This is a genomic window from Nocardia amamiensis (genome assembly GCF_015477605.1).
Classification (GTDB): Bacteria; Actinomycetota; Actinomycetes; order Mycobacteriales; family Mycobacteriaceae; genus Nocardia; species Nocardia amamiensis_A.
Window position 1 is genome coordinate 57672 of sequence record NZ_JADLQX010000009.1, and the last position, 56858, is coordinate 114529.

Sequence of the window (56858 nt, forward strand, 5' to 3'; positions counted from 1 at the left end):
AGTCGCATGCTCGGCTCGGCGACGCTCCACGCCCGCGGCAGCAACAGCCGGACGCCTGCGGAGTGCAGGGCGTGCGCGCCGTGCGCGACCAGATCGACCACCACCTCGGTGGGCAGCAGCAGGTCCATGCTGCGTGGATCGCTCGGCAGATCGCGCAGCCTCGGGTAGGCCCGCTGCGCCGCGCCGAGCTTGTCCACCGCGATCCGGACGAGGTTCGGGTCATCGTGCAGTGGAACGGTTTTCGGCGCCTCGCCGGTGACGGCCAGGCAGACCTCCAGCCGCCACAGCGCCACCGTCTCGTCGCCGGCGCCGAATTCGCCATCCGGCTCGAGCAGGCGAAGCACCAGATCGGGCTCGTCGCCGGTCAGGCTGGCGCGCCACCGTTCCAGCACCTCGGCCACCTGATAGCTGCCGTTGTCCAGCGGTGTATCGCCGACCAGGGCAGCCACCAGGGGATGCGGCGTGCCGGGCAGATCGACCAGCGCTCGCGCGATCGGATCGGTGAGTTCGGTGACCATGTCGTCGAGCAGCGCGGCCGGACGCCCGGCTACGCGCAGAGCCTGTGGCATGGCGACGGCCAGTTCGGCCAGCCAGGCGCGTTGCCGCTCCCCGCCGATCAGCCGCCAGCGCACCCACCACTCGCCGTCCTCCCTGCGCAGTTCCGGGACAACCCGCCCGGCGCGCACCCAGCGCTCGACCCCGCGCGCGACGTGCGCGAGAAAGCGCAGATCACCCGCGACGACCTGGTCGGGCAGGCGCTGCCGCAGCACCTGCGCTGCCGCGGCCGGCGTCAGCGCATGTGCCCGGACCTGCTCGGTCTCGCCCGACCCCGCGACCAGAACGCCGGCACGGTGCCGGAACTTCGCGGCACGCAGCACGCTGCCCAGCGGGTCGGGAAGCGCGGCGGCCAGTTCGTGGGGCGGCGCGGCGACCGGCGAGTCGTGCCAGAGCAGCAACCCGCCGCCCGGCGACCACAGACCGTGCAGCATCACCCCATCCAAGCAGGCCGGTCCGACACGTCCACGGCCGCCGCGGGCCGTGCCGGGTAACGGCCGGACCGGGTTCCGATCGGCATATCCGCTGACCGAACGGGCACTGATCAGCGTCGAATGCAGGTGTCGCAGGGTGGCCGCTACAGCGCGGGCGGCGTACACGCCCAGACCTGTTGTCTTCCAATGGAATACGCAGGGTGATCCGCGCGCCACGCTCGAGCAGGGCGCGTTGCGTGGTTCCCGGGTGGCGGCAGGTACCAAACCGCGGACACGCCGACGACCTGCCGCAGCGAGCGAACAACCCAGGTCAGGCGTAGTTTCGAAGGTGCGGCCGGTACCGGGAACGCAGGAACGAGCCGGGCGGGACCGCACGGGCCGGAGGATGCGAAGACTCCGACCCGGCGGAACACACGGGCAGTACCCAACGGACCGGAAAAGGAAGATACTGGATATCCGCTGGTCATCGCGGAGAACCGCAGCTTGGTGTCAAGGGAAGCGGAGGAAGCAGCATGACGATTCTGCTCCAGGTCCTCGAACAGAGCTTCACACCGACGACCGCGTGGGAACGACGGAAGTTCACCTTCGTGCACGCCGACAAGATCGTCGGAATGCGGTGCGACGGACAGTGCGGCGTGTGGCTGGACCTGTCGCGACCTGGTGAATCCCAGCGTCTGGCGCGGACAAGCGACCCACGTGCGGCGGTCACCTTCCTGCTCACCACCTTCGCCAAGATCGCCGAGTGCGAGGAACGCGGCGGATCGTGGGTGATCGGGCACGACGGAACGCACATCGAGTCCATCGCGGCCACCCGTTTCCCGCCTCGGGTGAGCGAGGTCGCCGACGACGATCTCCTGGCGCGCGCCTGGTTGTAGCGGCTGTCGCCGTCAGTTTCCCGTCGCCACCGGCCGTTTCGGATCGTTCGACCACTGCGACCACGACCCGGGGTACAGCGCCGCCTCGACACCCGCCACCGCGAGCGCGGCGATCTGATGCGCCGCCGTCACGCCGGACCCGCAGTACACCGCCACCGGCCCGGAGCCGAATCCGGCGAAGCGGTCGCGCAGTTCGTCCGCGGTCCGGAAGCGGCCATCGGCGTCGAGGTTCTCGGCGGTGGGAGCGCTGAGCGCGCCGGGAATGTGCCCGGCACGGGGATCGATCGGTTCCACCTCACCGCGATAGCGCTCGCCCGCGCGGGCGTCCAGCAGCACGCCCTGCCAGCGTGCCGCGGCATCCGCGTCGATCACCGGCAGCCGGCCGGGACTCAGCTCGACATCGCCCGGCTCGGGGTCCGCTTCGGCGCCGGTCGCGATCGGCCCGCCCGCGCCGGTCCACGCGGGCAGCCCGCCGTCGAGAATGCGCACGTCCGCGACGCCCGCCCAGCGCAGCAGCCACCACGCGCGCGCGGCGGCCATACCGCCGGTGGCGTCGTAGACCACCACCGGATCGCCATCGCACAGCCCCCAGCTGCGCGCGCACTTCTCCAGTTGCGCCGGGTCCGGTAGCGGGTGCCTGCCACGGGCCGGCGACGGCGGCGAGGCAAGTTCGGTTTCCAGATCGACGAACACCGCCCCGGGGATATGGCCGTCGAGATAGTGCTGCGGACCATCCGGGTCGCCAAGCGCCCATCTGACGTCCAGCAGGCGAAGCCGCTTGTCCGCCAAAACTTCCCGAAGCTCCCCTGGTGAGATCAGTACCGCGCTCAACCCAGCTCCTCGTCCTGAATCGCATCCTCGCGCACGACTCCCCCACCCTACGCATCCGGATGGGCGGATGTCGCCATACTCGCGCGTGCCCCAGCGCGTCCCGCCGAGCCAGGCGGCGCGGGTCAGGCCAGTTTCGGGGCACTGGCTGGCGACACGGCTTGGTCACCAGAGGCAATATCCCGCCAATGTCGAACGTTTCCACGGCCCAGGCCACCACCGCGCGCGAACCCGGGCGTTCGAAGACCGGTCTCGTCCAGCCGCTCGGCGCGGGCGCGGTGACGGCGCTGGTGGGTTTCACCAGCTCGTTCGCCGTTCTACTGAGCGGGCTCACCGCAGTGGGGGCCAGTGCGGCACAGGCGGCGTCGGGTCTGCTCGCGGTGTGCGTCACGCAGGCGATCGGCATGATGCTGCTGAGTTACCGGTATCGGATGCCGATCACGCTGGCCTGGTCCACGCCGGGGGCGGCGCTGCTGGCGGGCACGGGGGCCGTGGTGGGCGGGTGGCCCGCGGCGATCGGCGCGTTCGTGGTGACCGGGGTGTTGATCGTGATCACCGGACTGTGGCAGCGGCTCGGCGCACTGGTGGCCGCGATCCCGGTGGATATAGCGCAGGCCATGCTGGCCGGAGTGCTGCTGCCGCTGTGCCTGGCTCCGGTGCGGGCGGCGCAGACCAGCCCGGCGGTGGTGGTTCCGGTGATCTTGGTCTGGCTTGTGCTGCAACGGTATGCCCGGCGCTGGGCTGTGATCGCGGCCTTCGCCACCGCGGCGGCCGGCGCCGCGATCAGCATCGCCGTCCAGCACAAGCCGCTCGACCTCGCCGCTATGGTTCCGTCGTTGGAACTGACTCTGCCGCATTGGAGTTGGCAGGCGCTGATCGGCGTCGCGATCCCGCTCTACGTCGTGACCATGGCGTCGCAGAACATTCCCGGCACCGCGGTGCTGGCCTCGTTCGACTACCGGCTTCCGTGGCGCGCCGCGATGAGCGTCACCGGCCTCGGCACCGTCATCGGGGCGCCCGCCGGTGGGCACGCGATCAATCTCGCCGCGATCAGCGCCGCGCTGTCGGCGGCGCCCGCCGCGCATCCGGACCCGAAGCGACGTTGGATCGCGGCGTTCACCGCGGGCGTGACGTATTTACTGCTCGCGCTGGGCTCCGCCGCTCTGGTGACCCTGGTCGCGGCCGCTCCGGCGGGCACGCTGGAGACCGTCGCCGGCCTGGCCCTGATCGGAACACTCGCCGCGGCGCTCAGCGCCGCACTGAGCGCAGGCGAACACCGAGAAGCCGGAGTAGTCACCTTCGTGATCGCCGCGTCCGGCGTCGGCTTCGCTGGAATCGGCGCGGCGTTCTGGGCCTTGCTCGCCGGTCTGGTGGTGCGCAAAGTGCTGCGCTAGACGCCGAACGCCGCGCCCGAAGCACCGCCAGCCCGGACCTGTCGACAGCACATACCGCGCTAGGTGCGGCGTTCCGGCGAGCACCGGAAAGCCGGAGCCGTCACCGTCGTCCGTGCGGGCAATGCATTGGCTTCGCCGGGAGCGGCACTGCGTTGTGGTGCATTCCTCGCCCGGTGCTGGGCGAAGTGCGGCGTTGGATGCACATCTGATGCCGGAGAATCGAGTGCCCGGCCCTCGACGGCCCCGGTGGACCCCGCTACGGCTGGAGGGCGGCTTGGAATCGGCGCATGCCGTCGATCCAGCGGTCGTAGTCGGAGCCCTTGTGCCGGTACATCTTCAGCACCTCGGGATGCGGGAGGATCAGGAAGTGCTCGTCGGCGACGCCGGTGAGGACGATGTCGGCGACATCGTCCGGGGACAGCACCGCGCCCGAGCTGGTGACGGCTTTCATCGCGAGCTCGGCCGCGGCGGCGTGTTCCGGTGGCACGAGTCCGCCGTGCAGCAACTGGGTGTCCACGCCCATCGGGCACACGCAGCTGACCCGGACCCCTCGGTCGCCGTAGGTGACCGACAGCCACTCGGCGAAACCGACGGCCGCGTGCTTGGACACCGCGTAGGGCGCCGAACCGAGCTGGGTGAGCAGGCCCGCCGCCGACGCCGTGCTCACGAAGTAACCGCCGCCGCGCTCCAGCCAGCCGGGCACCAGCAGCCGTGCGGCACGGACATGGGCCAGCACGTTGACCTCGAGCGCGGCCGCCCACTGCTGATCGGTGCTGTCCAGACCCGCGCCGCCGCCGATCCCCGCGTTCGCGAAATAGAAATCCACCGGTCCGAACTCGGCCTCGGCACGCTCGATCAGCCTGCGGATCACCGCCTCGTCGGCCACGTCGCCACCGACCGCGACCGCGTCCGCGCCGAGCGATTCCGCGACCCCCGCCACGCTCACCCCGTCGAGGTCCGCGAGCACCACCCGCGCCCCACCCGCGACGAGCCGACTGGCCAACGCCGCCCCGATCCCAGCACCCGCCCCTGTGACGATGGCAACTTTGCCCACAATCTCCATCCCCTCACCCTAGGCGGCTGCCACACCCCTGTCCGCCCGACGCGAACTACGGACCGGCTACCTCCGACCTCACCCGATACGCGGCCACCTGATCCATCACTCCGCCCGACGCAGGGCGGCTGTAGAGCGACTGCATCCGCCGCCTGACGCTGCCGCCCAAGCGTCCCGCTAAACCCGACGCAGCACGGGGACCGGCCGAGTCCGACCACGCCCATCACGCGACCCCGGAGCCTCGACTCGCCTGGCCGCGAGCCACAGATCGACTACATCGAACGGCAGCCATACGCCGCCGGCTCAGCCGTCGCGTTCCACCGTGCGCGGCTTCCCGTCGTCGCTCATATGGCCACCTCGAACGTCGCACTCGATGTCGAGAACATTCAGCTCGAATTCGCCAGGCGATCCAACAGCGGCGCGGTACGCGGGCCGACCAGCTCGCGCATCACCAGCGCCATGTTGGTCCGCTCGACGCCGGGGATCTTGAGGATCTGCCCCGCGATGCGATACAGGTCATCGGCGTCCTGCGCGACCACCCGCACCGTGAGGTCGGTGAGCCCCGTCATGCCGCACACCTCGGTCACCTCGGGTACCTCGGCGAGTTCGTCGACCACCGAATCCAACCGGTGCTGATCCACGACGACCGCGACGAACGCCGCGAGCGGATAACCGAGCGCGCGCGGCTCCACGCGGCGCTCGAAGCTGCCGAGGACGCCACCTGCCTCCCAGCGGGACAGCCGAGCCTGCACGGTATTGCGGGACAGGCCGAGCCGGGCGGCCAGCTCGACGCCCGTCGCCCTGGGATTGGCGACCAGCTCCAGCAACAGCCTGGCGTCGGTGGCGTCCAGGGTCACGCCGACGTTTTCTCTGGTCATACAACGCAGTATGACACCAATCGAGGGGGAAGAATTGAGCATTCTGCCCATTCGTCTGTCAAGCACTTGCGCAGTTCGCGTTCTGGGGGATGCTGTGAGATAGAACACATTCCTGTGGCGCGATGGGGTGAGCACCGATGACGGGCAAGTCCGAGTTTCCGGTCCAATTGGTACAGCCGGATGGTCGCCGTGTGCTCGACCCCGAGCATGCCGCACTGGTCGCCGACGTCGGCCCCGAACAGCTGCGCGAACTGTACGAGGACATGGTCGTCACACGAAGGATCGACACCGAGGCCACCGCGCTGCAACGGCAGGGCCAACTCGGACTGTGGGCGCCACTGCTCGGGCAGGAAGCCGCCCAGGTGGGTTCGGCGCACGCCCTGCATCCCGACGACTACGTGTTCTGCAGCTATCGCGAGACCGCCGTCGCCTACTGCCGCGGTGTGCCGCCCACCGACCTCACCGGGCTGTGGCGCGGCGCCGCCCACCACTGCTGGGACCCGCATGCGGTGAACATGACCAACCCGAACATCGTCGTCGGCTCGCAGGGCCTGCACGCGACGGGCTACGCGTTCGCCGCGCACTTGGACGGCGCCGACATCGCCACGATCGCCTATTTCGGTGACGGCGCGAGCAGTCAGGGCGATATCGCCGAGGCGATGGGGTTCGCCGCGAGCTGGAGCGCGCCCGTCGTGTTCTTCTGCCAGAACAATCACTGGGCGATCAGCGAACCGGTGCGCGTGCAGAGCGCCACCCCGATCGCGCACCGCGCGTATGGATACGGCATGCCGGGCGAGCAGGTCGACGGCAACGACGTACTGGCCGTGCTCGCCGTGACCAGGCAGGCAGTGGCACGGGCGCGCTCAGGCTGCGGCCCGTCGTTCATCGAGGCGCTCACCTATCGGATGGGTCCGCACACCACCGCGGACGATCCCACCCGTTACCGCTCGACCGCCGAGACCGAGCAGTGGGCGCGGCGCGATCCGATCGACCGGATGCGCAAGCTGCTCGAACGCGAGGACCTGTGGGACGAGGCGTTCGCCCGGCGCGTCGCGGCGCGCTCCGACGAGGTCGCCCAGGCGGTGCGCAGCGCCACCATCGGCATGCCCGACCCCGCACCGACGGAGCTGTTCGACCACGTCTACGCCACCCCGCACCCGCTGATCACCGAACAACGGAGGGCGTACGCGGAGTACCTGACCGGCGATCCCGGCCTGTCCTCCGCACGAGGAGAAGGAGTCCCACAATGATCACCACCTTCGCCGCCGCGCTCAACACCGGCTTGCGGCGGGCGCTGGAGGACGACCCGAAGGTCTTGCTGATGGGCGAGGACGTCGGCCGTCTCGGCGGGGTGTTCCGGGTGACCGACACACTGCAGAAAGACTTCGGCGACAATCGCGTCATCGATACGCCGCTGGCCGAATCCGGCATCATCGGAACAGCTTTCGGCATGGCACTGCGGGGCTACCGGCCCGTGTGCGAGATCCAGTTCGACGGCTTCGTCTATCCCGCGTTCGACCAGATCGTCTCGCACGTGGCGAAGATCAACTACCGGACGCAGGGAAAGGTCAACGCGCCGCTTACGATTCGCATTCCGTTCGGCGGCGGCATCGGGTCGGTGGAGCACCACTCCGAGTCGCCCGAAGCCTATTTCGCGCATACCCCGGGCCTGCGCGTCGTGACGCCGAGCAACCCGGCGGACGCGTATTCGATGATCCGCCGAGCGATCGCGCTGAACGACCCGGTGATCTTCTTCGAACCCAAGCGCAGGTACTGGGACAGGGCGGATGTCGATTTCGCCGCGCTGGACCGTGACGGCGGGCTGCCGCTGGACCGCGCCAGGGTGTGCATGACGGGCACGGACGCGACCGTCGTCGCGTACGGCGGAACCGTCGCGACCGCGCTGGCGGCGGCGAAGATCGCCGCGGCGGAGGGCCACGCACTCGAGGTGATCGACCTGCGCAGTCTCTCGCCGATCGACTTCGACACGATCGAGGAGTCGGTCGCGAAGACCGGGCGGCTGGTCGTCACGCACGAGGCGCCGGTATTCGCCGGGCTCGGTGCGGAGATCGCCGCGCGGATCACCGAGCGCTGCTTCTACCACCTCGAAGCACCGGTCCTGCGGGTCGGCGGATTCGACATCCCCTATCCCCCGGCTAAGCTCGAAAAGCACCACCTGCCCGACCCCGACCGCATTCTCGACGCGGTCGACCGCTCCCTCGCCGCCTGACGGGGTTCGCCGTAGTGAGAGGTGCCCACGTGGAAGACCATGCCCGCCAGCCTCTTCCGGCGTCCGTGCTGGAGTTCCGGCTGCCGGATCTCGGGGAGGGGCTCACCGACGCCGAGCTGGTGTCCTGGGCGGTGGAAGTCGGCGACACAGTGCAGCTGAACCAGACCATCGCGGAGGTGGAAACAGCCAAAGCGGTGGTGTCGCTGCCGTGTCCGTTCGCGGGCCGGGTGGTCGAATTGCTGGCGCAGCCGGGCGACACGGTCGCGGTCGGCGCACCGCTCATTCGCGTGGAGCAGGAGCGGAAAACGGCACCCGAAGGCGCCACTGGGGAACCGGGCCGCTCCTCGGTTCTGGTGGGCTACGGTCCCGAGGAGGAGCCGGCATCTCGGCGGCGCAGGCCCGCGGGACAACCGGCGCAGCAGATTTCGCAGCCGGTCGCGACGGGCGGTCCGGGAGATACGGCTGAGCCGGGCACCGCCGTCGGGGACTCCGAACGATCGTCAGCATTCGCCGCGAGCGATCTCGCGGCAGACACCTCAGCCGGACTGGACACCGCCCACCAGAAACCTGAACGGCAGCACGCGGCACCCGCCACGACGAATGTCGCTGCAGACACTGCCGTCCAAGAGCCCGAACGACCGCGTACAGCGCTCGGCGCGGCGCGCGCGGCGGCGACCCCTGCCGCCCGAAAACTCGCACGCGAACTCGGAATCGATCTGTGGTTCGTCGCGGGGTCCGGCCCAGGCGGCGCGGTTACCGTCGACGACGTGCGCGGCGCGGTGCCCGTCTCCCAGCCGCGTCCGTCCGAATACGCCGGGGCGTCAGCCGGCGGCGATGCCGGTGTGGTCCGGCCGCCCGCGCGTGAGGTCCGCACCCCGATCAGCGGCATCCGCAAGCGGACCGCCGCGGCGATGCTGAACAGCGCCCGCACGATTCCGCAAGCCAGCACCTTCGTCACCGTCGACTGCACCGCCTCGATGGAGCTGCTCGACCATCTGCGCAGCACGAAATCCTTTGCCGGCCTGACCCTGACACCACTGTCCCTGGTCGCCAAGTCGGCGCTGGCCGCACTCGCCGATTTCCCCGGTGTGAACGCCTTCTGGGACGAAGCGAACCAGGAGATCGTCACCAAACACTATGTGAACCTCGGCATCGCGGTGGCCACCGACCGCGGCCTGCTCGTGCCGAACATCAAAGAGGCGCAGACGCTGAGCCTGCGCGATCTCACCCGCGAGATCGGCTGGCTGGCCGACACCGCTCGCTCCGGCGGCGCGACGCCCGCCGACCTGCGCGGCGGCACCTTCACCATCACCAACGTCGGCGTCTTCGGCGTGGACGCCGGGGTACCGCTGGTGAATCCGGGCGAGGCCGCGATCCTGTGTCTCGGCGCGATCCGCAAGCGGCCGTGGGTATTCCGCGACGAACTCGCGGTCCGGTGGGTGACCACGCTCGGCGTGAGCTTCGACCACCGGATGATCGACGGACAACTGGCCGCCCGCTTCCTCGCCACTACCGCAAGCCTGTTGGAGGACCCGCTCACGCTCCTCAGCCGTCTGTGACGCCGTAGTCCGGGGACTGTCGGTCCGTGACGAGGCCAGCGGCGGCAGTGCGGATGACCTCCGGGATCTCGACCGGCTTACGCGTCTCCGCGTCCACGTAGACGTGCACGAAAGTGCCGGTCGCGGCCAGTTCCAGGCCGCCGTCGGCCTCGCGGAAGATGGCCAGATCGTAGGTGATGCTGGACCGGCCGAGCCGCGAGACGCGCAAGCCGACTTGCAGCTGATCCGGGAAGCTGATCGACCCGAGGTATTGGCAGGAGGTCTGCGCGACCACACCGAGCGCGGGCAGCACGCGGATGTCGGTGCCGGTGGCATGCATCAACCACGCGTTCACCGCGGTGTCGAAGTACGAGTAGTACGTCACGTTGTTCACGTGCCCGTAGTGGTCGTTGTCGGCCCACCGGGTGGGGACCGGCCAGAGCACCGGATACTGCTGCGTCACCCGGCCGACGATAGCTCAGTAGGCGTGCGGGCTGTATCTACGCGCCGCGTGCGGGGCCCTCCATGGCTACGCAAGCTCCCTCCTCCGGGCCTGACCGCCCACGCCGTGGCGGTGGTCGCGCGGGGAGACGCCGAAGTGGCGCTTGAACGCGGTGCTCAGCGCGAAGGCGCTGCCGTACCCGACTTGGCGGGCGATCGCCTCGATGGTGGCGTCGGATTCCTGGAGCAGGTCCGCGGCCAGCGCCAGCCGCCATTCGGTGAGGAACGCCATCGGCGGCTCGCCGACCAGGTCGGTGAACCGGCGCGCGAGCGCGGCGCGCGACACGCCGACCGCCTGCGCCAGACTCGCGACCGTCCATCCGTGCGCCGGGTTGTGCTGGAGCAGGCGCAGGGCTTTGCCGACCAGCGGGTCACCATAGGCGTGGTACCAGGCGGGCGCGTCGTTGCGAGCGAACCACGCGCGCAGCGCGGCGATCAGCACCAGATCCAGCAGGCGATCCAGCACCGCGCTCTGCGCGGGCTCATCCTTGGTCGCCTCGTCGACCAAGATGTCGAGCACTCTGCTGTCGAAGTCGCCCCGCTGCAACACGATCACCGGCGGGAGCGCGCGCAGTAAGCGCTCGCTGGCCGCCCCCGCGGACTCGTAGGTCCCGGTGACCATCATGGTGACCCCTTCCGGGTCGGTACCCCACTGCCGAACGCCGAGACTGAGTGTCTCACAAAGGATCTCACCGTCGGGCGTCTTGGTCACCTGGCCCGGATGGATGACGATCTGCGGTTCGGTCGCCGGGTCGTCGGCCACCGTGTAGGGATCGGGCCCACGAAAGATCGCGACATCGCCCGCGCCGAGCCGCCGCGGGGCGCCCTGGTCCGTGACGATCCACGCGCCGCCGCGGATCATCGACAGCACCGTCAGCGGGGACTGGTCCTGAATCCGCAGCGACCACGGCGGGTCCAGCAGCGAACACATCACGAACGCACCGCGGGCGCGAGGACCTTCGAGCAGACTGGCTAACGCATCCACCCCGTCAACTGTAGACGATCGCGCATGACCATGAGCCGTTCAACGATGTTCCGTCTCAGCCGGGGCCGATGTACTGGAACCATGACACACACCACCGCTGACCAGCGCCTCATCCTCGTCACCGGCGGCACCGGCAAAACCGGCAGCCGCGTCGTCACCCGGCTCCAGGCGGCCGGGTATCCGGTCCGGGTCGGTTCCCGAGCCGCCGACATCCCCTTCGATTGGTCCGACCGGGACACTTGGGCCGCGGCGCTGGCCGGCGTGCACAGCGCCTACGTTGCCTACCAACCGGACCTCGCGGTCCCCGGCGCTCCCGAGGTGATCCGCGCGTTCGCAGCGGCCGCCGCGCGCGCCGGGGTGCGCAAACTGGTGCTGCTGTCCGGGCGCGGCGAGCCGGAGGGCGTGCAGTGCGAGCAGATCGTGCAGGCATCGGGCCTGAACTGGACCATCGTGCGGTGCAGTTTCTTCGCGCAGAATTTCAGCGAAGGCGCGTTTACCGACTACATCCTGGCAGGCGAAGTCGCGCTGCCCAATGGTCACGTGCCGGAGCCGTTCGTGCACGCCGACGACATCGCCGACGTCGCCGTCGCCGCGCTCACCTCGGATGGACACGACGGCGAGATCTATGAACTGACCGGCGCGCGAGCGATCACCTTTGCCGAAGCGGTCGCGGAGATCGCCGTGGCCACCGACCGGCCGATCGCCTTCGTGCCCACGTCCCGCACGGATTTCGTCGCCGGGCTGACCGAATACGGAGTGCCCGCCGACACGGTGAGCCTGCTGGACTACCTCTTCGGCACCGTGCTCGACGGCCGCAATGCCAAGCCGGCCGACGGGGTACGCCGAGCGCTCGGACGGCAACCGAAGGATTTCGCGGACTACGTCATGGAGACGGTGATCACGGGAGTCTGGAATGTCCCGCAGCGATGAGGCGTTGAACTGATCAGTAGGCCCGCCCGCGGACGTGACGCGCAACGTCGAGCGCCACGCACGGAAGCATCACCAGGTCAACGGCGCCCTGGACCGGTCCGCGGGCGTGCTGGCGAGAGCGGGTCGTTCGTCGGTACCGTCGAAGTGGTGTCGAGCCCGACGGTCGAGCGTCCGATCCGCATCGCGCGTGCCGCGGTGTTCACGGTATTCGCGTTGAACGGTTTCCTGCTCGCCATGTGGGTGGTGCACATCCCGGTCGTCACCGACCGCACGGGGGTCGCGAAGTCGACGCTGGGGATGTTCATCCTGCTGATGGCCGGTGCGGGCATCGTGGGAATGCGGCTGGCGGGTCCGCTCGCCGATCGGCTCGGCAGCAGGACGCTGGTCGGTACGGCCGCGTGCATCGCCTCGGTGGCGGTGATCGGCCCCGGCTTGGCCACCGGACCCGTCACCCTCGCCCTCGCGCTGGCCTGTTTCGGTTTCGGCAACGGCGCGCTGGACGTGTCGATGAATACCCAAGCGGTGCATGTGGAACGCGCCTATCGGCGTCCGATCATGGCCGCGTTCCACGCCTTGTTCTCCGGCGGCGGCCTGCTCGGTTCACTGGCCGGCGCCGCGACATTGCGCGCGGGCTGGGACGTACGGCTGACTCTGGCGCTGGCCGCAGCAGGCTGCGTCGCGCTGACCCTCGCTTTGGTGCCGCGGCTGCTGCGCGACACCACGCTCGACGCGGAGACGACCATCCGGGACCTCTCGGCCGTGCACACCACCGAGCGTGACGCTCCCCTGCCCGATGTGGAGTTCGGCAAGCACGACACGATCGCACTCGAGCGAGAGACGACCGTGCTCGATGTCGGCCCCGAGCACAACCCTGCACCGGTCCGGCCCGACGCCACACCGGCCGGCTCGCCGCTGAGTGAGCCCGACCGGAACACCGCTGAACACACCGTGCGTACCGAAACCCGCGATCGCGGCCGAAAAGTACTGGCCCTGGCGGCGATCGCCTTCGCGCTGCTGCTGGCCGAAGGCGTAGCCGCCGACTGGAGCACGTTGCAGATGCGCGAGCATCTCGGCGCGGACGAGGCGACCGCGGCGCTCGCGTTCGGCGCCTTCTCCACCACCATGACGGTCGGACGTTTCGGCACCGACCGGGTCAGCCACGCGTTCGGCCGGGTGGCGGTGGTTCGCTACGGTGCGCTGATCGCGGCCATCGGATTGGCCGTGATCATCGTGTCGCCGTGGGTTCCGCTGACGCTGGCGGGCTGGGCGATGGCCGGACTCGGACTCTCCGGCGGCGTCCCGCAAATCTTCACCGCGGCAGGCAATCTGGGCTCGGATACCGCCGCCACCGACATGTCCCGGGTATTCAGCGTCGGTTATCTCGGGCTGCTCGCCGGTCCCACGGTGATCGGCTGGCTCACCGCGGTGGTATCGCTGACCACGGCCATGGTGGTGCCGTTGGTGGCCATGCTGCTCTGCTGCCGATACGCGAACGTCGTGGCTACGCCGCGGAAACCTTCGCGCTGAGTAGCTTCAAGACCGTAAGGCCAGCTCGACCAGTGGCACCTTGTCGATGGCCGAGCCCGTGGCTTCCTCGATGATCCGGCCGAGGTTCCGGTACGCCTTCGGATGATCGCGCCGGTAGCCGTCGAGAACATTTGCGGCCTCGTCCGGAGGGAGTACCCGGGCTGACGCCGGAACGCGATGGCGCGCAGCGATACTCACATGACAGCGAGGGTCGGCGACGAGATTGCGGAACCATTGCGCCTGGCTGCCGAATCCGGCCGCGATCACCACGCGGTCCCGGCTCGGCCGAGCGACCGTCTCCAGCACCACATAGCGTAGGCGGCCGGACGTGCGGCCGGTGTGTTCGAGCAGTAGGAGCCGCCCCCCGAACAGGAATCCGAGCCGGGCGCGAAACGCGAGGATCGGCGCGCGCACGAACCACTTGGTCCGCAGGAGCCGCGCGCCGACGCTCGTCATGCTTCCACGTCAACAATCACCTTGGGCTTACTTGGGCGGGACCAAGCACAGCGTGATCGGTTCGGGCTTGGGGTAGACGATCGTGTCGTTCTCGGTCGCCTTCGACCCGCACGCGGATACGTCCGCGGTACCGCGGACGATCCGGCCGATCTTGAAGTCCGCCGACGCGCCACAGGCGACCTTGGTGCTGGCGCCGAGGAAGCCGCCGTCGATGCAGTCGCCCTCCTTGACATTCAGTCGCAGGCAGAGCGTGTATTCGTCGCCGCCGGTCTGGTAGTAGCTGGCGTAGTCCTTGGTCGGGCAGTCCGCGTTCGAGTCGTCGAGCCGTTGCGCCACTACGTAATTGGCTTCCGAATCGGAGCAGTCCTTGATCGCGAACTCGGCTTTGACGGTGGTGCCCGACAACTTCGCGCACTGGCCGATCTCGATCTTCTCGCCGTCGGAGCGCAGCACGGTCCGGCCGCCGACGATCAGAAGGCCGATAACCACGACTGCGCCGAGCACGGCCAGAATCTTCCCGATCCCGCCACTGCCGCCGCGATTCTGCTGCGGTGGCGGCCCTGGCGGAGGGAAACCGCCGGCGGGGTAGCCCGGCTGCTGCGGCGGCGGGAAGCCACCCTGTGGCGCATAACCCGGTTGGGGTTGATATCCCGGCTGGGGATATCCCTGCTGACCGGGGTAGCCCGGCGGCTGGCCCGGAAGGCCTTGCGGCGCCGCGGCTGGCTGCTGCTGCGGAAAGCCGGGCTGGCCGCCGGGCTGACCTGGATACGGATAGTTCGGTGGTGTGGTCATGGATCCCCTCCCCGGGTCTCGCGTGCTTCCGTCCGCACTGGGCGGCGGGCGAACCCATGGAATCTAGCCGATCAGCGCGGGCCGCGCCGCATGAGATACCGCGTGGTCCATTTCGGCCGCCGGACCCGAACGCGCGTAATACCCCGGATTCCACCCGATTACAGATAGAGCCCTGGATGCACGGCATCTCGTGCGACGGCATCGATCCGAACGTCACCGTCACGCAGCACAACCAGCTCGGCGAGCGTCGCGCCGTCCGGGGCCACGGTGGTGTCGCTTCCCTCCCGCACCAGCCAGGCCGACGCCTCCGCCGCGGACAGCCGACCGATCTCGATCCGCGCCAGGCACCGCCCCGGCCGGGTCACCGCCGGGTGCAGCCGGGACAGATCCTCGTTGGTGGTGATGGCGACCAGCACGTCACGGCCTTGGCCGAGCATGCCGTCGGTGAGGTTGAGCAGCCGGGAAAGTCCTTGGCCCGCAGCCTCTTTCGCCTCGCCGCGGATCAGCTCGTCGCAATCTTCCAAGACGAGCATGCGCCAGCGGCGCTCACCGCCGTCACCGTCGACGCCCGCCGCCACATCCATCAGATATCCGGGCTTGCCGAACATCACCTCGGGATCCAGCACGCAATCGAACTGGCACCAGGGGCCCCAGGCTCGCGCCAGTGCCCGCAGCGCGGTGGTCTTCCCGGTGCCGGGAGGTCCGTGCAGCAGCACCAGCCGGCCGCGCACGTCGTCGGCGGTGAGCGTCATGAGGTGGTCCATCGCGGCGGCGACCTCCGCCGCGTAGTTGCCGCGGATCGCGGACCACTCGGGCGCGGAGATCGAACGAGCGCGCCGTTGCGGCCCGTGGCTGTGCAGATGCCAGAACCCCATTTCGACGGTCTCCCCCACCTCGGGCGGAGCGGCCGCGTCGCGGATCGCCTCGGCGAGTAGTTCGTCCGCGAGCGCGTCGGTGACGGCGGTGACCTCGACCAGCGCCGATCCACCCGACCAGCGCACCGATCGCAACGACCACCCGGCGCCGACCACCAGGGTCGCGCCGCTGTCGTCGTCGCGCACCGTGCGAACCACACGGCCGCGCGCCGGGCGCAGCGGCGCGTCGGGACGCACTCGCTCCAGATGCGCGGTGCGCGCGCACGGCTGGTCGCCGCGCAGGAACGGACCGAGCGCGAGGGCATCGATCGCATCGCGGACCGAGTAGGTGGAATCGACCGTGATGGTCCACGGCAGCCGCTCGGCGGGATCGACCGCGGGCTGCCCGGGACCGATCAACCGAAGAGGCTCATGACGTGCGGACACTCCGAGCATGATCCGGGGTGACAGTCAGCGGTGTCCATCGAATTACGCCGGACGCCCCTCCACCGCGGTCGGTGAAGGGGCGTCCGGGGCAAAACCTCTGGCCTACAAGACCTTCAGTTCTTCGGTCACTGCGCTGACGGACTTCTTGGCGTCGCCGAACAGCATGGAGGTGTGGTCGGCGTAGAACAGCGGGTTGTCGATACCGGCGAAACCACTGTTCATGGAGCGCTTGAGCACGATCACCGACTTGGCCTGGTCGACGTTGAGCACGGGCATGCCGTAGATCGGGCTGGCGGAGTCCTCGCGGGCGGCCGGGTTGGTGACGTCGTTGGCGCCGATCACCAACGCGACGTCGGTGCGGTTGAATTCGCCGTTGATCTCGTCCATCTCCTTGAGCGCGTCATAGGAGACCTCGGCCTCGGCCAGCAGCACGTTCATGTGCCCTGGCATGCGACCGGCGACCGGGTGGATGGCGTATTTGACCTCCACACCCTTCTTCTCCAGCAGTTCCGCCATCTCCTTGACCGCGTGCTGGGCCTGCGCGACGGCCATGCCGTAGCCCGGGACGACGATCACCTGGTTGGCGTAGGCCATCTGGATCGCGGCATCCGCGGCGGAGGTGGCCTTGGCCTGCTTCTGCTCGCCACCACCGGCGCCCGGCGCGGTCCCGCCGCCACCGAATCCGCCCGCGACGATGGCCGGGATGGACCGGTTCATCGCCTTGGCCATCAGGTTGGTCAGGATGGTGCCGGACGCGCCGACGATCATGCCCGCCACGATCATCGCGGTGTTGTTCAACGCCAAACCCGCGGCCGCGGCCGACAAGCCGGTCAGCGCGTTGAGCAGCGAGATGACCACGGGCATGTCCGCGCCGCCGATCGGCAGCACGACCATCAGGCCGAGCACACCGGCGGCGAGCAGCAGCAGCACCATCCACCACCAGGCCGCGCCGCCGTCGGCGGCGCGCACGCCGATCACCACCGCGGCGGCGACGGCCACGACGAGCAGCAGCAGGTTCAGCGGCTGCTGCAGCTTGCCGACCCCGATCGGTTTGCCGGGCAGGATCTCCTGCAGCTTGCCGAACGCGATCAGCGAACCCCAGAACGACACCGAACCGATGATCGCGGCGAACAACGAACCGACGATGATGTGCACGGTCGGTTCCTCACCGTGCTTGAACGCGGAAAAGCCGGTGGTGTCCAGGAACTCCGCCCACGCGATCAACGCGACCGTGCCGCCGCCGACGCCGTTGAACGCGGCCACCAGCTGCGGCATCGCGGTCATCTTGGTGTAGCGCGCGGGCGGCACGCCCAACACGACACCCAGCACCAGCCCGGCGATGATCAGGATCCAGTTGCCGGTCTCCCGGACCGCGATCAACGTCGCGACTACGGCGATGCCCATACCGACCGCGGCGATCCAGTTGCCGCGCACCGCGGTCTTCGGCCCGGTCAGGCCCATCAGACCGTAGATGAACAGGGAGAACGCGACGATGTAAAGGATATTGACGAGATTGTCCATGGCCTACTTACCCGCCTTCTCCGACGCATCCGCCGCAACCGGCTTCTTGCCCTTGAACATGCCGAGCATGCGGTCGGTGACCACGAAACCACCGACCACGTTCAAGGTTCCGAACACCAGCGCCACGAACAGGATGAGCTGGATACCGATCGAGGGGTCTTCCATCTTGCCCAGCGTGACCAGCGCACCCAGCACGACGATGCCGTGAATGGCGTTGGTCCCCGACATCAGCGGGGTGTGCAAGGTGTTGGGCACCTTGGAGATGACAGCGAAGCCGACGAACCCGGACAGCACCAGGATCGCGATATTCGCCAACAATTCGGTGTACATCAGCTCTCCACCTTCGCCTCGGTCGCGTCCTTCGCCTCCGCCGACTCCGCCTCCGCCGACTCCGCGTCCTCCGCCTCAGCCGACTCCGCCGGCTCAGCGGACTCCGGCTCAGCGGACTCCGCCGCCGCGGTCGCAGTACGGGTGACGCAGGAATCGGCGAGCACCTGGTCGCTGAAGTCCGGCGCGAGCTTGCCGTCGACCAGCATCAGTTCCAGCAGCGCCGCGATGTTCTTGGAGTACAGCTCCGAAGCGTGTTCGGGCATGGTCGCGGGCAGGTTCAACGGCGAGGCGATGGTCACCTCGTGCTTGACCACGATTTCGCCCGGCTCGGTCAGCTCACAGTTGCCGCCGGTCTCCCCGGCCAGGTCCACGATCACGCTGCCGGGCTTCATGCCCTGCACCGCGGCGGCCGTCACCAACCGCGGCGCCGGACGTCCCGGCACCAGCGCGGTCGTGATCACCACGTCGAAGCCCTTGATCGCGTCCTCGAGCGCCTGCTGCTGGGTGGCCTTCTCCTCCTCGGTCAGTTCACGCGCGTATCCGCCCTCACCGGCGGCATCGATGCCCAGGTCCAACCACTGCGCACCGACCGAACGCACCTGATCGGCCACCTCGGGACGCACGTCGTACCCGGTGGTCCGCCCACCCAGACGCTTGGCGGTGGCCAACGCCTGCAACCCCGCCACGCCGACGCCGAGCACCAGCACCGTCGCCGGTTTCACCGTGCCCGCCGCGGTGGTGAGCATCGGGAAGAACCGGGTCGACTCCGAGGCGGCCAGCAGCACCGCCTTGTACCCGGCCACGTTCGCCTGCGACGACAACGCGTCCATCACCTGCGCACGCGAGATCCGCGGAATCGCCTCCACCGCGAACGCCTGCACACCCGCCGCTTGCAAAGCGCCGATCTGATTCTCCGCATTCCGCGGCGCCAGGAACCCGATCAACGTCTGCCCCGACGACAGCTTGCCCACTTCGTCGTCACTGGGCGGGGCCACCTTCACGACCACATCCGCCGACCACGGGTCCCCGATCGAGGCACCCGCCTCCTCATAGGCGCTATCGGGAATCAGCGCACCGAGCCCGGCACCGGGCTCGACGACAACCTCCACACCTTGCTTGATCAGGCTCGGAATGATCTTCGGCACCAATGCGACACGGCGCTCACCCGCGGCGGATTCGCGGACGACTCCGACACGCGCGCCACGTGGCGACGGATCGCCTACGCTCTGCGTTGTCTCCACTTTCAGACTTCCTTCTCGTACTGAGCTTCAGGCAACGGGTAGACGAGCGGACTTAATGACCGTTCAGTAAGTTCGTCCAAATCCTCGCCACTGTACCTGGCTCGCGGTGAGCGTAGCTGAGATGCCCGTCACACACGCCGGACGGATCGCGCCGCGCCGCCGGAATCGACCAGTTGGCGCGGAGTGGGCCGCCGGCTGCCGAACCGCGGTCTACTCGTTTTTCCCTTTCGCTGTGTGATCGTGGTCTCCGCAGGTGAACGCGGCAAGACCATACGGAAAAGTCCCTTACTTACCTCGAGGTTCGACAACTGGTCAGGGCCTCGGCGTGTCGACGGATAGTGACGTGCGTCATGCTCGATCGGCGCACGGGCTGTTCCGACCGGCCCGTACGCCGTATGGTCCAGCGTGTGAACGACTGCGTCTTCTGCCGCATCGTGGCAGGCGAGGCTCCGGCGGCCAAGGTGTACGAGAACGACACGCTCTGCGCGTTCCTCGACATCCGGCCGGTTGCCCGCGGACACACGCTGGTGATCCCCAAGCGGCACGCGGCCGAGCTGGAGGACCTCGATGCCGACCTCGGCGCGCAGATCTTCCGGGCCGGACATCGGCTGGCGCTGGCCATCCGTCGCAGCAGCCTCGCCGCGGACGGCGCGAACCTCGTCCTCAACGACGGAATCGCCGCGTTTCAGACGGTCCCGCACGTCCACCTGCACGTGATCCCCCGCCGGCACGGCGACACGCTCCGCTTCGCCAAAGGTTTTCTACTGCGGCGCCCGCACGACCCGGTCACTACCGCCGCCGCCATCCGGGATGGCATCGCGGCACTGGACAACGAGGGCGAAGGCCCGGAAAAGGAAGCCCACGGATGACCGAGACGCTGGACCGCACCGCGCAGATCAGCCTGCTGTCACAGCAGTGGGACGCGATCGAAGCGCTGGTCGCCCCGCTGGACGAGGACGGCTGGCGCACGCCGTCGGCGCTGCCCGGCTGGAGCGTTTTCGACATCGTCGCCCACGTCATCGGCACCGAATCCTGGCTGCTCGGCGACCGTCCGCCCGCGCACGACCCGACCAGGGTCAAGACCGATGTGCGGACACTTCCCTACGTGCGCAACGAGACCGCGGTGCTCAACGAGATATGGGTGGACCGGCTGCGCCCGCTGTCGGGCGCCCGGCTGCTCGAGTTCTACCGCGACGTCATCGACCGGAGGCGATCGGCACTCGCGGCGATAGGCGACGCCGAGTGGGCGAAGGAAACCGTGTCGCCGATCGGGCAGATCAGCTACGGCCGGTTCATGCGGGTGCGGTTGTTCGACTGCTGGACGCATGAACTCGACATCGCCGACGCGCTGGGCATGCCGGTCGAGGAGGGCGGTCCGCGCGGCGAGCTGGCGTTCGCCGAGTTCGTGCTCGGCATTCCGCGCGTGGTGGCCAAGAAGGGCGAGGCGCCGGACGGCGCGCGCATCGCTTTCACGCTGACCGGCCCGCTGGCCAGGACGCTGCGCATCCAGGTGGCCGGCCGGGCGAAGTATGTGGACGAGTTCGACCAACCCGCCACTGTCGAAATCCGCATGGATTCCCGGCTTTTCGTGCGGTTGGGCTGCGGACGGACGAAGGCCGAGGAACACCTCGACGAGATCACCATCGAGGGCGATGCCGAACTCGGACACCGGATCGTTCGCCACCTGGCCTTCACCCTCTGACCCCGTGCGCCTCTTCCTGTCCAGCTACCGTTTCGGGGCGCACTACGACCGGCTGGTCGCGCTCGCCGGGTCGCCGAGCCGGGTCGCGGTCATCGGAAATGCCTGCGACGCATGGCCCGTCATGCGAGCCTCCGCCGTCACCAGCGAGTTGGTGCCGTTGCGCAACCTCGGATGGGCTCCGGAGGAGATCGATCTGCGCGACTTCGTCGGCCGTGCCGCGGAACTCGAACGCCGCCTTGCCGAGTTCCCCCTCGTCTGGGTCCGCGGCGGAAACACTTTCGTGCTGCGCGCCCAGTTCGCTCGCAGTGGAGCGGATCTCGCGCTCACCCGGCTACTCGCCGACGACGCACTGGCCTACGCGGGTTACAGCGCGGGCGCCTGTGTGCTCACACCGGACCTGCACGGCATCGACTCGGTCGACGACCCCGCCGAGGTCGTGCCCGCCTGCGGTATCGAACCACAATGGGACGGACTGGGATTGGTCGATCGGCCGATTGTGCCGCACATCGACTCGGCGACCGATCCGGACGGTGCGAGCAACCGGCTCGCCGCTCGCTACCGAGCCGAAGGCGTCGACCACTGGGCGCTCACCGACGACGATGTGATCGTCATCGACGGCCCACGCACCGAAGAGCTGATCACTCCAACGGCGACATGAACGTCCACAACCGCTGCTCGAGATCGCGGACGCTGTAGTCCCGGTAACCGTAGAACTGATCGGTGGGCTCGTACAGGATTTCGGCCCCAGCCGCCTTTGCGTGACGGTAGTGCGCGTCCACATCCTCCACCACGATCGACATGCCTTCGGTGCAGGCACCGAGTGTGGCGGGCGAGGCCAACTTGAACTGCTCGGAGACCTGATGCAGCCAGATGACGCCATCACCCGCGGTGACTTCGCCGTGATAGGCGGTGCCGTCCTCGCCCCTGGTGATGCGGCCGGGTTCCAGGCCGAACACCGTGGTCAGGAATTCGTGCGCGGCAGCGATGTCGCGGTAGACGAGCGTCGGGATGCGGCGCTGAATCTTGGTGTCGAGCATGGCCATGTCCTCCAGGGTGTCGAGTATTTCCCGGGCTTCGAGGCTGCGGTGATCTGTGAGCGTCGCGACCATGGCGGTCAGCCGCTGCCGCAGCCGGTGCCCGACGGCCAAGCGGCGGTCGAGCTGGGCGATATGCCGGTTCATCACCCCGGACAGATCCCATGCGGGATCGTCGAGGGCGGCGGCCACTTCGTCCAGGCGCAGCCCGAGCCCACGCAGCAGACCGATCCGGTACAGCCGCTGGACGTCGTCGGTCGAGTAGAGGCGGTGCCCCGCGCTGCTACGCCCGGAAGGTGACAACAGTCCGATCTCGTCGTAGTAGTGCAGGGTGCGAACGGTCAGCCCGCTGACTGCCGCCAGCTCGCCCACCTTGACGTATCCGTCCTTCTTCGCCACAACTGTGACGGTAGGACCTCACGTCGCGTCAGGTGCAAGTTCGGGCGCCGGCCGGTTCGCGCGACTCCGGAAAACCACCCAGCGCATCGCGCTGTACATATAGACGGCCTCGCAACCGCCCGCCAGCAGACGGGACAGGTGATACTCCACGCCCAGCGCGGTCAGCCCGCTGCCGACGCCGAGGATGAACGCCAGGTAATTGATGACGACCACCACGACGTACACCGCGGCCTGCCTGCCGACCGGAGCGTGCGAATGGAAGTTGAAGGTGCGGTTGAGCACGAAGCTGAGGCCGAACGCGAACACATACGCCACGGTGACCGACAGCCAAACCGGCAGCCCCAACCCGCCATGGAGGGCGGTGAGCAGCACTAGGTCGACGCCGAAGGTGAAGCTGTTGATCAGGGCGAAGCCCAGGAAGGTGGGAGGTACGAGACGATCCAGCCCGAGCGGCAATCGGTGGACGACCGCCTCGCACCAGTGGGTGAACCGATCGGCGATGGTGTCGGCGGTTTCGGACAGCTCGTGCACGCGACCAGCCTGCCAGCGGCAGATGGCCGTCAGATGAGCAACGGGAGACCGGCCGGTAGCTCAGCCGACTCTACGTCTGGGGTCCGCCCTCCGCACGGTCGAGCCGATGCGGGAAGCCGTCGTCGGCACTGCGAGCATGCACCTTCAGAGACGTGCGGGCGGATCCAGCGTGCAGCGCGTCCAGGGCAATACCGCCGTCGCTCCACGCCGATCAGCCGCCCGATCAGCGAATATCCGGCACGGGAAGCTAGCGTGAATATGTGGACCTGGAAGACCTGATCGCCTGCCTTCCCGACGGCGCGGTGCTCACCGACGCCGATCTGCTCGCGAGCTACCGGCAGGACTGGGCGCGTGATCCGGACGCGGGCACCGCCGTGGCCGTGGTGCGCGCGACCTGCACCGATGACGTAGCCGCCACGCTGCGCTGGGCGAGTGCCCACCGAGTCCCGGTGATCCCGCGCGGCGCCGGGTCCGGATTGTCCGGCGGCGCGACGGCCGTCGACGGCGGGATCGTGCTGAGTACCGAGCGGATGCGCGCGATCACGGTCGATCCGGTGACACGAACCGCAGTGGTGCAGCCGGGTCTGCTCAACGCGGAAGTCAAGCGGGCGGTCGCCGAACACGGCCTGTGGTATCCGCCGGACCCGTCGTCCTTCGAGATCTGCTCCATTGGCGGCAACGCCGCGACCAACGCGGGCGGCCTTTGCTGTGTGAAGTACGGCGTCACCACCGACTATGTGCTCGGCATGGAAGTTGTGCTCGCCGACGGCACGGTCGTGCGGCTCGGCGGCCCGCGACTGAAGGACTCGGCGGGGTTGTCGCTGACCAAGCTGTTCGTCGGCAGCGAGGGCACGCTCGGAGTGATCACCGAGCTGACCCTGCGGCTGCTGCCCGCGCAGCCGCCGCAGAGCACGGTCGTCGCGAGCTTCGGCACACTCACCGCGGCCACCGAGGCGATCTTGACCATCACCGGTGAACTGCGGCCGTCGATGCTCGAGTTCATGGATTCGGTGTCGATCAACGCCGTGGAAGACGAGTTGCGGATGGGCCTGGACCGCACGGCGGCCGCGCTGCTGGTCGCACGGTCGGACGCACCCGGCGAATTCGCTCGGCGCGAGGCCGAAATCATGGCGAACGCCTGCGAGAAGGCAGGCGCGACAGAGGTTTTCCACACCGAAGACCCCGCGGAGGGCGAAGCTTTCGCCGCCGCACGGCGTTTCGCGATTCCCGCCGTGGAGAAACTCGGCCCCCTGCTGCTGGAGGATGTCGGCGTCCCGCTGCCCCGGCTCGGCGACCTGGTCACCGGCATCGCGGCGATCGCCGAACGCAACGCGGTGACGGTGTCGGTGATCGCGCATGCGGGCGACGGCAACACCCACCCCCTGATCGTGCACGACCCGTCCGACCCGGACCACGCCGCCCGAGCGCACCGCGCCTTCGGCGAGATCATGGACTTGGCCATCGCCCTCGGCGGCACCATCACCGGCGAACATGGCGTCGGCCGATTGAAGAAGGCCTGGCTGCCCGACCAGCTCGGCCCCGACGTAATGACCCTGACCCGGCGCATCAAGGACGCCCTCGACCCCAACGGCATCCTCAACCCCGGCGCGATCCTGTAACCGCGCCAACGGAACATTCCCCGCCGCCAAGGAGTTCTACCCCATCATGACGACCAGGCTCGAGCACAACGTCGCCGACACCCGTTTCGAGATCTACATCGACGACACCCTCGCCGGGTACGCCGACTACGCCGAAAACGCCGACACCAAGGTCCGCGACTTCCACCACACCCTGACCTTCCCCGAATTCCGCGGCCACGGCATCGCCGCCCAGGTCGTCGGCTACGCCCTCGACGACTCCCGCAATGCGGGCTTCTCGGTCATCCCCACCTGCTGGTACGTCGAGAAGTACATCGCCGAACACCGCGAATACGCCGATCTGGTCAGATAGTTCGGTCGCTTCACGGCTCCAGGAACAGACGTTCACAGCGCAGGCGGGGTAGCCCGGCGGTTTCGCCGAGAACAACAGCAACAGTGTCCGGGTGCCGCTTGGCCCGCCACTCTCGGACGAAGACACGCGCTGCCGTCTCGCACGCCACGACGTCGAATCGCATGCCGCATATGGACAACCGCAGGTGAACATCGGGTTCATCGGGTTTGGGAGACTCCTTGAACGGCGGGTTGTCCGTCGCGCGCAGTCAGCCACCACGTGGAGAACTACGGCCCCTGACGGCCGGAACCGGTCAGCCGGAACCTCGATCCACCGACGCAAAAGACTCCGCTGATCTCGTGGCGACGGCAGGGCAATCTCCCCGCCTACGGGCACTACCGAAACGTTCACCCGGAACATGCCTGGCATCTGGTCGAGTAAGTCGGCACTGAGCCGTGCGTGAGTTCTTCGATCTCCAGCAACCGGAACGGTCCCAAAAGAGTCTCGTGCTCGCACTGCAGGCGGCCCACGAAGGCGATGATGCGTTGCTAGGCGCTGCGGTGTTGGCCCACATGGCATTCGCACCGGCTTTCTCCGGCGACCCCTCACGAGCCGAGGAAGCGCGGGACCACATCCGCGCCGCCCGCGCCTTCGCACGACGAGGACGCGCAAACGCGGAGACGAACGCATGGCTCGACGCCGTCGAAGCTGAAGTCGAAACCCGGTTCGGAGACACCCGCCGCGCGCTGACTCTGCTGGATCACGCGGAGGAGCTATACCGTCGGTACGACAATGAAGCCGAGCCCTCACCAGCGTGGTTGGACTGGTTCTCGCCGACCCGGTTCGGCGGCTTTGGTGCTCTGCCGATCGCCGAGCGGAGTGAAATGGCGGCTCCCCCGAGCCCCGACTGCCACCTTTCCACTACGTTCGATAGCCCGTGCACGGACGGCAGCTCCGGCCTGTTGGTCACCGAGCTTGGGACGATTCCCGTCAGGTCAGAGGGTGGCCTCGTACCAGGTCACCGGGTCCGAGCCAGGGTCGGCGATCCCGGGGCGCTTGACGCGAAGGGAGTTTTTCGGCCCGGACCGGTTCGACGCCACAATCTGAGCCGACAGCTCGTACTCAACTGGATGCGCAACACCCACAGCAGCTCGTCGTTCGCTTCACAGACTCTTGCCCAAGCTATGCGGATCGCGAGGAAACCGATGACAAGTGAGGACAAACACTTCGCTCGCGCGCGATTGGCCGCGGGCGCACTGTTCGTAAAGGGGGACGCGGTGCTGCTGGTGCACAAGACATACGGCAGCGGCTGGGATATTCCAGGCGGCTACGTGGAGCCGGGCGAAGCGCCCGCAGCGGCGTGCCACCGCGAAGTCCGTGAGGAACTCGGAATCGACCGCGCTCCACAACGATTGCTCGTGCACGACTGGGCGCCGAGCCCAGGCGATGGCGACAAGATTCTCTATGTGTTCGGCTGCGGCGAACTCGGCGATGAACAAGCCATCAATCTTCAGACATCCGAACTCGATCGCTGGGAATGGGTTCCGGTCGAAAAGCTCGACAACTACGTCATCCCACGACTTGCGCGCCGGCTACGACAGGCCCACGCCGCATACACACACAGCAATACCGCCTACCTCGAACATGGTGAGCCCGCACCGTGAAAACCGAGATCGCGGCATCGGCGACCGCGTTCACTACGGTTGAACACGCACCGGGTCGGGGCGGTGGAACGCGATCGGCGGGATGTCCAAGGCCTGCAGCGAACTCGAACATCCCGCGATCGACGGAATCAGCGCAGCAGCGCGCGGGACATCACCAGGCGCTGGATCTGGTTGGTGCCCTCGTAGATCTGGGTGATCTTGGCGTCGCGCATCATGCGCTCGACCGGGAAGTCGGTGGTGTAGCCAGCGCCGCCGAACAGCTGGACGGCGTTGGTGGTGACTTCCATGGCCACGTCGGAGGCGAAGCACTTGGCGGCGGCGGAGATGAAGCCGAGGTTCTTCTCGCCGCGCTCGGCGCGGGCGGCCGAGCTGTAGACCATGAGGCGGGCGGCCTCGATCTTCATCGCCATGTCGGCGAGCATGAACTGGGTGTTCTGGAAGTCGGCGATCGACTTGCCGAACTGCTTGCGGTCCTTGGTGTAGGCGATGGCCGCGTCCAGCGCGCCCTGGGCGAGGCCGACGGCCTGCGCGCCGATGGTCGGGCGGGTGTGGTCGAGGGTCTGCAGCGCGGTCTTGAAGCCGGTGCCCGGCTCGCCGACGATGCGGTCACCCGGCACCCGGCAGTTCTCGAAGTACAGCTCGGCGGTGGGCGAGCCCTTGATGCCGAGCTTGTGCTCCAGCGGGCCGACCACGAAGCCTTCGTCGTCCTTGTGCACCAGGAAGGCCGAGATGCCGTTGGCGCCCTTGTCCGCGTCGGTCACCGCCATCACGGTGTACCAGGAGGACTTGCCGCCGTTGGTGATCCAGCACTTGGAGCCGTTGATGATCCAGTCGTCGCCGTCCTGCTTGGCCCGGGTGCGCATGCTGGCCGCGTCGGAGCCGGCCTCGCGCTCGGACAGCGCGTAGGAGGCCATCTCGCCGTTGACGATGTCGGCCAGCACCTTCTTCTTCAGCTCCTCGGAGCCGTTCAGGATCAGGCCCATGGTGCCGAGCTTGTTGACCGCGGGGATCAGCGAGGAGGAACCGCAGACGCGGGCGACCTCTTCGATCACGATGCAGGTGGCCACCGAGTCGGCGCCCTGACCGCCGTACGCCTCGGGCACGTGCACGGCGTTGAAGCCGGAGGCGTTGAGCGCGGTCAGCGCCTCTTCCGGGAACCGGGAGTTGCCGTCGACGTCCTTGGCGTGCGGGGCGATCTCCTTCTCCGCGAGGGCACGGATAGCCTCGCGTAGTTCATCGTGGAAGTCCTCGAGCTTGAACAGGTCGAAATCGGGGTTTCCCGCCATCGGGCTCACTCCTGGTCGTCGGTGGTGATCGCTGATATCCGCCAGCACATCGGCACTCAGTGCCACTTTGCCATCGAGTATACCCACATATACGCCAACCACGTGGGGATAACCTGTGGCACTCAGTGTCAGATTGGTCGCATTCCGGTCGGGTCAGAGGGTGCCGAGCTTGCGGAGCAGCAGATCGGCGACCTGCCTGGGCGGGGCGTCCCGAGGAAACACGGCGACTACCAGCTCATCGGCGTTCGCCGTGCGTCTGGCACCGCGCGGGATCGCGGCCAGCTCTACCCGCAGGTCCGCGGCGCCCGCGTCCGACTCGCCCCGCACCATCCGGCGCAACAGGTAGTTGTGCGTCGCTGTCACGGCCGCGGTGAACTGCACCCGGGCCACATCCGGGACATCCGGCAGCCGCTCACGCAGGTAGTCGGTGAACAACCGCTCGTAACGGAACACCGTGACGATCTCCCGCTCCCGCAGCGCGGGCACGCGCCGCACCACCTGATACCGCCGCGCCGCGATGTCCCGCCACTGCGTGAACCGCTCGAACACCTGCACCACGGCCGAGCACACCGCCTCCCACGGGTCCTCGCGCGACGCGGAGAGGAACTCGGCCGCCTGCGCCAACTGCGACTCGTGATCGGCGAAGATCACATCCTCTTTCGACCGGAACTGCCGGAAGAACGTCCGCCGCGAGATCCCCGCCGCCTCCGCGATCTCGTCCACCGTCGTCGCCTCATACCCCTTCTCGGCGAACAACCGCAGCGCCTGATCCACAACGGTGAGCCGAAAGTAGGCGGTGTCGTCGTTGCCCCGCGGCCGAGCGATATCCCCTGTAGTCACGCACTCACCGTAGCCAGGGGCCGCCTGCGAGGGTTCCACACGGTGAGTGTTCCCGGTGTTGACGCCTCCCGCATCTACAGCGCGGCTTCGAGTTCGGCGCGGTGCTCGGTGACCCAGCGGTGGGCGAAGCGGATGCGTGCGGGCACGCCGTCTGAGCGAAGCCGCATCATCGCGGGTTCGCCTGCGGCGGCTGTTTCTATTCCGTGCCGGCACCGGTCCTGCCACCACAGGATCGTGTCGAGGAGTTCGTCGCGTTCGTTGGTTCCGTAGGCGTCGCACATCAATCGCAGCAGTGTGGCAGGGGTGGGAATGTCGGTCACGGCGGGGCCGAGGTCGAGGTACTGCCAGCACGCGTGAGCCAGATCGTGGATGCGGCGGCCGGGAGCGGCAAGATCCCAGTCCAGGAACGCCACGGGCAGCATGCCGTCACCCAGGTCTCGGTAGACGGTGTTCCTCGGGGAGATGTCGTTGTGGCAAACCACTTCAGCGCCCGCCGCGAGGTCGGTTCCCGCGGTCACGTCGTGGAACGCACGGATCAGCTCCGCCAACCGAGCCAAGGCAACCCGGGAGGCGACCGGTACGGATCGTTCCTGGTCGAATGCCACATATCCGTCTAAGTACGTGAGAATCTCACGCCCTTGCTCGTCCATGCCCAGGAAACGAGGCGCGCCGGTCCAACCGGACTGCTCGAACCGGGCGAGCAGTTCGTGTATGAACTCAGCCCGCTCAGGAGGGCGGCGGCGAACGGTGTCACCGACACGGACCACGTCATTGACGAAGCCCCCGTGCAGAGGGATCTCCGGCATTCCGCGCTCGGAACTGGTCAGCCCAGGAGCTTGGTGCGGAGGGCGTCGTCTTTGTCCAGGACCATCTGTTCGAGGCCGGCCTGGAACTGTTCCATGCGGGTGCGCAGGGCCGGGTCGTGGGCGGCGAGGATGCGGGCGGCGAGCAGGCCCGCGTTGCGGGCGCCGCCGATGGAGACGGTGGCGACGGGGACGCCTGCGGGCATCTGGACGATGGAGAGCAGCGAGTCCATGCCGTCGAGGTACTTGAGTGGGACCGGCACGCCGATCACCGGGAGGGGGGTGGCCGAGGCGACCATGCCGGGGAGGTGGGCCGCGCCGCCCGCGCCCGCGATGATCACTTTCAGCCCGCGGGCCGCCGCCTCGCGGGCGTAGTCGAGCATGCGCTGCGGGGTGCGGTGCGCCGAGACGACGCCCACCTCGAAGCGGATGCCGAACTCGGCCAATGCTTCCGCCGCAGCCTCCATGGTCGGCCAGTCGGAGTCGCTGCCCATGATCAGGCCGACCGACGGGGTCATGGCCTCTGCTTCACTCATGCGGATCCCATCCATCGGTCCAAATCGCGTGCGACATCCAATACGCCGCCCGCTCCGCCTTCTCCCGAACCTCGGCCACATCGTCGCCGAGAACGTTCACGTGCCCGATCTTGCGATCGGGGCGCTCGCCCTTGCCGTACAGGTGCACCTTCGCCTCGGGCATCCTGGCGAACAGGTGGTGCAGCCGCTCGTCCATCGACATCGCCGGGGCCTGCGGCGCGCCGAGAATATTGGCCATCACCGTGACCGGCGCGAGCGGAGCGGTGTCGCCGAGCGGGTAGTCGAGCACGGCGCGCAGATGCTGCTCGAACTGGCCGGTGCGGGCGCCGTCCATCCCCCAGTGCCCGGAGTTGTGCGGCCGCATGGCCAGCTCGTTCACCAGCAGTTCGCCGTCAGTCGTCTCGAACAGCTCCACCGCCATCACGCCGACCACACCGAGTTCCTTGGCGAGATGCAACGCCATGGTCTCCGCGGCGGCGGCCGTGTCCTCCGGCAGACCGGGCGCGGGCGCGATCACCACCGCGCACTGCCCGTTGCGCTGCACGGTCTCCACCACCGGCCAGGTCGCCGCCTGCCCGAACGGCGAACGCGCCACCATCGCCGACAGCTCCCGCTTCAGGTCGACCTTCGCCTCGGCGAGCAGCTGGACGCCGTGTGCGAGCTGATCGCTGACGATCGCCTCGGCGGCGTCGGCGGAATCGGGCATCCACACACCGCGCCCGTCGTAACCGCCGCGCACCGCCTTCAGCACGATCCGCCAGTCGTGCTCCTGACCGAACCGCACCGCGTCGGCGACCGAGGTGACCGGCGTGAAGGCGGGCACGGGCAGCCCCAGCTCGCTCAGCTTGGTGCGCATGGCCAGCTTGTCCTGCGCGTAGACCAGCGCACGCGGCGGCGGCTGCACGTTGACGCCCTCGGCGGCCAGCGCCTCCAGGTGTTCGGTCGGCACGTGCTCATGGTCGAAGGTCAGCGCGTGCGAGCCGACCGCGGCCTTGCGCAGCGCGGTCAGATCCGTATGGCTGCCGAGCACCACATCCGGGCTCACCTGCGCGGCCGGGTCATCGGGGTTCTCGGCGAGCACGCGCAGCCGCTGGCCCAGCGCGATGGCCGCTTGGTGGGTCATGCGCGCGAGCTGGCCACCACCGATCATGGTGACGGTGGGCATGGCCGATGGATCGAAGGAACGAGCGCTCACGTCGGACCATATTGTCATGTCCGGCGCAAATGATCGGGACCGGTACACTCCGGTCTTGTGTCATTCGTCGACGACGTGGTCAGCGTCCTCCCCAAGCCGCTGCAAGAAATCGCGTACCGGCATCGGGAACTGATCAAGTTCGCGATCGTCGGCGCGACCACGTTCGTCATCGACAGCGGCATCTTCTATGTGCTGAAGTGGACGGTGCTGGCGGAGAAGCCGGTGACCGCCAAGATCATCTCCGGCGTCATCGCCGTGATCGCCTCCTACATCCTCAACCGGGAGTGGTCGTTCAAGAACCGGGGCGGACGCGAGCGCCATCACGAAGCGCTGCTGTTCTTCGGCGTCAGCGGCGTCGGCGTCGTCCTGGCCTTCACTCCGTTGTGGATCTCCAGCTACATCTTCGACCTGCGGCAACCCAACGTGAGCTTCACGGTGGAGAACATCGCCGACTTCATCAGCGCGTTCGTCATCGGCAACCTGCTACAGATGGCCTTCCGGTTCTGGGCGATGCGCCGCTGGGTCTTCCCGGACGAAATGAGCGAGCTCGAAGCGGAATTCGCCGATCTCGTGGAAGAGGAACTCGGCCGCAACTGAGTCACCGCGGCTCCGGCGCCACCACTGGTGGACGGATCTTCGACGACCCGAGGAACACCGCGAACAGCGCGGGCCTGCGCCGCTGCAATTCCAGCCGGCCGCCGTCGGCCTCGACCAGAGCCCGCGCCAGCGCCAGCCCCACACCTGTCGAACCGCCCGCGGAGAATCCCCGGTCGAAGATGTGCGGCGCCAGCTCGTCGCGCACGCCGTGCCCCTCGTCGGCGACCTCGACGCACACCAGCGGCTCACGGTCGGCCCCTGGCCGCACCGAACGCACCGACACCGTGCAGGTCCCGCCGCCGTGCATGAGCGCGTTGTCCACCAGCACCGCCACCGCCTCGCGCAACCGCGAACCCGTGATCGGTGCGCGCAGCGCTTCGTCGCCGGTCAGCGTCAGAGTCCGACCCGCCTCGGTGAACGGGTGGGTCCATTCGGCCACCACGCCGCGCAATTCGTCCATCACCGGCACCGGGTCGCGGTCGTTCGCGTCCTCGTCACGGGAGGCGCGGACCAGGTCGTCGATCGCCTCGGTGAGCCGGTCCACCTGGGCCATCGCCTCCTCGGCCTCGTGCACCACCTCCGGATCGGCGTGCGCGGACAGCTCGTCGAGGCGCAGCCGCACGGCGGTCAGCCTGCTGCGCAACTGATGCGAGACGTCGGCGACCAGGGCGTGTTCGCGCTGCAGCCGTCCGGCGATCTCCACGGTCGCGGAGTCGAGCACGTCGGAGACGCGATCCAGTTCGGCGATGCCGTGCCTGCGCGGATCGGGCCGGAAATCGCCCATAGCCAGCCGCGCGGCGCGCGCCGCGACGTCACGCAGCGGATCGGCCACCCGGCGAGCCGTAACCACCGCCACCGAGACGGCCGCGCCCAGCGAGGCGAGCACCGCGAGCGCCACCACCGCGACCGCCTGGCGCTGCATGGCGTGCATCGGCGCCGAGGGCACCTCCAGGCGCAGTGACCCGGACGTGCCCATCGACAGCGACTCGACCAGCGGGTCGGGCACGGTGGCCACCCCGAGATCGCGGCGGGAGGCGTTGTCCCGGGGAGAGGGATAGACGATGGTCAGCCGGCTGTTCTCGGGCACCAGCGGCGCCACCGACCTGGTGTCCAGCTCGCCGGGCACCATCCCATCGCCGTGCTCCTGCGCGATGATCTCCGCGGCGATCCGGTCCAGCCGGTTCTGCAGGTCGTTGCGGGTGATGTCCTCCACCCACAGCCACGCCGTGTAGATCAGCGGCACGCCGAGCACCACCGTGGTGAGCGTCAGCACGGTGAGCATCGAACGCAGAATCCGGCGGCGCATGTCAGTCGGTGTTCAGCCGGAACCCGACACCGCGGACGGTGACGATACGCCGTTCGGCCATCGGCCCCTCGTCGCCGATCTTGCGGCGCAGCCAGGACATGTGCATGTCCAGGGTCTTTGAACCGCGCAGCTCGGCGTCACCCCACACCTCGCGCAGGATGGTCTCCCGCGGCACGACCTGACCCGCGCGGTCGATCAGCACCTTGAGCAACTCGTATTCCTTGTTGGCCAAACCGATTTCGACGCCGTTGACCAGCACTCGCCGCGCCGCGGGCTCCAGGCGGATACCGCCGACCTCCACCGTGTCGTCGCCGATGCCGCTGCGCCGCAACAACGCTCGCACCCGGGCGAGCAGTTCGGCGAGCCGGAACGGCTTGCCGACGTAGTCGTCGGCGCCCGCGTCCAACCCGACCACGAAGTCCACCTCGTCGGTGCGCGCGGTGAGCATCAGCACGGCCAGATCCGCGCCGCGGGCGCGCACCTGGCGGCACACCTCCAGTCCGTCCATGCCGGGCAAGCCGAGGTCGAGGATGAGCAGGTCGTGGCCGCCTTCCAGCGCACGCCGCAACACGGCGGGACCGAAACTCTCGACGGTCACCGAGTAACCCTCGCGGCCGAGCGCGCGCGACAGCGGAGCGGCGATGGCCTCGTCGTCCTCGGCCAGCAGTACGGCGGTCATGCGCCAAGGTTACGGGCTCACCGGTAGGTGCGGCGGTCGTCCCAGCGCTCGTCGTGGCCGTTGTGCTGGCGTTCCACCTCGAACACCTGGTGGTACAGCAGCGAATGCACCTGCTGGACGGAGGGGATGTCGTCGTACTCCAACGGCTCGGAGGAGGACGATTCGATGATCAGCGTGCCGGTCCCGAGCAACCGGTCGAACAGCCCGTGCCGGAACTGGACACTGGAGATCCGGCTCATCGGGATGTCGATGCCACTGTGGGTGATCACGCCCTGGCGCACCAGCACCCTGCGGTCGGTGACGATGAAATGCGTCGACTTCCAAGTGATTATCGGTGCGACGCAACGCCATAGGAGAATCCCGAGGTACACCACGAGCACCGCGATCAGCAACGCGGAGCGCGCGGTCCCCTCGGCTCGGCGCGAGATGAGTCCCGCCGCGAAACCGGCGAGTGCTGTGGCGACGATCAGCGTCACGATCGGCCAGAAGAGCATTTTCCAATGCGGATGACGATGGAGCACCAACTGTTCGTCGGGCGCCAGGACATCCTCCGGATAACCCATGCCACGCACACTACCGGGTGCGGATGCCGGAAAGGCGCACACCGCAGCGCGTCATACTGCGCAATCGTCAGCCTCCGTGTGGAGGATTCTCCGCGGCGGTCACCGCTCCACGCGCAGGTGCGTCACGTCGGCCGCTGACACCGCTTCACCGCCGATGAGCAGGCGCCCGGCATCGTCGACGTCTTCGGCGACGCCGGTCAGCGTCCGGCCGCCGGGCAATTCGGCGCGAACCTGGGTGCCGAGTGTGGCGCACCGCTCGCGATAGGCGGCGGCCAGCTCGCCGATCTGCCAGTCGTCGTCGCGCCAGGCGGCGAAACGGCGGGCGAACTCGGTGAGCAGCGAGCGGACGAGCACGGTGCGATCGGTCTGGCCCGCCCCCGCCAGGACCAGCGACGTGGCGTGCGGCACAGGCAGTTCCGCTTCGGTGAGGCTCACGTTGAGTCCCACGCCGACCACCACCACGGGCGCGCCCGCGCCCGCCGCGACCTCGGCGAGGATGCCCGCGACCTTGCGGCCATCGATCAGCACGTCGTTGGGCCACTTGAGTTCGGCGGGCACGCCCGCGGTCGCCCGCAGCGCGTCGACCACGGCCACGCCGGTCAGCAGAGATAGCCAGCCGAGCGTGGCCGGGTCGATTCCGCGCAGTCGCACCAGCACCGACATCGAGATCTGCGCCCGGGGCGGGCTGACCCAGGTCCGCGCGTGCCTGCCGCGCCCGTGCTCCTGCGCCTCCGCCAGGAGCACCGCGTGGTCGATGCCCGGCTCGGCCGCGCGCGCGATCAGGTCCGTGTTCGTGGACCCGGTCGACTCGACCACATCGATCTGCGAGAAGAACGACAGCTCGGGCGACTCGCCGACGCCGCGCCGCAATTGCTCCGCATCCAACGGTGGCCTCTGCATACCGGCAGGCTACCCGTAGCGCGAGCGCTACCCGGCCAGGTCGTACTCGCAGAGCATCGGGTCGCGCGCTGCGATACCTACCCCATCGCCTTCCGTGGACTGCCCCTCGGCGGTTTTCTCGGCCCAGTACTCGGGCTCCCCGTACTTCGGCTCGGTCTCCCCGCTCTGCGTGGACGTCCACGCCGCGGCGGCGGCGTATTCGGCGACCGATTTGCTCCATTCCCACATGACGCGCTCCTCCCCTGAGCTCGAAAACCAGCTGGCCCCAGGCTATCCGGGCACGACCGCTGGGCGATACTCATTTTCCGTCTTCCGCCCCGGCGACCGACCGGGAAGTTTTCCGCGGAAATATGATCTAGCTGCGGTTTTTACTCGTCGGTAGCGCGGACTCGGTTACGGAGAAGCACTGGCACTGGTTACACTCCGGAGCCATGACGAGTGTCCAGCAGCAGCCCGCCTCCGGCCCGGCGGGCTCCCCCGATATCCACACCACCGCCGGGAAGCTGGCTGATCTGCGGAATCGGCTGGAAGAGGCCAAGCACCCGATGGGTGAGGCCGCCGTCGACAAGGTGCACGCGAAGGGCAAGATGACCGCCCGCGAGCGCATCCTTGCCCTGCTGGACGAGGGCTCCTTCGTCGAACTCGACGCGCTGGCCCGCCACCGCAGCGTCAACTTCGGCCTGGAGAACAACCGCCCGCTCGGCGACGGCGTGGTGACCGGCTACGGCACCATCGACGGCCGTGACGTGTGCATCTTCAGCCAGGACGTCACGGTGTTCGGCGGCAGCCTCGGCGAGGTCTACGGCGAGAAGATCGTCAAGGTGATGGATCTGGCCCTCAAGACCGGCCGGCCGCTGATCGGCATCAACGAGGGCGCGGGCGCGCGCATCCAGGAGGGCGTGGTCTCCCTGGGCCTCTACGGCGAGATCTTCCACCGCAACATCCAGGCCTCCGGCGTGATCCCGCAGATCTCGTTGATCATGGGCCCGGCCGCGGGCGGTCACGTGTACTCCCCGGCGCTGACCGACTTCGTGGTGATGGTCGACGGCACCAGCCAGATGTTCGTCACCGGCCCGGACGTCATCAAGACGGTCACCGGCGAGGACGTCACCATGGAGGACCTGGGCGGCGCGCACACGCACATGGTGAAGTCCGGCGTGGCGCACTATGTCGCCTCGGGCGAGCAGGACGCCCTGGACTACGTCAAGGACCTGCTGTCCTACCTGCCGAGCAACAACCGCGCCGAAGCGCCGCGGTTCCCGGCCACCGACCCCATCGATGGCGCGATCGAGGACTCGCTCACCGAGGAAGACCTCGAGCTCGACACGATCATCCCGGACTCGCCGAACCAGCCCTACGACATGCACGAGGTGATCCGTCGCCTGCTCGACGACGACGAGTTCCTCGAGGTGCAGGCCGAGCGCGCGATGAACATCATCGTCGGCTTCGGCCGGATCGACGGCCGCAGCGTCGGCATCGTGGCCAACCAGCCCACCCAGTTCGCGGGCTGCCTGGACATCGACGCCTCGGAGAAGGCCGCCCGGTTCGTGCGCACCTGCGACGCGTTCAACATCCCGATCATCACCCTGGTCGATGTCCCCGGCTTCCTGCCCGGCACGGGCCAGGAGTACAACGGCATCATCCGGCGCGGCGCGAAGCTGCTCTACGCCTACGGTGAGGCCACTGTGGGCAAGATCACGATCATCACGCGCAAGGCCTACGGCGGCGCCTACGACGTCATGGGCTCCAAGCACATGGGCGCCGACGTCAACCTCGCCTGGCCGACCGCGCAGATCGCCGTCATGGGCGCTTCCGGCGCCGTCGGATTCGTCTATCGCAAGCAGCTGCAGCAAGCCGCCAAGGAAGGCGGCGACGTCGATGCGCTGCGGCTCGAGCTGCAGAACGAGTACGAGGACACTCTCGTGAACCCGTACGTCGCCGCCGAGCGGGGATACGTCGACGCGGTCATCCCGCCATCGCACACCCGGGGCCAGATCGTGTCCGCGCTGCGACTGCTCGAACGCAAGATGGTGACCCTTCCGCCGAAGAAACACGGCAACATTCCGCTGTGAGCGAGCGATACCCTCATTGGGCCGCGCACGCTGGTTGCAAAGACGCAATGAGTGATTCCGAGGATGATTGTTTCATCCGTAAACAGCCGGAAAATGGGAACAGCCTGATCAGGTGATCATCCCGATCGAGGCGAAGAGAGGACCTGGCACTGTGACGACCGTGGCAGAAGAAGATGTGTTGAGCGCCGTCGAGCTGGATCTCGCAGTCGACCCGCTCACGGACCAGGTCGGTACGGCCACCGACCCGGACGCGGCCGCCCTACCCGCCGAAGCCACCACGGAACCGCTCTTCCGTGTCGTGAAGGGCTCGCCCACCGATGAGGAACTCGCCGCGCTGGTGTGTGTGCTGTCCGCCCTCGCGAGCGACGCCGAGCCGGAGGGCCCGTCCGGTCCTCCGGACATGTGGGGCCGCCCGACGATGATGCATCGCGGCAGTTCTCCGTTCTCCCCGTACGCCTTCCCGCAGCTGTCCCACCTGCGCGGGTGACCCGTCTGATTCTCGCTTCCGCGTCGCCTGCCCGCCGGGAGGTTCTCCGCTCGGCGGGCATCGACCCGATCGTCCGAGTCTCCGCTGTGGACGAGGACGCGGTGGCCGCCGCCCTCCCCGAGGGCACCCCGCCCCGAGTGGTCGTGGTGGAACTCGCACGGGCCAAAGCGGCCGCCGTAGCCGCGGACATTCCCGAATTCGCCGCGGACTGCGTTGTGGTGGCTTGTGATTCGATGCTGCTCGTCGACGGCGAGCTCCAGGGCAAGCCGCACACCCCCGAGGTCGCGCGCGCCCGCTGGGGCGACATGGCCGGGCGCAGCGCGGATCTCGTGACCGGCCATTGCGTCGTGCGGCTGCGGAACGGTCAGGTCACCGCCGAAGCGGTCGACTGCAGCAGCACCACCGTGCACTTCGCCAAGCCGGAACCGGACGAGCTGGACGCCTACATCGCCACCGGCGAGCCGCTGCAGGTGGCGGGCGCGTTCACGCTGGACGGACTCGGCGGCTGGTTCGTCGATCGCATCGACGGCGACCCGTCCAGCGTCATCGGCATCGGGCTACCACTGCTGCGCCGATTGCTTGGCGACGTTGGGATCAGCGTTACGCAGTTGTGGGGCCACACGGCCTGACGGCGCGGGGAACGCCTCGGCGTCGCCGCCGGGCGGCACCGCGGCTGTCTCCTGGGCTTTCTCGCGCGACGCGGTGATCAGTTCCAGCCGCGCCACGCACAACTCCGGCTCCACGAACGGATGCATCCGGACGTCGATCTCGCCGCGCGCGCCACCCCGCTCCAGTACCTCTTCGATCAGACCCAGGTGCACGCTGCACACCACCTCGGAGTGCGTTCGCGCGAGCTCGCGCAGCGGACACGCCGTCAACCGGATCAGCGCCTTGTCCCCGGTCTCGGAGGAAGGGTCGCGTTCGGGCGCGAAGCCGAGTTCCGACATCAACGTCATCGTGATGTCCCTGGCGTCCTCCAGCGATTCGACCCGGTGCTCACCGATGTCGAGCTTGGTCCCCCAGGTCCGGCCCGCCGCGACGGCGGCCTCCGATCTGCGCCGCGGATCGGGCCCTAACTGGTCGGCGAGCACCTGCGCCAAGTCCTGATAGCCGACCGATCGCTGCACCGCGCTGTAGCCGATCCGCGGACGCCCGCGACCGCGCGGCGGCTGCTGGAATTGCCGGACAAGGGATTCCCTGGTGAGCACGTCCAGATGGAACCGGACCGTGGTGACGTGCTGCCCGGTGATCCTGGCCAGTTCCTGAGCGTCGAGAGGCTCGCTTGCGCCACGTAGGATCGCGAGCAGTCGCCGCCGCGGCCAAGAATCGGACATAGCTCACCCCTCCTCCCGGGAGACTTTATCGGATCTAGGTGCCATTTATTCGCCCCTCATCCGATTTGTGATCTGAAACGAGAGTCACTGTCGCCTCACACTTACCATCGCTGTGAGACTTCCCAATCGCTGTCACCACCGCCTACCCACGCGTGAAGGACCCATATCGTGCCCGTTGTCCCGGATCCTCATCCCTCACTCGGTTCCTACGCACACTCCCACCGACTAGTAACCACCGAGTGGCTGTCGGCAAACATAGGCGCGAAGGGACTCAAGATCATCGAGGCCAACGAGGACACGCTGCTCTACGACATCGGGCACGTTCCGGGCGCCACCAAACTGGATTGGCGAAGCGATCTGAACGATCCGGTCACGCGCGACTATATCGACGGAACGCGCTTCACCGAACTGATGCGCGCCAAAGGCATAGATCGTGACGACACCGTGGTCTTCTACGGGGACCGGGGCAATGCGCAGGCGGCGCACGCGGCGTGGGTATTCACCCTGTTCGGACACGAGGACGTGCGGTTGCTCGACGGCGGCCGGGCGGCGTGGATCTCCGAGGAACGCGACACGACCTTCGAGCCAGCCGACCCGGGGCCCAGCGACTACCCGACCGTGCGCCGCGACGACGGCACCGCCCGCGCCTTCCGTGAGGACGTGCTCGCCCACCTCGGCAAGCCGCTGGTGGACGTGCGCGCGCCCGACGAGTATTCCGGCGCGCTCGCCCAGAAGCCGGACACTCCGGAAGACGCGGCGCTGCGCGGCGGCCACATTCCGACCGCGTCGAACATCCCGTGGACCGAGGCGCTCGCCTCCGACGGACGGTTTCGCTCCCGAGCCGAACTCGACGAGGTTTACGGCACGCTACCCAGCCAGGAGGACCTGATCGTCTACAGTCGGGTCGGCGTCCGATCCAGCCACACCTGGTTCGCGCTGACCTATCTGCTCGGCTACGACCGCGTGCGGAACTACGACGGCTCCTGGACCGAGTGGGGCAACTCGGTGCGGATGCCGATCGCCAAGGGGGGTGAACCCGGTGCGGTTCCCTCGGGCGGGGGTGCGCGACGCGCCCGCGGCAAATAGGGCTGTGTGGGATCCCCAGCACAGGCCGCGTACGTTGTGAGCCACGACCTACTGTTGAGTAGGGCTAGCCGAGTTCGGCGTCTGTTGGCAGACTGCCTACACTCGCCGAGACGTAAGTTTGTCGATTACGGGAGCGGAGCCTGCGCAGCGACCCCATGCCCGGAGAAGCGACCAGAAGAATGCACACAGGAGGCTCAGTGCCCAGCCATGCCAGCGCGCGGATCACGAAGGTACTCGTAGCTAACCGAGGCGAGATCGCCGTGCGCGTGATCCGGGCGGCCAAGGACGCCGGTATCGGCAGCGTCGCGGTGTACGCCGAGCCGGACGCCGACGCACCGTTCGTGCAGCTCGCCGACGAGGCGTTCGCCCTGGGCGGCCAGACCTCGGCCGAGTCGTACCTGGTGTTCGACAAGATTCTCGAGGCCGCGGCCAAGTCCGGCGCCGACGCCATCCACCCCGGCTACGGCTTCCTGTCCGAAAACGCCGACTTCGCCCAGGCGGTCATCGACGCCGGGCTGATCTGGATCGGCCCGTCCCCGCAGTCGATCCGGGACCTGGGCGACAAGGTCACCGCGCGGCACATCGCCGAGCGCGCGAACGCGCCGATGGCGGCGGGCACCAAGGACCCGGTGAAGGACGCGAACGAGGTCGTCGAGTTCGCGCAGAAGTACGGCGTTCCGGTGGCCATCAAGGCGGCGTTCGGCGGCGGTGGCCGGGGTATGAAGGTCGCGCACTCCATCGAGGAGATCCCCGAGCTGTTCGATTCCGCGGTTCGCGAGGCGACCGCCGCGTTCGGCCGTGGCGAATGCTTCGTCGAGCAGTACCTGGACAAGGCCCGCCACGTCGAGGCACAGGTGCTCGCCGACAAGCACGGCAACGTCGTGGTCGCGGGCACCCGTGACTGCTCGCTGCAGCGGCGCTTCCAGAAGCTCGTCGAGGAGGCCCCGGCGCCGTTCCTGACCGACGAGGTGCGCGCGAAGATCCACGCCTCCGCCAAAGCCATCTGCAAGGAAGCCCACTACTACGGCGCGGGCACCGTGGAGTACCTGGTGCAGGGCGACACGGTCTCCTTCCTCGAGGTGAACACCCGTCTGCAGGTCGAGCACCCGGTCACCGAGGAGACCTCGGGCATCGACCTGGTGCGCCAGCAGTTCCGGATCGCCAACGGCGAGAAGCTGGAGATCACCGAAGACCCGACTCCCCGCGGCCACTCCTTCGAGTTCCGCATCAACGGCGAGGACGCCGGGCGCGGCTTCCTGCCCGCCCCCGGCCCGGTCACCGTCTACCGGGAGCCCGCGGGCCCCGGTGTGCGCGTGGACTCCGGTGTGGTGCAGGGCAGCGTGATCGGCGGACAGTTCGACTCGATGCTGGCCAAGCTGATCGTCACCGGCGAGAACCGCACTCAGGCACTGCAGCGCGCGCGGCGGGCGCTGGCCGAATTCGAGGTCGAGGGCCTGGCCACCGTCATCCCGTTCCACCGGGCGATCGTCGAGGACCCGGCATTCGTGGGTGACGGCGAGAAGTTCGACGTCTACACCAAGTGGATCGAAACCGAGTGGGTCAACACCATCGAGCCGTTCGCGGGCGCGGGCGCCGCGGCCGACGAGGACGAGGAACTGCCGCGGCGCAAAGTCGTCGTCGAGGTCGGCGGCCGCCGCGTCGAGGTGTCGCTGCCCGGTAACTTCACCGTCGGCGCCGGAGCAGGCGGGGCCGCGGGCAACGGCGCGGGTGTCGTCCGCAAGAAGCCCAAGCCCCGCAAGCGCGGCGGCGCCGGCGGCGGTGCGGCCTCGGGTGACGCGGTCACCGCTCCGATGCAGGGCACCGTCGTCAAGGTCGCCGTCGAGGAGGGCCAGTCGGTCGAGGCCGGCGATCTGATCGTGGTGCTCGAGGCCATGAAGATGGAAAACCCGGTCAACGCCCACAAGGCGGGCGTGGTCACCGGCCTGTCCGTGGAGGCGGGCGCGGCGATCACGCAGGGCACGGTACTCGCGGAGATCAAGTAGACCCCTGGCGAAGACCGTTTCGGAGCGGGCGCAGGACAACGACGTCCGCGCCCGCTCCGCTCTGTTGACAGCGCTCATGCTGTCCGCACGGCCACACGATCTGCCTCCGCCGATCCCAGATACCCATCACAGCGATGTTCGACCGGCGCCCACCGTAGGCGCGCGAACTGGCCCCCTCTGTGTTCACGCAAGCTTCCTTTCTTCGGGCCTGGCATTCGTGCCGCGGTGTCGTATCGTGATGCGGTGACCAGCCCGTCAAGCGTCTCCCCTGTCGCGGAGCTGATCCGCGCGCGCCGTGCCGCGTCCAGCCGTGACGACGGGCATCGGCTCGTGCTCGTCATCGAGGGCGGCGGCAGTCGAGGCGTGTACTCGAGCGGCATGGTGTCCGCGCTGGACGAACTCGGGCTCGCGGGGGTATTCGACGCGGTGTATGGCACGTCGGCGGGCGCGATCAACGGCGCGTGGCTGCTGGGTGGGCGCGCGATTCCAGGTATGCGGACCTGGACCGATCCGGTGATCATGCGCCGCGCCATCGACCCGGCCCGCCTCCTGCGCGGGCGGCCCGCATTCGATCTGCGGTACCTCGTGTACCAGGTGTACGACGGCATCGAGCCGATGGGTTTCGACGCGATTCTGGCGAACTCCACGACGTTCCATCCGATCGCCACCGATACCCGTACCGGTCAGGCGGTCGACCTGCATCCGCATATCACCGACAAGCGGACGCTAATGCGCGCGCTGCGGGCGTCGGCGGGCCTGCCTATCTTGGCGGGGCCACCGGTCAGCTTGGGCGACTCCGCCTACTTCGACGGCGGTCTCGCCGAGACGGTGCCGATCCGCACCGCCGTCGAAGCAGGCGCGACCCATGCCCTGGTCCTGCGCACGCGGCGCATCGATGAGCGACGCCCGCCCGCCTCACGTCTGCACCAGATCGTGGGCGGCGGCTATCTGCGCGCGGTGGCTCCCGGCGCCTACCGTGCCTGGCTCGAACGCCCGCGTCAGCAGGATATCGAGGACCAAGCGCTGGCCGACCTCGGCGATTCCGTCCTGCAAATCCACCCTCCGCCAGGCTCCCCCGATGTCGACAGCGCCGCCCGCGACACGGCACTGCTGTCCGCCGCACTCCAGATCGGCCGCCATGCCGTTCTCGGCGCCCTCTCGACCACCATCCACGCCGTATAGTGATCGTCCGGTGTTGCGCTTGCTCGCACAACGCCCGCGCTGTGCGCGGCCGCCATCCCGTCGGCGCCTCTGCACGCCACGCAGCGAGGCTTGACACACAGCGCGTTTCGCTTGGTCGAGCTCCGCAAGCAGCCGAGCGACGATGTCAAGAAACCTTGACGCGAGTGCCGCCGGACAGCACGAAGTCGTGGAGTTCGATGTGGTCGGGGCTGGCGTTCGATGGAAGGTCGAACACCAGTTGGGTGGTGGCGGATTGGCCGGGGCGCAACTCGAAGGAGTAGCCGAGGCCCTGCCGCGTGTTCTGCCACATGGTGGCGGTGGCGTTGTGATCGAAAGGCGTGCCCTGAGCATCGACGAGGCGCTGCCCCAGCGGTAAGAACCACTTCACTTCGTCGGAGATATTGCGGATGGCCAGCGTGACGGTCAGAAACGAACCCGCGGCCGTTTGCAGTCCGATACGCGAGCCCCCGGCGTCGACGTTCGTCACGACGAATTCGAACTTGCCGTCGCGGACGGCGGTGCCGACCGGCGCCACGGCGGCAGGGTCGGGCAACCGCTGGTCCTCGGATGGTCCCGGGTGCTCTTCGGCAAGCACGGAAGGCGGCAACGTGGCGGCGGGCGTGCCGGAGTCACCCGCCCTGCTGCCCGCCGCGATGAGCGCGACGCACCCCGCCGCGAACGCGAAGGGCGCGAGGAAAACCACGATCAGCGCGCCGATCACCTTCGACACCAAGCTCCGGCGCCGTCGCGGCCGTCGCCGGAGCACCGGGGCGATCGGTCGTCGCTGCGGAACCGCAGGATAGGCGGGGCGTCCGACCGCAGGAAAGACTTTGCGCGCGGGCACGCCCGGCCGCGAATAGGGCGGTGGCGCAACCGGCCGGGGCGACAACACACGCGACTGAAGTGCGAGCAACCGCGCCTGCCAACCGTTGCCCGGATGCCCCACCGGCGCGGCGGGGTGGGACCGACTCCGATTCCACGGTCGAGCAGCGGTGTATGGCTGTCCGGCAACGGGATAACCGTTCCCCGACGAGGGCAGCCGAGTGCCGGAATAGGCCTGCACAGCACGCCCCGGATCGGGGACATGCTGCTGCGGAGCCGGATGGGGTCGGTGGACAGACCAGTCGAGTTTCGTGGCTACCAAGGTCGGGGGGAGCCCCGGATCCGGCAGGACCTTTGTCGGAGCGGGGCGCGCAGCCGCCGCCGAATCCGCGGCAAGCTGGGAAGCCCTCGGCAAGCCGTCGCCGGCATCGGGAACGGACCGCGCGGCGGCTGCGCGTTCCTGCGAGCGCCCGTCCTGTGCAGACTCCGCGGCGGGGTCACCGGACTTCGTCTTGGGCTCGGCCGGACTCGGCACGAGCACCGCCGGTTCATCGGTCAGTGCCTTCGGACGACCTTCGCCGGACGGGGCCGATGGCGATACGGCGTCCGGAACGGCAGCGCCGATCGCGGCGCGCGCGGCGGCGGCGAATTCGCCCGCGGTGGCGAAACGTTCGTTCGGATCCTTGGCCAGACCGCGGGCGATGACGGCATCCAGCGCGGCGGGAACATCGGCGCACACCGAGGCGGCCCGTGGTGGCGCCGTCATCAGGTGGGCGTGCATCTGCTGCGCCGGATCGGTGTCGCCGTAGAGGCGCGAACCGGTGAGGCATTCGTAGAGCACGCAGGCCAGCGAGTAGACGTCCGCGCGACCGTCCACCTCACCGGTGAATCGTTCCGGCGCCATATACGCCAGCGTGCCGATCGCCATGCCGGTGGTGGTCACGGCCGTCTGGCCGAGCCCGTGCGCGATGCCGAAGTCGATCAGATAGGTGAAGCCGCTGGGATGGACGACGATGTTCGACGGTTTGACGTCGCGGTGGACCAGTCCCACCCGGTGCGCCGCGTCGAGCGCGACGGCGACGTGACCGACGATGCCGACCGCCACGTCCGGCCTCATCCGCCCCGCGGCCACGAGTTTGCGCGCCAAGTCGGTGCCCTCGACGAATTGCATGTCGATGTAGAGCCGACCGTCGATCTCGCCGAACCGGTGGATCCGCGGGACATGCGGGTCGCGCAGCTGTGCCACCGCCTCGGCCTCGCGCTCGAATCGTTTGCGATAACCCCCGGTGGCCGCGAGTTCGGCGGGCAAGAGTTTCAACGCCACCCGTCGCGCCGCCGCCATGTCGTATGCCAGCCACACCTGCCCCATGCCGCCCTTGCCGAGCAACCGCTCCAGCCGGTAACCCCCGAATCGCACCTCCCCCATCGCGAACCTCCAGTCACCGTCGACGTCTGCGGCCCGCCCCTCGCCGTGGCGCCGACAACGAAAATCACCAGCTCACCGCGTGAATACCGAGGACGTGCCCTCTTCGGAGCGTAACCGCACCCCGCGTGACGCACCACTGTGTGCTGGACGACAGTCCGGCGGAACGGGCCGCTTACCGGTGGGGTCTCGGCTTGTCTTTGCCGTTGCCCTGTTTCGAATGGTCCGGCTTGCTCTTGCCCCGGCTGTCCCCGCCCGAGTCGTTCGGACCGTTATCGATCTTCTCCGGCCCCGGACCACTCGAATTCGACCACGACGGAATCCAATCGGCTCTGCCCGCCGCCAGCGGGGTGCAGGTCAACCTGATGCCGTCGACCACGACACCGTGCACGTCGACAGCGGGATCGCACGGCAGCCCGGGCGCGGGCACGACATGAGTCGGCGCCGAGATAGGTGCCGGCGCGGCCGGGACGAGCGCCGGTGGTTCCGAGTGCGACGTGCGCTCCTGCTTCGAGGAGGAAACCGGCGCGGCCGCCGGGCCGGAGTCGGCAGGCTCGGGCCGCCCGAACCACAGCGCTCCGGCGACCGCCGCGACGAGAACCGCGAAGGCCGCCAGCGCCAGGCGCGGCCCGAGCGACGTCCGCGCATACGGCATGCGCGATCCGGCGGCCCACGTCCTCCGGCGCGGCGGCCGCACAACGGTCGATACCGCCGGCATCAGCTCGACCGTCGTCGCGTCCCGGCCCATCACGGCCGCATACGCCGCGGACGCCAGTTCCCCCGCGCTGGACCACCGCCGGTCCGGGTCCTTCGCCATACCGCGCACGATCACCGTGTCCAGCGCCGCGGGTATGCCCGGATCGAGTGCTGACGCGAGCGGCGGCGTGTCCAGCAGGTGTGCGCGCACCAGTCGCGGCGCGTCACCGTTGCCGAACGGCCTTCGGCCGGTGAGACACTCGTACAGCACACAGGCCAGCGAGTACTGGTCCGCACGGGAACCTGCCGCGCCGTCGAACCGCTCCGGCGCCATGTAGGCCAGCGTGCCCACCACATTCCCGGTGACGGTGATCGCGGGCTGATCACCGCGGTGCGCGGTGCCGAAGTCGATCAGGTACACCATGCCGTCCGGCTGCACCATGATGTTGGAAGGCTTGACGTCGCGGTGCACCAGACCGGCGCGATGCGCGGCATCGAGCGCGGTGGCCGTCTGCGCGACGATCTCGACCGCCTGCTCAGGCTCGAAACATCCGTGGCGCCGCAACAGCGCCGCGACGTCGAGGCCGTCGATGAACTCCATCTCGATATAGAGACGACCGTCGAGTTCGCCGAAGGAATGGATCGGCACCAGATGCGGCCCCCGCACCTGTGCGGCCAGCCGGGCCTCTCTCGTGAATCGCCGCCGAAAGGGAGTACTGGCCGCGTGCACGGCGGCCAGCACCTTCAATGCGACGGCACGGCCGGCAGTGGTGTTGTAGGCGAGCCACACCTCCCCCGTGCCGCCGCTGCCTATCAACCGGTCGAGACGGTAGTGGCCGAACCACAGCTCGCCCATGTCTATAGAACCTCCCGCTAGCCTTCTGCCCATGAAGGAGCTACCCGAAAACCATGTCGGCACCACGGAACGCGCGCGAACGGCACCGCGTAAGGCCGATCATGTCGCAGTGGGGCGGCTGTGCGCCGCGGAATTCGACAGACTGGTCGCGGATACGATCGTCGGCACCGCCCGGCGCGGCGAAGCGGGTGAGCGCTGATGGAACCGATCGAGATCAACGCGGGTGTTTGGTATCTGCGTGCCCTGCGCGCGGACGACCGCATCGATGACCGCCCGGCGCTGGCGGCGGGTGGGATCACCGACCCGAACTACGTCGCCCGGCGCAGTGCTGGCTGGGCCGAGGCAACCTACTTCTCCTGGGCGGTGTGTGAACCGACCACCGCCGAGCTGGTAGCCGAGATCGGGGTGACGCCCGCGGGCGATGGCACCGCGACCATCACCGGGTGGGCGCGACCGGGCTACCAGCCGGCCCTGGACGCCGGGCTGACGTCCGTCCGCCGCTTCGTCGAGGGCGGTTTGGGCCTGCGGCCGGTCGCTTCCTGACCCGCTTGGTATCGGTTGCGGCCTCGGTCGTGGCCCTCCGACGCTGGGCCTCCCGCCGGCCCAGGAGGGCAGCGGTCCCGCGCTGAGTCCGCCGTATGCGCTGCTCCTCGTGCGCGCCGCTGATGGCGCTCGGCGGATCAACGCATGACGCCGGTGTGCCCCGTGGAATAGCGTCCGGGTTGGGGCCAGATGGTGAGCCCGTGCGGTCCCTTGCCGACGGGTATGCGGGCCAAGAGATTCCAGTTGACGATGTCGATGGCGTACACCTCGCCGTGGTGGCGGCCGGATGCCCAGAAGACGCGCCCGTCCGCGGAGATGTTGCCCATGTCAGGGCTGCCGCCTCCCGGCACGAACCACTTGTGCACCAGGGCATTCGCCGCGAAATCCCATACCGAGATACTGCCTTCGTGCCGGTTGGTGATGAGCATCTGGCGGGAGTCGCGGGTGACGTATAGCCCGTGCGTGCCCTTGCCGGTCGGCACGAAACCGGTGTTCTCGAACGTGTGCGCGTCGAAGGTGTAGATGCCGTCGGCGGTCATGTCCGCGACGAAGAAGGTGTGCCCGTCCGGCGACAGCTTCACATCCTGCGGCTTGCCGGAGCGGCCGCCGGGCAGATCGACCACCTTGACGACCTTGCGCTCGGCGACGTCGAAAGCCAGCATCCGGCCGATGAATTCACAGGACGCCAGCCCGAACCGGCCGTCGGCGGTGAAGTCCATGTGATCGACGCCTGCGCAGTCGGGCACCGGAAGGGCGTGGACCTTCTCCCAGGTCTGCGGGTCGTAGAAGTCCAGCGACTTGTCCGCCTCAGCGACGACCAGGGCGTACCGGCCGTCGGGCGTGTAGTACATGTTGTACGGGTCGCGCACGGGAAAAGGTTCCCCCGGCTTTCCCGTGCGCGGATCGATCGGCAACAGGCTGCCCTGGCCCAGCGGCAAGTCGTTGGTGACGTAGAGCGTTTGCATGTCGTAGGACGGCACGACGTGCTGCGGCTCCTTACCGCCCGCGGCGAAGGTGTCGGTCACCTGGAAGGTGTCCGGATCGATCACCGAGACCGTGTTCGACTGGCTGTTGGGCACGTAGACCAGCGGGCGATGGCCGGCCACGCTCGGACTCAGTTCGCGATTGGCCGCGTACACGTCGGTGGGCGAGAGCGGCGGCGGCATCCCGGGGAGCAGATCGGTCATGTGCGGCGGGAACGCGCCGCTGGTGGGTGCGGCCACCGTGGTCGCGGCCGCCTGCCCCGCCTCGGGGCCTCGCGTGCCGGCGTCGCTGGAGGCGCAGCCTGCCACGGCGGACAGCACGGTCAGGAAAGCCATGAGGTGGGGTGCGCAGTGTCGGCACATGCGCTGTCGGTTCACGCGCCGCACCTGCTCGGAGAGTGGTGAAGACGAGAGGACATGCTTGCGAAGCCTAGGAGGTGGATCCGGGATTCCGGCGCACCCCGCGCCGGGGACACCAGAATGCCCGGATCATCCGCTTCGCGCGCTATTCGAGGCTGGTCAGCACCCGGTCCAGAGCCTCGACGGCCTCGTCCAGCTCGGCGTTCGTGACGGTCAGCGGGGGACGGAAGCGGATGCCCCGCTCACCGGTGCCCAGAATCAGCACGCGCTCGCGGTCCTGTAGCGCTCTGAGCACCTCGTCGCGCAGCCGAGCCGAGGACAGCGTGATCGCGCACATCAGTCCGCGCCCGCGCGCCTCGCTGGCGTCGGCGTGCCGCGCGGCCACACCCGCCAGCCGGTCGAGCAGGTGCGCGCCCAGCGGGCGGGACCGCTCGATGAGCTCGTCGCGCTCGATCACCTCCAGGATGCGCCGGGTGCGCACCATGTCGGCGAGGTTGCCGCCCCAAGTGGAGTTGAGCCGGGAGCTCACCGCGAACACGTTGTCGGGCACCTCGTCCACGCGCCCGCCCGCCATGACGCCGCAGACTTGGGTCCGCTTGCCGAAGGCCACGACGTCCGGCGCGAGCCCGAGTTGCTGGTACGCCCAAGCGGTTCCGGTCATACCGACGCCGGTCTGCACCTCGTCGAGGACGAACAGCGCGTCGTTCTCGTGACACAGCTGCTGCACGGCTTGCAGGAATTGCGGGCGCAGATGCCGGTCGCCGCCTTCACCTTGGATCGGCTCGGCGATGAAACACGCTATGTCGTCCGGATTTTCCGCGAAGGCCCGGCGCGCCTGGGCCAGCGCGCATGCCTCCGCCTCCTCGATGTCGAAGGCGTCGGTCAGGTAAGGCGCCTTGATGCGGGGCCAGTCGAACTTCGGGAACCGCGCCGTCTTCACCGGATCCGTGTTGGTGAGCGACATGGTGTAACCGGTGCGGCCGTGGAACGCGCCGGTCAAATGCAGCACCTTGGTGCCGAGTTCCGGTGTGCGGCCGTGGGATTGGTTGTGCCTGCTCTTCCAGTCGAACGCGATCTTGAGCGCGTTCTCCACCGCGAGACCGCCGCCGTCGATGAAGAACAGGTGCGGCAGCCGCGGATCGCCGAGCACCCGCACGAAGGTCTCGACGAAGCGGGCCATCTCCACGGTGTAGATGTCGGAGTTGCTCGGCTTGTTCAGCGCCGCGGTGAGCAGTTCCGCACGGAACTGTTCGTCCGCCGCGAGGGCCGGATGGTTCATGCCCAGTGCGTTGGAGGCGAAGAAGCCGAACATGTCGAGGTAGGCGGTGCCGTCACGTTCGTCGACGAGCCGGCAGCCGCGGGACTGCTCGAGATCGAGTACCAGGTCGAAGCCGTCGGCCAGGATGCTCGCCGACAAGATCTCGCGGACCCGGGCGGCGGGGGTGACCGCCGGGCGGGTGCGTTCCAGTTCGATGGTCACGCCCTGAGGGTACGTAAAAATTTACGTAACCTCTACACCAAAACGGATTAATTCCTAGCAATCGCTATCTGTCATAGAATGTCTGAAGGATGATGGTGCTCCGGGTGCGTACGTTGGCGGTCGCTCTGATCTCCTGGAGCAACTGCTCGAGGTGCCGCGGGGATGCCACGCGGACCAGCAGGATGTAGCTCTCGTCACCGGCCACCGAGTGGCAGGCCTCGATGCCGGGGATGTGCTGGAGCACCGCGGGCGCGTCATCGGGTTGCGACGGGTCGAGAGGAGTGATCGCGACGAATGCCGACAGCAGCTGGCCGAGCGCTTCCGGATCGACGTGCGCGGTGTACCCGCGGATCACGCCGCGTGCCTCTAATCGACGGACCCGCGATTGCACGGCGGACACCGACAGACTCGCCTTCTCGGCCAGATTCGACAGGGTGGCCCGTCCATCGGCCATCAGTTCACGAATCAGCAGGCGATCGATGTCGTCGAGTACGGGTCTTGCCGGTGTATCCGCCATCAGCGAAGGCTAACCCAGGCAGCCCACCTCGTGTCCGGAACCTGACCTCCATCCTCCCGCTATGTGGGACGACACCCCACTCTGCGGGCCAATGATGCCGCGATGCGGCCGAAAGGTACGGCGGAACAACAGATGACTGAAGTACTCGGCGCCAAGACCACTACGCAGGAACTCGCCGATCGCGCGACCGCGGTGCTGCGCGGACTCGGGGCGCAGCTCCCGGAGCCCGGCGCGCTCCCCGCGCGCACTCCGATCACGGGAGGGCAGCTGCTGACCCTGCGGCCGAGCTCGCTCGACGATGTCGATGCCGCGATCGGCCGGGCAGCGACCGCCTTCCACGCGTGGCGGAGCGTTCCGGCCCCGGTCCGGGCCGCGGTCGTGCGCCGGCTGGCGCAACTGCTCACCGCGCACAAGAGCGACCTGGCCGAGCTGGTGACCCTGGAGGCGGGCAAGATCCCCGCCGAGGCCGCGGGCGAGGTGCAGGAGATGATCGATATCTGCGAGTTCGCCATCGGCCTCTCCCGGCAGCTGTACGGACAGACCATGCCCTCCGAACGACCGGGGCACCGCCTGATGGAGACCTGGCATCCGCTCGGCGTGGTCGGGGTGATCTCGGCGTTCAACTTCCCGGTCGCCGTGTGGGCATGGAATACGGCGATCGCGCTGATCTGTGGCGACACCGTGGTCTGGAAGCCCTCGGAGACGACGCCGCTGACCGCGGTGGCCTGCCACGCGTTGCTGCGGCGTGCGGCGAGCGAGGCCGGCGCGGATCCCGAAGTACATCAATTGATCCAGGGCGGCAGCGACGTCGGGTCGCGTCTCGTCGAGGACGAACGGGTGGCGCTGGTGAGCGCGACCGGCTCGGTACGGATGGGGCGACTCGTCGCGCCGCGGGTCGCCGAGCGGCTCGGGCGGTGTCTGCTGGAGCTGGGCGGCAACAACGGTGCGATCGTCACCCCGTCCGCCGATCTCGAGCTCGCGGCGCGCGCCATCGTGTTCGCGGCGGCGGGCACGGCCGGGCAGCGCTGCACCACGCTGCGGCGGCTGATCGCGCACCGCGATGTGGTCGACCCGCTGGTGGACCGGCTCGAGCGGGCGTATCGGCAGCTGCGCGTCGGCAATCCGCTCGATGACGGGGTGCTGGTCGGTCCGCTGATCGACGGAAAGGCCTATACCGGCATGCGCGCCGCGCTGGCGAAGGCGGTCACCGACGGCGGCGAATTGGTCTGCGGCGGTGAGCGAGTCGAGGGGTTCGGCGACGACGCCTACTACGTGCGGCCCGCCATCGTCCGCATGCCGGCCCAGACCGCGGTGGTTCGCGAGGAGACCTTCGCGCCGATCCTGTACGTGCTCGCCTACGACGACTTCGACCGCGCGATCACGCTGCACAACGATGTGCCGCAGGGTCTTTCGTCCGCGGTCTTCACCACCGACCAGCGCGAGGCGGAACGCTTCCTCGCCGCCGACGGATCCGACTGCGGGATCGCCAACGTCAACATCGGCACCTCCGGCGCCGAGATCGGCGGCGCCTTCGGCGGTGAGAAGCAGACCGGCGGCGGACGCGAATCCGGCTCGGACTCCTGGAAGGCCTACATGCGCCGGGCCACCAACACGATCAACTACTCCACCGAACTCCCCCTCGCCCAGGGCATCAAGTTCGGCTGAACACCCCCTTCTACCAGCGGATTCGGTAGTACGCACACACGTTGTGTAAGGTTGTACGTACCGACGCGGGGTGGAGCAGCTCGGTAGCTCGCTGGGCTCATAACCCAGAGGCCGCAGGTTCAAATCCTGTCCCCGCTACTAGGAAACGGTCCGGAACACGCAGTTCCGGACCGTTTTTCTGTGCCGGAGCCCGGACGGCTACGGACTCCGCACGGCCGGAGCCGGTACAGCGTGTCATGTTTATGACTGTCGCTTCCTGCGACGCAGACACTTCCGCGCGGAACCTCTGTCACCTGGCTCACATCCGGACCTTCGCAGGAATAGTCCATTGCCGGTCCATCGCTGGGCCATTCCGCAAATGGAGCGTTAATAAATCGTTACAGCGCGGCCCTCGGTTGGCGGCGCCCAGGCCACCGTGTCACGATACTTCGAGTCACACCCGGACAATTCATCCCGAAGCGTTTACCCAAAGGCAACGCCAGGTTCCCATCGCCGCACCGGCTTGTCTCCTTCGGCGTGTTCGTATGACGATTCGATCGCCAATGTCGGCCATCTCCGCACACCAGGGCAAAGAATCTGTGAGGAATTTTTCGCGTGAGTGATTTCTGGAGTGTCAGCACGTCTTTGGCGTGTCTCAGCATCGGCATTTCCTTGTACGGTGTCATCGCCTACCTGGGCGGAATACTGGATGGTGACACGCGGCCGCGCATCGCGTCATGGGCGGCGTGGTGCACGGCCAATACCGTATTCGCGGTCGTGGCCTATCTCGAGGGAGCGCATCTCGCCGCGGGCATCAACGCCGCGGCGGCCGCCATGAACGCCGCGGTCATTGCCGCCGGCATTACACGTGGGTCCGGTCTGCGACCGGAAGACAATATCGACTGGGCTTGCCTGGTTTCATCGATCGTGTGTGTCATGGTGACCGTCGGCGTGTCCGAGAAGGCTTTCGGCGCATTATTCGCCGTTTGCGCAAATCTCATCGCCACCGTGCCGACGATCCGGCACGCATGGTCCAAACCCCATGAAGAAACCTGGCAAACGTTCGCCGCGAATGCCTTCGCCAACAGCCTCGGTTTCGTCGGCGTGCTCATGGTGAGCGGTTTCGAATTCGCCTCGGTCGCCGGTCCGCTGATTTCCACGGCGGGCAATGTCGGCTTGGTCACCCTTACCATCGGCCGTGGTCGATTCGCCGATGACGCTGTCGAACCGGTGCGAGTCGGTTGACCCACAAATGCGATCGATCATCTCCAATATCGGCGACTGCTTCGCCGATCCCGGCGGACTCACGCCGGGGCAAGCCGAGCGCGCCCTCGAAATCCACCTCATCTGCTCCCCGCGCTGCCTCGTCTTGCGGCGGGCCAAGCGTGTGCTCGGTATAGCCGACCGAGACGGGCCGTAGACTCGGGCGCCGCAAGGCGCTCGGTGACCGCCGCGCGAACCTCACCACATCTCCCGCAGGACGTCCGGACTATGCGACCGGGATCGACGAGCATTTGCCGGGACACCGCTTTACGTGGTCACTGACCAGCGCAAGATCCCTTGTGCACTTGCTGTTGGGAGCGCCCTCCGCCGGGGTCGCCGATGAGAGGCACGGCATCATCCCCGGCGGCGGGAACCGGACCAGCTTCGAGATGTGGCTCGGTGGGCGCGGTTTCCGATTGCCTGCTGAACGCGGCGCCGAGGTGTACCCTGACCGCGAAGACTGGTGGATGCAAGTACATATGCAAGGACTTTTGCAATTGCATTTGCCTGGATCTTACCCATTTCTACAGCAGCGGAACGGCATCCGCGGCGACCGGGAAGTGGGTAACTTGTCGCCGAACGCGGCGAGGTAGTACTGAGCGGGAGGTTCAGGGGTGGATCCGGCAACAGTGGTGGCGGTCGCGGTGGCGGCCGGTGCGACGGCAGGCGTGACCGACGCCGCCAAGCAGGCGGTGGTCGACGCATATCAATCGTTGCGGCGGTTGATCGCGCACCGGTATCGGTCGGTGGATGTCGCAGTAGTGGAATCACGACCGGATGTTCCGTCGCGGCGCCTGGTCCTCGCCGAAGAGCTGGCACAGGCCGGAGCGGAAGATGATCAGGAGCTTCTCGCGGCGGCGCGCTACCTGTTGCAGGTGGTCCAGGAGCAGGCGCCGCGAACCGCTGAGACGGTGGGGGTGCGACTGACTCGGGTTCACGCCGGTGACATCGAGATCACCGACGTCACCTCCAGCGGTTCAGCTTTCGTGGCCGAAGACACCTCTGTCGTCGGCACGCTGCGTGTCGACGCCATACACGCTGGGGCGCCGGAGCCGCCCCACCCTCCGAACGCGCGGCGGTAGCCCGGCCCGCCGCGCACGCGATCGTCGCGCCTGCTTCGGTCAATACGGGGGTGAATGTCGGTCGAGACTTCCACACCGCCGGAGGGCATCGGACGTGTCGCCGCATTGCTCACCGACCGGCTGCCCGACCGATCCCGCGGATACCGCCCATTCGACTACCTCGTCGCCGCCGACGACGGACAGCACCACTCCCCCCGCCCCATCCCCGACGACTTCTGGCACCTGGCCACCGTCGACGCCGATGTCGATGTCCTGGTTTCCACCGCACTGACCGCGTACTTCCGCGGGCATCTCACCGAGACAGAGGCCTTGTGCCATCGGGCCGCCCACGCCGGCGACCGGAACGCCATGTTCAATCTCGGAATCGTGCTGTACGAACGCGGCCAAGCCGGGGACGCGGAGACCTGGTGGCGCCGCGCCGCCGACGCCGGCGACCAGTCCGCCATGTTCAACCTCGGGGTCCTGCTGTACGAACGCGGCCAAGTCGACAACGCGCAGACCTGGTGGTGGCGTGCCGCCCGCGGCGGCGACCTCAACGCCATGTCCAATCTCGGGGTCCTGCTGCGGAAACAAGGAAAAATCGACGACGCGCAGACCTGGTACCGGCGGGCCGCCGACGCCGGCGATCATTCCGCCATGTTCAACCTCGGGGTCCTGCTGTACGAACGCGGACGAACCGACGAGGCGCAGAGCTGGTGGCGCCGCGCCGCCGATACCGGCGACCCCAACGCGGTCTTCAATCTCGGTGTGCTGCTGCGGAAACGAGGGAGAATCGATGACGCGGAAACCGCGTACCGCCGCGCCGCCGACACCGGCCACATACCCGCCATGTTCAACCTCGGGGCCCTGCTGCACGAGCGAGGCGAAATGGATGAGGCAGCGGCTTGGTACCGCTGCGCCGCCGACGCCGGCGACCAGTCCGCCATGTTCAACCTCGGGGTTCTGCTGCGGCAGCAAGGCGAGACGGCGGAAGCAGCCGGATACCCGCGCACCGGCGTCGTCCCACGCCGACCAGCGAGCCATTTGACGGGAGCTATGGCCACACCGGCATCCTGGGCCTGGCAGGCGCACAAACGCGCCCAGCGCTCGAAGGACCTCGCCAAAACGTCATCGAACGCGACATCAGACGACAATGCGTCGACAACGCCGGCTACACGGCCCGGTGAGAAGGCCCCGGAAACGCCGGAGCACTGACGGCCGAGTGAGGTCCTCGCAGCTCGCTGGTTTCGTTCTGGCGAGCGAGCAAACTGGTAGCCAGTAGCTCGCTGAGCTGGTTGACGCAGCCGCGCCCAGCGGCCCACATTTGCGGACGGTAGGTCTGGCACCGATATCCTTCCCTCTCAGTTCTCCCCGAATACCAGCAGATTCATTCCAGCGACAGTTCCACCGACGCCCGTCGCGCCATGAGTTGCCACGTACGCGAAGGAGATAGCTGTGCAGCGCAGAGCAATGCTCAAGGGATGTGTCGCGGCGGCCGCCGTGCCGATTGCCGGCGCCGCTTGTTCACGACCGGCCGACGGGAACACGGTGGACGCCTTGGTCTTCGATCCGGACGGGTTCACGGTGGAGACGAAGACCGTGGCCACCTTCGAACGCGACAAGAAGGTGACCTATCGCTTCTACCGGGGCATCGTCTACGTCGCGGAACCGGTGGACGAGGCGTATCAGAGCCTGAACATCAGCGTTCCCGT

58 protein-coding genes and 1 tRNA gene (2 of these 59 cut by a window edge) are annotated in these 56858 nt (G+C 68.2%); 29 read left to right on the forward strand and 30 right to left on the reverse strand.

Going from position 1 to position 56858, the window contains the following annotated elements; translation table 11 throughout:
• On the reverse strand, nt 1-989 hold the start of the coding sequence (locus IU459_RS14150) for a DEAD/DEAH box helicase (protein ID WP_195129975.1). 1846 nt of this gene lie to the left of the window's left edge; the window shows 989 of its 2835 coding nt (coding positions 1-989); it begins with the start codon at nt 987-989; its stop codon lies beyond the left edge, outside the window.
• A 512-nt stretch (nt 990-1501) separates the two neighbouring features.
• Here IU459_RS14150 and IU459_RS14155 point away from each other — a divergent pair.
• Nucleotides 1502-1864, forward strand: coding sequence for a hypothetical protein (locus IU459_RS14155; RefSeq protein WP_195129976.1), 363 nt, complete (start codon nt 1502-1504; stop codon nt 1862-1864).
• A 12-nt stretch (nt 1865-1876) separates the two neighbouring features.
• On the opposite strand, the gene IU459_RS14160 is transcribed toward IU459_RS14155, so the two are convergent.
• Nucleotides 1877-2695: a sulfurtransferase gene (locus tag IU459_RS14160; RefSeq protein ID WP_195129977.1), complete on the reverse strand. Its 819-nt coding sequence runs from the start codon at nt 2693-2695 to the stop codon at nt 1877-1879.
• Nucleotides 2696-2880: 185 nt separating this feature from the next.
• On the opposite strand from IU459_RS14160, the gene IU459_RS14165 reads away from it, so the two are divergent.
• Nucleotides 2881-4086, forward strand: coding sequence for a benzoate/H(+) symporter BenE family transporter (locus IU459_RS14165; protein ID WP_195129978.1), 1206 nt, complete (start codon nt 2881-2883; stop codon nt 4084-4086).
• Between the two features lie 256 nt (nt 4087-4342).
• Here the strand turns inward: IU459_RS14165 and IU459_RS14170 are convergent, their stop codons facing one another.
• Together IU459_RS14170 and IU459_RS14175 are read right to left on the reverse strand one after the other, a co-directional pair.
• Complete coding sequence (locus IU459_RS14170; RefSeq protein WP_195129979.1) at nt 4343-5149, reverse strand: SDR family oxidoreductase; 807 nt, start codon at nt 5147-5149, stop codon at nt 4343-4345.
• A 377-nt stretch (nt 5150-5526) separates the two neighbouring features.
• Nucleotides 5527-6018 (reverse strand): Lrp/AsnC family transcriptional regulator, encoded by a 492-nt coding sequence (locus IU459_RS14175; protein ID WP_040774899.1) that lies wholly within the window; start codon nt 6016-6018, stop codon nt 5527-5529.
• A 137-nt stretch (nt 6019-6155) separates the two neighbouring features.
• Here IU459_RS14175 and pdhA point away from each other — a divergent pair, with 137 nt between their 5' ends.
• The 3 genes from pdhA to IU459_RS14190 are packed head-to-tail and all read left to right on the forward strand — an operon-like array spanning nt 6156 to nt 9807.
• Nucleotides 6156-7268, forward strand: a complete 1113-nt coding sequence (gene pdhA, locus IU459_RS14180; protein ID WP_195129980.1) for a pyruvate dehydrogenase (acetyl-transferring) E1 component subunit alpha — start codon at nt 6156-6158, stop codon at nt 7266-7268.
• Nucleotides 7265-8248, forward strand: a complete 984-nt coding sequence (locus IU459_RS14185; protein WP_195129981.1) for an alpha-ketoacid dehydrogenase subunit beta — start codon at nt 7265-7267, stop codon at nt 8246-8248. The genes pdhA and IU459_RS14185 overlap by 4 nt, the downstream gene beginning before the upstream one ends.
• Nucleotides 8249-8277: 29 nt before the next feature.
• Entirely contained in the window at nt 8278-9807 is a 1530-nt protein-coding gene (locus tag IU459_RS14190; protein ID WP_195129982.1) for a dihydrolipoamide acetyltransferase family protein, read from the forward strand.
• Here IU459_RS14190 and IU459_RS14195 read toward each other — a convergent pair.
• Together IU459_RS14195 and IU459_RS14200 are read right to left on the reverse strand one after the other, a co-directional pair.
• Nucleotides 9794-10249, reverse strand: coding sequence for an acyl-CoA thioesterase (locus tag IU459_RS14195; protein WP_324198864.1), 456 nt, complete (start codon nt 10247-10249; stop codon nt 9794-9796). The genes IU459_RS14190 and IU459_RS14195 overlap by 14 nt on opposite strands.
• A gap of 66 nt (nt 10250-10315) precedes the next feature.
• Nucleotides 10316-11272 carry an AraC family transcriptional regulator gene (locus IU459_RS14200; RefSeq protein ID WP_195129983.1) on the reverse strand — a complete coding sequence of 319 codons (957 nt, stop codon included), beginning with the start codon at nt 11270-11272 and terminating at the stop codon, nt 10316-10318.
• 81 nt (nt 11273-11353) lie between these two features.
• Here IU459_RS14200 and IU459_RS14205 point away from each other — a divergent pair, with 81 nt between their 5' ends.
• A complete protein-coding gene (locus tag IU459_RS14205) occupies nt 11354-12202 on the forward strand; it encodes an SDR family oxidoreductase (protein ID WP_228837908.1) in 849 nt (282 codons plus the stop codon).
• 147 nt (nt 12203-12349) lie between these two features.
• Nucleotides 12350-13729 (forward strand): MFS transporter, encoded by a 1380-nt coding sequence (locus IU459_RS14210; RefSeq protein WP_195129984.1) that lies wholly within the window; start codon nt 12350-12352, stop codon nt 13727-13729.
• Between the two features lie 6 nt (nt 13730-13735).
• Here the strand turns inward: IU459_RS14210 and IU459_RS14215 are convergent, their stop codons facing one another.
• From IU459_RS14215 to IU459_RS14240, 6 genes are all read right to left on the reverse strand, one after another.
• Nucleotides 13736-14185 (reverse strand): nitroreductase family deazaflavin-dependent oxidoreductase, encoded by a 450-nt coding sequence (locus IU459_RS14215; RefSeq protein WP_195129985.1) that lies wholly within the window; start codon nt 14183-14185, stop codon nt 13736-13738.
• Nucleotides 14186-14212: 27 nt separating this feature from the next.
• Entirely contained in the window at nt 14213-14977 is a 765-nt protein-coding gene (locus IU459_RS14220) for an LppU/SCO3897 family protein (RefSeq protein ID WP_195129986.1), read from the reverse strand.
• A 158-nt stretch (nt 14978-15135) separates the two neighbouring features.
• Nucleotides 15136-16287 carry a DUF5925 domain-containing protein gene (locus IU459_RS14225; RefSeq protein WP_195129987.1) on the reverse strand — a complete coding sequence of 384 codons (1152 nt, stop codon included), beginning with the start codon at nt 16285-16287 and terminating at the stop codon, nt 15136-15138.
• 93 nt (nt 16288-16380) lie between these two features.
• On the reverse strand, nt 16381-17799 hold the full coding sequence (locus IU459_RS14230; RefSeq protein ID WP_195129988.1) for an NAD(P)(+) transhydrogenase (Re/Si-specific) subunit beta: 1419 nt from the start codon (nt 17797-17799) through the stop codon (nt 16381-16383).
• A gap of 3 nt (nt 17800-17802) precedes the next feature.
• Nucleotides 17803-18129, reverse strand: a complete 327-nt coding sequence (locus tag IU459_RS14235; protein ID WP_195129989.1) for an NAD(P) transhydrogenase subunit alpha — start codon at nt 18127-18129, stop codon at nt 17803-17805.
• Nucleotides 18129-19370 (reverse strand): Re/Si-specific NAD(P)(+) transhydrogenase subunit alpha, encoded by a 1242-nt coding sequence (locus IU459_RS14240; RefSeq protein WP_195129990.1) that lies wholly within the window; start codon nt 19368-19370, stop codon nt 18129-18131. The genes IU459_RS14235 and IU459_RS14240 overlap by 1 nt, the downstream gene beginning before the upstream one ends.
• A 407-nt stretch (nt 19371-19777) precedes the next feature.
• Here IU459_RS14240 and IU459_RS14245 point away from each other — a divergent pair, with 407 nt between their 5' ends.
• From IU459_RS14245 to IU459_RS14255, 3 genes are read left to right on the forward strand one after another with little or no spacing between them, the layout of a single operon-like run.
• A complete protein-coding gene (locus IU459_RS14245) occupies nt 19778-20239 on the forward strand; it encodes an HIT family protein (protein WP_195129991.1) in 462 nt (153 codons plus the stop codon).
• Nucleotides 20236-21072, forward strand: a complete 837-nt coding sequence (locus IU459_RS14250; protein ID WP_195129992.1) for a maleylpyruvate isomerase family mycothiol-dependent enzyme — start codon at nt 20236-20238, stop codon at nt 21070-21072. The genes IU459_RS14245 and IU459_RS14250 overlap by 4 nt, the downstream gene beginning before the upstream one ends.
• A gap of 4 nt (nt 21073-21076) precedes the next feature.
• The gene (locus IU459_RS14255; RefSeq protein ID WP_195129993.1) at nt 21077-21730 is read left to right on the forward strand and encodes a Type 1 glutamine amidotransferase-like domain-containing protein; all 654 of its coding nucleotides are present in this window, start codon (nt 21077-21079) and stop codon (nt 21728-21730) included.
• Here the strand turns inward: IU459_RS14255 and IU459_RS14260 are convergent.
• Nucleotides 21711-22505, reverse strand: coding sequence for a MerR family transcriptional regulator (locus IU459_RS14260; protein WP_195129994.1), 795 nt, complete (start codon nt 22503-22505; stop codon nt 21711-21713). The two genes, IU459_RS14255 and IU459_RS14260, sit on opposite strands and share 20 nt — an antisense overlap.
• An 18-nt stretch (nt 22506-22523) precedes the next feature.
• Nucleotides 22524-23036, reverse strand: coding sequence for a GtrA family protein (locus IU459_RS14265; RefSeq protein WP_195129995.1), 513 nt, complete (start codon nt 23034-23036; stop codon nt 22524-22526).
• A 260-nt stretch (nt 23037-23296) separates the two neighbouring features.
• Here IU459_RS14265 and IU459_RS14270 point away from each other — a divergent pair, with 260 nt between their 5' ends.
• The 3 genes from IU459_RS14270 to IU459_RS39655 all read left to right on the forward strand — a co-directional run bounded on the left by IU459_RS14270 (nt 23297) and on the right by IU459_RS39655 (nt 26629).
• Nucleotides 23297-24655: an FAD-binding oxidoreductase gene (locus IU459_RS14270; RefSeq protein WP_195129996.1), complete on the forward strand. Its 1359-nt coding sequence runs from the start codon at nt 23297-23299 to the stop codon at nt 24653-24655.
• A 46-nt stretch (nt 24656-24701) separates the two neighbouring features.
• Nucleotides 24702-24986, forward strand: coding sequence for a GNAT family N-acetyltransferase (locus IU459_RS14275; RefSeq protein ID WP_195129997.1), 285 nt, complete (start codon nt 24702-24704; stop codon nt 24984-24986).
• Between the two features lie 434 nt (nt 24987-25420).
• Nucleotides 25421-26629, forward strand: a complete 1209-nt coding sequence (locus tag IU459_RS39655; protein ID WP_324198865.1) for an NUDIX hydrolase — start codon at nt 25421-25423, stop codon at nt 26627-26629.
• 128 nt (nt 26630-26757) lie between these two features.
• Here the strand turns inward: IU459_RS39655 and IU459_RS14285 are convergent, their stop codons facing one another.
• The 5 genes from IU459_RS14285 to IU459_RS14305 all read right to left on the reverse strand — a co-directional run bounded on the left by IU459_RS14285 (nt 26758) and on the right by IU459_RS14305 (nt 31307).
• Nucleotides 26758-27915, reverse strand: coding sequence for an acyl-CoA dehydrogenase (locus IU459_RS14285; protein ID WP_195129998.1), 1158 nt, complete (start codon nt 27913-27915; stop codon nt 26758-26760).
• A 153-nt stretch (nt 27916-28068) separates the two neighbouring features.
• Nucleotides 28069-28755 (reverse strand): TetR family transcriptional regulator, encoded by a 687-nt coding sequence (locus IU459_RS14290; RefSeq protein WP_195129999.1) that lies wholly within the window; start codon nt 28753-28755, stop codon nt 28069-28071.
• Nucleotides 28756-28829: 74 nt separating this feature from the next.
• Nucleotides 28830-29561: a phosphotransferase gene (locus IU459_RS14295; protein WP_195130000.1), complete on the reverse strand. Its 732-nt coding sequence runs from the start codon at nt 29559-29561 to the stop codon at nt 28830-28832.
• Nucleotides 29562-29578: 17 nt separating this feature from the next.
• Nucleotides 29579-30094: a 5-(carboxyamino)imidazole ribonucleotide mutase gene (gene purE / locus IU459_RS14300; protein ID WP_195130001.1), complete on the reverse strand. Its 516-nt coding sequence runs from the start codon at nt 30092-30094 to the stop codon at nt 29579-29581.
• Complete coding sequence (locus IU459_RS14305; protein WP_267469808.1) at nt 30087-31307, reverse strand: 5-(carboxyamino)imidazole ribonucleotide synthase; 1221 nt, start codon at nt 31305-31307, stop codon at nt 30087-30089. Before IU459_RS14305 ends, purE begins: the two co-directional genes overlap by 8 nt.
• 39 nt (nt 31308-31346) lie before the next feature.
• Here IU459_RS14305 and IU459_RS14310 point away from each other — a divergent pair, with 39 nt between their 5' ends.
• Nucleotides 31347-31886 carry a GtrA family protein gene (locus IU459_RS14310; RefSeq protein ID WP_195130002.1) on the forward strand — a complete coding sequence of 180 codons (540 nt, stop codon included), beginning with the start codon at nt 31347-31349 and terminating at the stop codon, nt 31884-31886.
• Between the two features lies 1 nt (nt 31887).
• On the opposite strand, the gene IU459_RS14315 is transcribed toward IU459_RS14310, so the two are convergent.
• The 5 genes from IU459_RS14315 to IU459_RS14335 all read right to left on the reverse strand — a co-directional run bounded on the left by IU459_RS14315 (nt 31888) and on the right by IU459_RS14335 (nt 35562).
• Entirely contained in the window at nt 31888-33192 is a 1305-nt protein-coding gene (locus IU459_RS14315; protein ID WP_195130003.1) for a sensor histidine kinase, read from the reverse strand.
• 1 nt (nt 33193) lies between these two features.
• Nucleotides 33194-33871: a response regulator transcription factor gene (locus tag IU459_RS14320; protein WP_195130004.1), complete on the reverse strand. Its 678-nt coding sequence runs from the start codon at nt 33869-33871 to the stop codon at nt 33194-33196.
• Between the two features lie 17 nt (nt 33872-33888).
• Nucleotides 33889-34434, reverse strand: coding sequence for a PH domain-containing protein (locus IU459_RS14325; protein WP_195130005.1), 546 nt, complete (start codon nt 34432-34434; stop codon nt 33889-33891).
• 99 nt (nt 34435-34533) lie between these two features.
• The gene (locus IU459_RS14330; RefSeq protein ID WP_195130006.1) at nt 34534-35334 is read right to left on the reverse strand and encodes a biotin--[acetyl-CoA-carboxylase] ligase; all 801 of its coding nucleotides are present in this window, start codon (nt 35332-35334) and stop codon (nt 34534-34536) included.
• Between the two features lie 27 nt (nt 35335-35361).
• Nucleotides 35362-35562 (reverse strand): hypothetical protein, encoded by a 201-nt coding sequence (locus IU459_RS14335; RefSeq protein ID WP_195130007.1) that lies wholly within the window; start codon nt 35560-35562, stop codon nt 35362-35364.
• Between the two features lie 203 nt (nt 35563-35765).
• On the opposite strand from IU459_RS14335, the gene IU459_RS14340 reads away from it, so the two are divergent.
• From IU459_RS14340 to IU459_RS14350, 3 genes are all read left to right on the forward strand, one after another.
• A complete protein-coding gene (locus tag IU459_RS14340; protein ID WP_195130008.1) occupies nt 35766-37406 on the forward strand; it encodes an acyl-CoA carboxylase subunit beta in 1641 nt (546 codons plus the stop codon).
• A 160-nt stretch (nt 37407-37566) separates the two neighbouring features.
• Nucleotides 37567-37893 (forward strand): acyl-CoA carboxylase subunit epsilon, encoded by a 327-nt coding sequence (locus IU459_RS14345; protein WP_440446491.1) that lies wholly within the window; start codon nt 37567-37569, stop codon nt 37891-37893.
• Nucleotides 37890-38522: a nucleoside triphosphate pyrophosphatase gene (locus IU459_RS14350; protein WP_195130010.1), complete on the forward strand. Its 633-nt coding sequence runs from the start codon at nt 37890-37892 to the stop codon at nt 38520-38522. Before IU459_RS14345 ends, IU459_RS14350 begins: the two co-directional genes overlap by 4 nt.
• Here IU459_RS14350 and IU459_RS14355 read toward each other — a convergent pair.
• Nucleotides 38451-39227, reverse strand: coding sequence for a helix-turn-helix transcriptional regulator (locus tag IU459_RS14355; RefSeq protein ID WP_195130011.1), 777 nt, complete (start codon nt 39225-39227; stop codon nt 38451-38453). The genes IU459_RS14350 and IU459_RS14355 overlap by 72 nt on opposite strands.
• Nucleotides 39228-39395: 168 nt before the next feature.
• On the opposite strand from IU459_RS14355, the gene IU459_RS14360 reads away from it, so the two are divergent.
• The 3 genes from IU459_RS14360 (at nt 39396) to IU459_RS14370 (ending at nt 43498) form a co-directional block, all read left to right on the forward strand.
• Entirely contained in the window at nt 39396-40313 is a 918-nt protein-coding gene (locus IU459_RS14360) for a sulfurtransferase (protein WP_195130012.1), read from the forward strand.
• 197 nt (nt 40314-40510) lie between these two features.
• A complete protein-coding gene (locus IU459_RS14365; protein ID WP_195130013.1) occupies nt 40511-42316 on the forward strand; it encodes an acetyl/propionyl/methylcrotonyl-CoA carboxylase subunit alpha in 1806 nt (601 codons plus the stop codon).
• A gap of 243 nt (nt 42317-42559) precedes the next feature.
• Nucleotides 42560-43498, forward strand: coding sequence for a patatin-like phospholipase family protein (locus tag IU459_RS14370; RefSeq protein WP_195130014.1), 939 nt, complete (start codon nt 42560-42562; stop codon nt 43496-43498).
• 145 nt (nt 43499-43643) lie between these two features.
• Here the strand turns inward: IU459_RS14370 and IU459_RS14375 are convergent, their stop codons facing one another.
• Nucleotides 43644-45746 (reverse strand): serine/threonine-protein kinase, encoded by a 2103-nt coding sequence (locus tag IU459_RS14375; protein WP_195130015.1) that lies wholly within the window; start codon nt 45744-45746, stop codon nt 43644-43646.
• A 172-nt stretch (nt 45747-45918) separates the two neighbouring features.
• Nucleotides 45919-47295, reverse strand: coding sequence for a serine/threonine-protein kinase (locus IU459_RS14380; RefSeq protein WP_195130016.1), 1377 nt, complete (start codon nt 47293-47295; stop codon nt 45919-45921).
• Between the two features lie 31 nt (nt 47296-47326).
• On the opposite strand from IU459_RS14380, the gene IU459_RS14385 reads away from it, so the two are divergent.
• Together IU459_RS14385 and IU459_RS14390 are read left to right on the forward strand one after the other, a co-directional pair.
• Complete coding sequence (locus tag IU459_RS14385; RefSeq protein WP_195130017.1) at nt 47327-47494, forward strand: hypothetical protein; 168 nt, start codon at nt 47327-47329, stop codon at nt 47492-47494.
• Complete coding sequence (locus tag IU459_RS14390; RefSeq protein ID WP_195130018.1) at nt 47494-47838, forward strand: hypothetical protein; 345 nt, start codon at nt 47494-47496, stop codon at nt 47836-47838. The genes IU459_RS14385 and IU459_RS14390 overlap by 1 nt, the downstream gene beginning before the upstream one ends.
• Before the next feature lie 137 nt (nt 47839-47975).
• Here the strand turns inward: IU459_RS14390 and IU459_RS14395 are convergent, their stop codons facing one another.
• From IU459_RS14395 to IU459_RS14405, 3 genes are all read right to left on the reverse strand, one after another.
• On the reverse strand, nt 47976-49157 hold the full coding sequence (locus IU459_RS14395; protein WP_195130019.1) for a YVTN family beta-propeller repeat protein: 1182 nt from the start codon (nt 49155-49157) through the stop codon (nt 47976-47978).
• Nucleotides 49158-49326: 169 nt separating this feature from the next.
• Complete coding sequence (gene lat, locus IU459_RS14400) at nt 49327-50661, reverse strand: L-lysine 6-transaminase (protein ID WP_195130020.1); 1335 nt, start codon at nt 50659-50661, stop codon at nt 49327-49329.
• A 64-nt stretch (nt 50662-50725) separates the two neighbouring features.
• Nucleotides 50726-51178, reverse strand: coding sequence for an Lrp/AsnC family transcriptional regulator (locus tag IU459_RS14405; protein WP_040774829.1), 453 nt, complete (start codon nt 51176-51178; stop codon nt 50726-50728).
• Nucleotides 51179-51310: 132 nt separating this feature from the next.
• Between IU459_RS14405 and amaB the strand changes: the two genes are divergently transcribed.
• The 7 genes from amaB to IU459_RS14440 all read left to right on the forward strand — a co-directional run.
• Nucleotides 51311-52843 (forward strand): L-piperidine-6-carboxylate dehydrogenase, encoded by a 1533-nt coding sequence (gene amaB / locus IU459_RS14410; protein WP_195130021.1) that lies wholly within the window; start codon nt 51311-51313, stop codon nt 52841-52843.
• A gap of 64 nt (nt 52844-52907) precedes the next feature.
• A tRNA-Met gene (locus tag IU459_RS14415) sits at nt 52908-52981 on the forward strand.
• A gap of 456 nt (nt 52982-53437) precedes the next feature.
• Nucleotides 53438-54067 (forward strand): hypothetical protein, encoded by a 630-nt coding sequence (locus IU459_RS14420; RefSeq protein ID WP_195130022.1) that lies wholly within the window; start codon nt 53438-53440, stop codon nt 54065-54067.
• Between the two features lie 7 nt (nt 54068-54074).
• The gene (locus IU459_RS14425) at nt 54075-54242 is read left to right on the forward strand and encodes a hypothetical protein (RefSeq protein ID WP_195130023.1); all 168 of its coding nucleotides are present in this window, start codon (nt 54075-54077) and stop codon (nt 54240-54242) included.
• Nucleotides 54243-54699: 457 nt separating this feature from the next.
• A complete protein-coding gene (locus IU459_RS14430; protein WP_195130024.1) occupies nt 54700-55167 on the forward strand; it encodes a hypothetical protein in 468 nt (155 codons plus the stop codon).
• Nucleotides 55168-55221: 54 nt separating this feature from the next.
• Nucleotides 55222-56361, forward strand: a complete 1140-nt coding sequence (locus tag IU459_RS14435) for an SEL1-like repeat protein (protein ID WP_195130025.1) — start codon at nt 55222-55224, stop codon at nt 56359-56361.
• Between the two features lie 240 nt (nt 56362-56601).
• A protein-coding gene (locus tag IU459_RS14440; protein WP_195130026.1) for a subtype B tannase crosses the window boundary here: on the forward strand, nt 56602-56858 show its 5' end (the start). It continues 1207 nt past the right edge of the window; 257 of the gene's 1464 nt are visible here — the first part of the coding sequence; the start codon lies at nt 56602-56604; its stop codon lies off the right edge, out of view.

Coding starts and splice junctions, on each gene's coding strand:
- IU459_RS14155 (WP_195129976.1), top strand. CDS start 1,502: ATGACGATTCTGCTCCAGGTCCTCGAACAGAGCTTCACACCGACGACC.
- IU459_RS14165 (WP_195129978.1), top strand. CDS start 2,881: ATGTCGAACGTTTCCACGGCCCAGGCCACCACCGCGCGCGAACCCGGG.
- IU459_RS14170 (WP_195129979.1), bottom strand. CDS start 5,149: ATGGAGATTGTGGGCAAAGTTGCCATCGTCACAGGGGCGGGTGCTGGG.
- IU459_RS14175 (WP_040774899.1), bottom strand. CDS start 6,018: ATGACCAGAGAAAACGTCGGCGTGACCCTGGACGCCACCGACGCCAGG.
- pdhA (WP_195129980.1), top strand. CDS start 6,156: ATGACGGGCAAGTCCGAGTTTCCGGTCCAATTGGTACAGCCGGATGGT.
- IU459_RS14185 (WP_195129981.1), top strand. CDS start 7,265: ATGATCACCACCTTCGCCGCCGCGCTCAACACCGGCTTGCGGCGGGCG.
- IU459_RS14205 (WP_228837908.1), top strand. CDS start 11,354: ATGACACACACCACCGCTGACCAGCGCCTCATCCTCGTCACCGGCGGC.
- IU459_RS14215 (WP_195129985.1), bottom strand. CDS start 14,185: ATGACGAGCGTCGGCGCGCGGCTCCTGCGGACCAAGTGGTTCGTGCGC.
- IU459_RS14220 (WP_195129986.1), bottom strand. CDS start 14,977: ATGACCACACCACCGAACTATCCGTATCCAGGTCAGCCCGGCGGCCAG.
- IU459_RS14225 (WP_195129987.1), bottom strand. CDS start 16,287: ATGCTCGGAGTGTCCGCACGTCATGAGCCTCTTCGGTTGATCGGTCCC.
- IU459_RS14230 (WP_195129988.1), bottom strand. CDS start 17,799: ATGGACAATCTCGTCAATATCCTTTACATCGTCGCGTTCTCCCTGTTC.
- IU459_RS14235 (WP_195129989.1), bottom strand. CDS start 18,129: ATGTACACCGAATTGTTGGCGAATATCGCGATCCTGGTGCTGTCCGGG.
- IU459_RS14250 (WP_195129992.1), top strand. CDS start 20,236: ATGACCGAGACGCTGGACCGCACCGCGCAGATCAGCCTGCTGTCACAG.
- IU459_RS14275 (WP_195129997.1), top strand. CDS start 24,702: ATGACGACCAGGCTCGAGCACAACGTCGCCGACACCCGTTTCGAGATC.
- IU459_RS14285 (WP_195129998.1), bottom strand. CDS start 27,915: ATGGCGGGAAACCCCGATTTCGACCTGTTCAAGCTCGAGGACTTCCAC.
- IU459_RS14295 (WP_195130000.1), bottom strand. CDS start 29,561: ATGCCGGAGATCCCTCTGCACGGGGGCTTCGTCAATGACGTGGTCCGT.
- purE (WP_195130001.1), bottom strand. CDS start 30,094: ATGAGTGAAGCAGAGGCCATGACCCCGTCGGTCGGCCTGATCATGGGC.
- IU459_RS14305 (WP_267469808.1), bottom strand. CDS start 31,307: ATGACAATATGGTCCGACGTGAGCGCTCGTTCCTTCGATCCATCGGCC.
- IU459_RS14315 (WP_195130003.1), bottom strand. CDS start 33,192: ATGCGCCGCCGGATTCTGCGTTCGATGCTCACCGTGCTGACGCTCACC.
- IU459_RS14320 (WP_195130004.1), bottom strand. CDS start 33,871: ATGACCGCCGTACTGCTGGCCGAGGACGACGAGGCCATCGCCGCTCCG.
- IU459_RS14325 (WP_195130005.1), bottom strand. CDS start 34,434: ATGGGTTATCCGGAGGATGTCCTGGCGCCCGACGAACAGTTGGTGCTC.
- IU459_RS14330 (WP_195130006.1), bottom strand. CDS start 35,334: ATGCAGAGGCCACCGTTGGATGCGGAGCAATTGCGGCGCGGCGTCGGC.
- IU459_RS14335 (WP_195130007.1), bottom strand. CDS start 35,562: ATGTGGGAATGGAGCAAATCGGTCGCCGAATACGCCGCCGCCGCGGCG.
- IU459_RS14340 (WP_195130008.1), top strand. CDS start 35,766: ATGACGAGTGTCCAGCAGCAGCCCGCCTCCGGCCCGGCGGGCTCCCCC.
- IU459_RS14355 (WP_195130011.1), bottom strand. CDS start 39,227: ATGTCCGATTCTTGGCCGCGGCGGCGACTGCTCGCGATCCTACGTGGC.
- IU459_RS14375 (WP_195130015.1), bottom strand. CDS start 45,746: ATGGGGGAGGTGCGATTCGGGGGTTACCGGCTGGAGCGGTTGCTCGGC.
- IU459_RS14380 (WP_195130016.1), bottom strand. CDS start 47,295: ATGGGCGAGCTGTGGTTCGGCCACTACCGTCTCGACCGGTTGATAGGC.
- IU459_RS14385 (WP_195130017.1), top strand. CDS start 47,327: ATGAAGGAGCTACCCGAAAACCATGTCGGCACCACGGAACGCGCGCGA.
- IU459_RS14390 (WP_195130018.1), top strand. CDS start 47,494: ATGGAACCGATCGAGATCAACGCGGGTGTTTGGTATCTGCGTGCCCTG.
- IU459_RS14395 (WP_195130019.1), bottom strand. CDS start 49,157: ATGGCTTTCCTGACCGTGCTGTCCGCCGTGGCAGGCTGCGCCTCCAGC.
- IU459_RS14405 (WP_040774829.1), bottom strand. CDS start 51,178: ATGGCGGATACACCGGCAAGACCCGTACTCGACGACATCGATCGCCTG.
- amaB (WP_195130021.1), top strand. CDS start 51,311: ATGACTGAAGTACTCGGCGCCAAGACCACTACGCAGGAACTCGCCGAT.
- IU459_RS14425 (WP_195130023.1), top strand. CDS start 54,075: ATGCGATCGATCATCTCCAATATCGGCGACTGCTTCGCCGATCCCGGC.
- IU459_RS14435 (WP_195130025.1), top strand. CDS start 55,222: ATGTCGGTCGAGACTTCCACACCGCCGGAGGGCATCGGACGTGTCGCC.